This window comes from Roseovarius lutimaris, assembly GCF_900115165.1.
Classification (GTDB): Bacteria; Pseudomonadota; Alphaproteobacteria; order Rhodobacterales; family Rhodobacteraceae; genus Roseovarius; species Roseovarius lutimaris.
The window spans coordinates 1-44,321 of the sequence record NZ_FOVP01000025.1; the positions used below are offsets into that span (position 1 = coordinate 1).

General features: G+C 59.1%; 39 protein-coding genes and 3 pseudogenes. 21 read left to right on the forward strand and 21 right to left on the reverse strand.

What is annotated here, in order from left to right; genetic code table 11:
- Positions 1-468: 468 nt before the first annotated feature.
- The 5 genes and pseudogenes from BMZ91_RS18030 to BMZ91_RS18055 form a co-directional block, all read left to right on the forward strand.
- The gene (locus BMZ91_RS18030) at positions 469-1,611 is read left to right on the forward strand and encodes a TAXI family TRAP transporter solute-binding subunit (RefSeq protein ID WP_092841812.1); all 1,143 of its coding nucleotides are present in this window, start codon (positions 469-471) and stop codon (positions 1,609-1,611) included.
- A 17-nt stretch (positions 1,612-1,628) separates the two neighbouring features.
- Positions 1,629-3,749, forward strand: a complete 2,121-nt coding sequence (locus BMZ91_RS18035) for a TRAP transporter permease (RefSeq protein ID WP_177193909.1) — start codon at positions 1,629-1,631, stop codon at positions 3,747-3,749.
- Positions 3,742-4,554 (forward strand): enoyl-CoA hydratase/isomerase family protein, encoded by an 813-nt coding sequence (locus BMZ91_RS18040; protein WP_092841816.1) that lies wholly within the window; start codon positions 3,742-3,744, stop codon positions 4,552-4,554. Before BMZ91_RS18035 ends, BMZ91_RS18040 begins: the two co-directional genes overlap by 8 nt.
- An 11-nt stretch (positions 4,555-4,565) precedes the next feature.
- Positions 4,566-6,734, forward strand: a complete 2,169-nt coding sequence (locus BMZ91_RS18045) for an acetate--CoA ligase family protein (RefSeq protein ID WP_177193910.1) — start codon at positions 4,566-4,568, stop codon at positions 6,732-6,734.
- Between the two features lie 429 nt (positions 6,735-7,163).
- A pseudogene (locus BMZ91_RS18055) lies at positions 7,164-7,319 on the forward strand (transposase); the annotation flags it as partial.
- Between the two features lie 29 nt (positions 7,320-7,348).
- On the opposite strand, the pseudogene BMZ91_RS22110 reads toward BMZ91_RS18055, so the two are convergent.
- Positions 7,349-7,408, reverse strand: a pseudogene (locus tag BMZ91_RS22110) (hypothetical protein); the annotation flags it as partial.
- A gap of 260 nt (positions 7,409-7,668) precedes the next feature.
- Here BMZ91_RS22110 and crcB point away from each other — a divergent pair.
- The 8 genes from crcB (at position 7,669) to BMZ91_RS18100 (ending at position 15,107) form a co-directional block, all read left to right on the forward strand.
- Positions 7,669-8,046 carry a fluoride efflux transporter CrcB gene (gene crcB, locus BMZ91_RS18065; protein ID WP_092841819.1) on the forward strand — a complete coding sequence of 126 codons (378 nt, stop codon included), beginning with the start codon at positions 7,669-7,671 and terminating at the stop codon, positions 8,044-8,046.
- Positions 8,043-9,086: an RluA family pseudouridine synthase gene (locus BMZ91_RS18070; protein ID WP_092841883.1), complete on the forward strand. Its 1,044-nt coding sequence runs from the start codon at positions 8,043-8,045 to the stop codon at positions 9,084-9,086. Before crcB ends, BMZ91_RS18070 begins: the two co-directional genes overlap by 4 nt.
- Positions 9,083-9,757, forward strand: coding sequence for an HAD-IA family hydrolase (locus BMZ91_RS18075; protein WP_092841821.1), 675 nt, complete (start codon positions 9,083-9,085; stop codon positions 9,755-9,757). Before BMZ91_RS18070 ends, BMZ91_RS18075 begins: the two co-directional genes overlap by 4 nt.
- A 4-nt stretch (positions 9,758-9,761) precedes the next feature.
- Complete coding sequence (locus tag BMZ91_RS18080; RefSeq protein ID WP_092841822.1) at positions 9,762-10,502, forward strand: ATP12 family chaperone protein; 741 nt, start codon at positions 9,762-9,764, stop codon at positions 10,500-10,502.
- Between the two features lie 174 nt (positions 10,503-10,676).
- Positions 10,677-11,696 carry an amino acid ABC transporter substrate-binding protein gene (locus BMZ91_RS18085; RefSeq protein WP_092841885.1) on the forward strand — a complete coding sequence of 340 codons (1,020 nt, stop codon included), beginning with the start codon at positions 10,677-10,679 and terminating at the stop codon, positions 11,694-11,696.
- A 121-nt stretch (positions 11,697-11,817) separates the two neighbouring features.
- Positions 11,818-13,032, forward strand: a complete 1,215-nt coding sequence (locus BMZ91_RS18090) for an amino acid ABC transporter permease (RefSeq protein ID WP_092841824.1) — start codon at positions 11,818-11,820, stop codon at positions 13,030-13,032.
- Between the two features lie 3 nt (positions 13,033-13,035).
- On the forward strand, positions 13,036-14,325 hold the full coding sequence (locus tag BMZ91_RS18095; protein ID WP_092841825.1) for an amino acid ABC transporter permease: 1,290 nt from the start codon (positions 13,036-13,038) through the stop codon (positions 14,323-14,325).
- 14 nt (positions 14,326-14,339) lie between these two features.
- Positions 14,340-15,107 carry an amino acid ABC transporter ATP-binding protein gene (locus tag BMZ91_RS18100; RefSeq protein WP_092841827.1) on the forward strand — a complete coding sequence of 256 codons (768 nt, stop codon included), beginning with the start codon at positions 14,340-14,342 and terminating at the stop codon, positions 15,105-15,107.
- A 158-nt stretch (positions 15,108-15,265) separates the two neighbouring features.
- Here the strand turns inward: BMZ91_RS18100 and BMZ91_RS18105 are convergent, their stop codons facing one another.
- The 11 genes from BMZ91_RS18105 to BMZ91_RS18155 form a co-directional block, all read right to left on the reverse strand.
- Positions 15,266-16,381, reverse strand: a complete 1,116-nt coding sequence (locus BMZ91_RS18105; RefSeq protein ID WP_092841828.1) for an acetoin utilization protein AcuC — start codon at positions 16,379-16,381, stop codon at positions 15,266-15,268.
- Between the two features lie 13 nt (positions 16,382-16,394).
- A complete protein-coding gene (locus BMZ91_RS18110) occupies positions 16,395-16,886 on the reverse strand; it encodes a SixA phosphatase family protein (protein WP_092841830.1) in 492 nt (163 codons plus the stop codon).
- Positions 16,883-17,518, reverse strand: coding sequence for a ferredoxin (locus BMZ91_RS18115; RefSeq protein WP_092841887.1), 636 nt, complete (start codon positions 17,516-17,518; stop codon positions 16,883-16,885). Before BMZ91_RS18115 ends, BMZ91_RS18110 begins: the two co-directional genes overlap by 4 nt.
- Complete coding sequence (locus tag BMZ91_RS18120) at positions 17,518-18,312, reverse strand: sterol desaturase family protein (protein ID WP_092841832.1); 795 nt, start codon at positions 18,310-18,312, stop codon at positions 17,518-17,520. The genes BMZ91_RS18115 and BMZ91_RS18120 overlap by 1 nt, the downstream gene beginning before the upstream one ends.
- A gap of 69 nt (positions 18,313-18,381) precedes the next feature.
- Positions 18,382-19,242 carry an acetylglutamate kinase gene (gene argB, locus BMZ91_RS18125; protein ID WP_092841834.1) on the reverse strand — a complete coding sequence of 287 codons (861 nt, stop codon included), beginning with the start codon at positions 19,240-19,242 and terminating at the stop codon, positions 18,382-18,384.
- 69 nt (positions 19,243-19,311) lie between these two features.
- Positions 19,312-19,965 (reverse strand): ribosome biogenesis GTP-binding protein YihA/YsxC, encoded by a 654-nt coding sequence (yihA, locus tag BMZ91_RS18130; RefSeq protein ID WP_092841889.1) that lies wholly within the window; start codon positions 19,963-19,965, stop codon positions 19,312-19,314.
- Positions 19,965-20,711 carry an MOSC domain-containing protein gene (locus BMZ91_RS18135; protein WP_092841837.1) on the reverse strand — a complete coding sequence of 249 codons (747 nt, stop codon included), beginning with the start codon at positions 20,709-20,711 and terminating at the stop codon, positions 19,965-19,967. Before BMZ91_RS18135 ends, yihA begins: the two co-directional genes overlap by 1 nt.
- Positions 20,711-22,537: a membrane protein insertase YidC gene (yidC, locus tag BMZ91_RS18140; RefSeq protein WP_092841891.1), complete on the reverse strand. Its 1,827-nt coding sequence runs from the start codon at positions 22,535-22,537 to the stop codon at positions 20,711-20,713. The genes BMZ91_RS18135 and yidC overlap by 1 nt, the downstream gene beginning before the upstream one ends.
- A gap of 112 nt (positions 22,538-22,649) precedes the next feature.
- Positions 22,650-24,173: a putative bifunctional diguanylate cyclase/phosphodiesterase gene (locus BMZ91_RS18145; protein ID WP_092841840.1), complete on the reverse strand. Its 1,524-nt coding sequence runs from the start codon at positions 24,171-24,173 to the stop codon at positions 22,650-22,652.
- A 42-nt stretch (positions 24,174-24,215) separates the two neighbouring features.
- Complete coding sequence (gene ttcA, locus BMZ91_RS18150) at positions 24,216-25,085, reverse strand: tRNA 2-thiocytidine(32) synthetase TtcA (protein WP_092841843.1); 870 nt, start codon at positions 25,083-25,085, stop codon at positions 24,216-24,218.
- A 131-nt stretch (positions 25,086-25,216) separates the two neighbouring features.
- Complete coding sequence (locus BMZ91_RS18155) at positions 25,217-25,792, reverse strand: TlpA family protein disulfide reductase (protein ID WP_092841845.1); 576 nt, start codon at positions 25,790-25,792, stop codon at positions 25,217-25,219.
- Positions 25,793-25,816: 24 nt separating this feature from the next.
- Here BMZ91_RS18155 and argH point away from each other — a divergent pair, with 24 nt between their 5' ends.
- The 5 genes from argH (at position 25,817) to BMZ91_RS18180 (ending at position 31,691) form a co-directional block, all read left to right on the forward strand.
- Positions 25,817-27,208 (forward strand): argininosuccinate lyase, encoded by a 1,392-nt coding sequence (gene argH / locus BMZ91_RS18160; protein ID WP_092841847.1) that lies wholly within the window; start codon positions 25,817-25,819, stop codon positions 27,206-27,208.
- Entirely contained in the window at positions 27,205-27,390 is a 186-nt protein-coding gene (locus BMZ91_RS18165; protein WP_092841849.1) for a hypothetical protein, read from the forward strand. The genes argH and BMZ91_RS18165 overlap by 4 nt, the downstream gene beginning before the upstream one ends.
- Positions 27,387-27,707, forward strand: coding sequence for a DUF2834 domain-containing protein (locus BMZ91_RS18170; RefSeq protein WP_092841851.1), 321 nt, complete (start codon positions 27,387-27,389; stop codon positions 27,705-27,707). Before BMZ91_RS18165 ends, BMZ91_RS18170 begins: the two co-directional genes overlap by 4 nt.
- Positions 27,708-27,787: 80 nt before the next feature.
- Positions 27,788-29,053, forward strand: a complete 1,266-nt coding sequence (gene lysA, locus BMZ91_RS18175; RefSeq protein WP_092841853.1) for a diaminopimelate decarboxylase — start codon at positions 27,788-27,790, stop codon at positions 29,051-29,053.
- A 37-nt stretch (positions 29,054-29,090) separates the two neighbouring features.
- Positions 29,091-31,691 (forward strand): TIGR02302 family protein, encoded by a 2,601-nt coding sequence (locus BMZ91_RS18180; protein WP_245736463.1) that lies wholly within the window; start codon positions 29,091-29,093, stop codon positions 31,689-31,691.
- Positions 31,692-31,768: 77 nt separating this feature from the next.
- Here BMZ91_RS18180 and BMZ91_RS18185 read toward each other — a convergent pair whose 3' ends face one another.
- Positions 31,769-32,710 carry an ABC transporter substrate-binding protein gene (locus BMZ91_RS18185; protein ID WP_092841857.1) on the reverse strand — a complete coding sequence of 314 codons (942 nt, stop codon included), beginning with the start codon at positions 32,708-32,710 and terminating at the stop codon, positions 31,769-31,771.
- A 210-nt stretch (positions 32,711-32,920) separates the two neighbouring features.
- Positions 32,921-33,808 (reverse strand): zinc-ribbon domain-containing protein, encoded by an 888-nt coding sequence (locus BMZ91_RS18190; protein WP_092841859.1) that lies wholly within the window; start codon positions 33,806-33,808, stop codon positions 32,921-32,923.
- Between the two features lie 164 nt (positions 33,809-33,972).
- Between BMZ91_RS18190 and BMZ91_RS18195 the strand changes: the two genes are divergently transcribed.
- The 3 genes from BMZ91_RS18195 to BMZ91_RS18205 are packed head-to-tail and all read left to right on the forward strand — an operon-like array spanning position 33,973 to position 36,289.
- Positions 33,973-34,650: a cell division ATP-binding protein FtsE gene (locus BMZ91_RS18195; RefSeq protein ID WP_092841861.1), complete on the forward strand. Its 678-nt coding sequence runs from the start codon at positions 33,973-33,975 to the stop codon at positions 34,648-34,650.
- On the forward strand, positions 34,647-35,552 hold the full coding sequence (locus BMZ91_RS18200; protein ID WP_092841863.1) for a cell division protein FtsX: 906 nt from the start codon (positions 34,647-34,649) through the stop codon (positions 35,550-35,552). The genes BMZ91_RS18195 and BMZ91_RS18200 overlap by 4 nt, the downstream gene beginning before the upstream one ends.
- The gene (locus BMZ91_RS18205) at positions 35,549-36,289 is read left to right on the forward strand and encodes a lysophospholipid acyltransferase family protein (RefSeq protein ID WP_092841866.1); all 741 of its coding nucleotides are present in this window, start codon (positions 35,549-35,551) and stop codon (positions 36,287-36,289) included. The genes BMZ91_RS18200 and BMZ91_RS18205 overlap by 4 nt, the downstream gene beginning before the upstream one ends.
- 176 nt (positions 36,290-36,465) lie before the next feature.
- Here BMZ91_RS18205 and lpdA read toward each other — a convergent pair whose 3' ends face one another.
- The 7 genes and pseudogenes from lpdA to BMZ91_RS21225 all read right to left on the reverse strand — a co-directional run.
- Positions 36,466-37,854 carry a dihydrolipoyl dehydrogenase gene (gene lpdA, locus BMZ91_RS18210; RefSeq protein WP_092841868.1) on the reverse strand — a complete coding sequence of 463 codons (1,389 nt, stop codon included), beginning with the start codon at positions 37,852-37,854 and terminating at the stop codon, positions 36,466-36,468.
- A 94-nt stretch (positions 37,855-37,948) separates the two neighbouring features.
- Positions 37,949-38,344 carry an MAPEG family protein gene (locus BMZ91_RS18215; protein ID WP_092841870.1) on the reverse strand — a complete coding sequence of 132 codons (396 nt, stop codon included), beginning with the start codon at positions 38,342-38,344 and terminating at the stop codon, positions 37,949-37,951.
- 153 nt (positions 38,345-38,497) lie between these two features.
- Positions 38,498-38,929 (reverse strand): DUF3427 domain-containing protein, encoded by a 432-nt coding sequence (locus tag BMZ91_RS18220; RefSeq protein ID WP_092841872.1) that lies wholly within the window; start codon positions 38,927-38,929, stop codon positions 38,498-38,500.
- Positions 38,930-38,939: 10 nt separating this feature from the next.
- Complete coding sequence (gene odhB, locus BMZ91_RS18225) at positions 38,940-40,466, reverse strand: 2-oxoglutarate dehydrogenase complex dihydrolipoyllysine-residue succinyltransferase (RefSeq protein WP_092841875.1); 1,527 nt, start codon at positions 40,464-40,466, stop codon at positions 38,940-38,942.
- A 5-nt stretch (positions 40,467-40,471) separates the two neighbouring features.
- Positions 40,472-43,429: a 2-oxoglutarate dehydrogenase E1 component gene (locus tag BMZ91_RS18230; protein WP_092841877.1), complete on the reverse strand. Its 2,958-nt coding sequence runs from the start codon at positions 43,427-43,429 to the stop codon at positions 40,472-40,474.
- Between the two features lie 12 nt (positions 43,430-43,441).
- Positions 43,442-44,137, reverse strand: coding sequence for a sulfotransferase family protein (locus tag BMZ91_RS18235; RefSeq protein ID WP_143076388.1), 696 nt, complete (start codon positions 44,135-44,137; stop codon positions 43,442-43,444).
- Between the two features lie 61 nt (positions 44,138-44,198).
- Positions 44,199-44,321, reverse strand: a pseudogene (locus tag BMZ91_RS21225) (succinate--CoA ligase subunit alpha); the annotation flags it as partial.

Genomic DNA, 44,321 nt, shown 5'->3' on the forward strand with positions numbered 1-44,321 from the left:
CGGAATGGCTCAGCCCCAATGTCTGCGCCGCCGCGTTCAGCGTTTGATGCTTTGAAAAGGCGACAACGGTTGTCAAAAATCTAAGATTCATTGGCGCTCTATATGTTTAAAAATCTCACCCTAATATCAATTATTTCTCGCTGTCAAAAGAATTTATATTACTTAAGCTGAAACTTACGCAGCGGGAGGAGTTTGCGCCAATGTTCAACCGTTCTCGTCACAGTCTTCACATATTGGGCTTGGACCGTATTTTGGCGAGGCGGTGCTGGGCGCGGATTTAGAAGGATACGGTGACGAAGAACCGTTTAATTAGGATGTACGGCGAAGAATTTGAATGCATAGATAACCCGAGCCGCTCTGAATAAAAAAAGCTGCAAACACACGGTGCATAGCTGACAAGGAGAATTGCCCAAGCTTACCGGAGAGTAAGACTAGGGCTTTATAAATAATAAACCAAAGGGAGAAGAGATGATGTACAAAGTAGTAATAAAAACGAGCTTGCTGCCAGCTGTGGTTGGCCTTTTTTGCGGAGCTCAACTAGGCTACGCGCAAGGTCTACCGAAGGAATTCGCAGTTACGTCGTATGGAACGTCGGGATCGGCATATGCTGCTTCTGTCGCGATCGGGAATGCCTTCGCTGAAGACGGTTATAGTATGCGCGTGATGCCCGCAAAAAATGACGTTTCAAGGCTGACACCTCTTCGCGTTAAACAGGTTTCATTCACAACAACTGGCGTGGGTGTCTATCAGGCACAAGAGGGCGTTCTGGATTTCGGAAAATCTCCTTGGGGGCCTCAGAAGGTCAGGCTCGTGATGATGGGTTGGGGGGATTCAAACACAGCCTTGGCTGCGACCGCTAAGGACGCTGGTATTGAACATGCGTCCGATCTACGCGGGAAACGCGTTTCATGGGTGGTGGGGGCCCCATCGCTCAACCAAAGTATGAGTGGGTGGCTCGCATATGGAGGTTTGACATGGGATGACGTGGTCAAGGTTACGTCACCAGGTTGGGGCGCGTCTATCCAGGGGTTAATTGATGGAAACATTGACGCAGCCATTGCGGCTTCAGACTCATCAAAGCTCTTTCAGCTAGAGGGGTCTCCGCGTGGGCTTCACTTCTTTCCTGCACCACACTCGGAAACTGAGAATTGGGCGCGCCTGAATGAAAATGCTCCATGGTTTGTTCCTCATACAGCGACCGCTGGAGTAGGCCTTTCAGAAGAAAACAGTCTAGAAGGCGCGACCTTTGGTTATCCAATTTTGGCTACATATGATTGGGAAAGTGAAGAGGCGGTCTACGACCTAACAAAACTGCTCCACCAAAAGTATGATTCCTACAAAGATGGTCATTCGTCTGCTGCAGGTTTCGCTATGGACAAACAAGTCTTTGACTGGATTATCCCTTACCATGAAGGGGCCGTGAAATATTTCAAGGAAATCGGTGTTTGGTCCGACGAATATGAGGCGCACAACGCCAAACTGCTTGAGCGTCAAGCTGTACTTGAGGAAGCATGGGGAAAATCTGGGGCGACATCCAGCTATGAAACCTGGATGTCCGAGCGAGCCGCAGCCCTGCAATCTGCTGGCTTTGCTCCGATCTGGACAAAATAATGCAACAAGCGAGTACAATGGAGGCGGCCGAGGCCCAGGTGGTGTCTAGCCGCTTCCGCGCTGTTACAGGATTTTGGCGCGGAATCTTTGTAGCGCTAACATGCGTTGGCTTTGTCCTATCGGTTAACCAAATATTCAGTTTGCAGTTCTTTTCAGGAATTGTAATTTTGAACAACAGTTACCTGTATCTGCTTTTAGGTGTGTTTCTGTCGGCGATCTTTATCGTGTTCCCGGCAACATCTAACGCTTCTAAAGAAGTTGTTGCCTGGTATGATGTTTTGCTTTTCAGCCTAGCTCTAGGTATATCTATCTACTTTGCGGCAACTGGACTTCAGAGCCTTCAAGAAGGTTGGGAGTATTACTCACCAACAGTTCCGGCGGTCCTTGCAGTTGTGTTATGGGGTATTGTTTTAGAAGCAGCCCGTCGGACTGGTGGTTGGTCCATTTTCGTCGTCTTTAGCCTGCTTTCCCTTTACCCAATATTTGCAGGATCGTCATTTGTACCCTCGTTGTTTTCCGGGCAGGAACAAAGCTTTATCAATACCGCGCGTTATCACCTCTTAAGCGAGGAGTCAGTTCTTGGAATTCCGATGAGTGTGTTTGGTAGCCTGATCATCGGCTTCATCATATTTGGTGTCACGCTCAGCTCCACGGGAGGTGGTAAGTTCTTCATCAATCTCGCATTTGCAACCTTGGGGGGGGTGCGTGGTGGACCCGCAAAAGTAGCTATTGTTGCAAGTGGGCTTTTTGGTTCCCTCAGCGGAAGCGTGATCACCAATGTTTTGACAACGGGGCCCATGACGATACCCGCAATGGTTCGTACAGGGTATCCAGCACGCTATGCCGCAGGCATTGAAGCGTGTGCGTCAACCGGTGGTGTGTTGATGCCGCCAGTTATGGGCGCAACTGCATTTGTAATGGCATCATTTCTGGGTGTTTCGTATGCAACGATCGCTGTCGCGGCAATTGTTCCTTCCTTTCTATACTTCTTTGGCCTGTTCGTTCAAATCGATGCATATGCAGCGCGTCATGATCTGAAAGGCTTGCCCGCCGATGAGCTACCATCTGCGCTTGAGACTGTGAAATCTGGTTGGTACTATATCTTTGCGTTTTTCTTTCTCGTTTACTTACTGCTCCACCTTGGGCGAGAAGCTCAGGCGCCCTTTTATGCGACGGCAACTCTCCTCGCACTGAGCCAGTTGGGTAAGCTGTCCAAAGCGGATCCATGGTTTTATGTTGTTGGAACTGCAATCGGTGCCTTTATCGCTTTGGCGGTAAACAGCAACGAACTTCCCGCCGATCTGGTCACACGTGTCCCAGTCGTCGGAGGGGCTTTGTTGCTAATTGTAGCCAACCTCCCAAGACACATCCGGATTTCCTGGAGCGATGTTGTTTCCTACATCGAAACCAATGGTAGGCTCCTCGCGGAGTTGGTCGGCGTTCTGGCGGCTGTCGGCCTGATCATTGGCGGTGTTATGGTTACGGGAATGGCCGGCAGTTTTTCCGGGGATTTGATACGGTTAGCCGGTGGAAATGTCTATTTCATGCTTTTTCTGGGCGCTCTTACCAGTTTCGTATTGGGTATTGGAATGACCGTAACTGCAGCGTACATTTTTCTTGCAATTGTCTTGGCCCCGGCGCTCATCAACTTGGGGCTTGATAAGATTGCTGTACATCTTTTCATTCTTTATTGGGGCATGATCTCATTCATTACGCCACCTGTCGCTCTCGGAGCTTTTGCGGCGGCGACTTTGGCCGGATCCAAACCAATAAATACCGGACTGCAAGCGATGCGGCTTGGAAGTATTATCTACTTCTTGCCATTCTTTTTTGTCCTAAACCCCGCGCTTATTTTGAATGGCCCAATTTTTGAAGTCTTAGTTGAAGTGTTAAGCGCAGTGCTTGGCACTGTCCTGATAGCGGCGGGCCTGCAAGGGTATCTGGTTTTAGTCGGAGCCTTGGATAAAGGCTTCAAGGGATGGGTTGCTCGGGGTGCATTGCTCCTGGCGGGCCTTCTTCTTGCCTACCCGGAGGCCACCTCAAACGTGGCAGGTATCGCAATAATGATCACAACGGTGTTGTTGACACGGATGTCCTCTCAAACACCAAACAGCAAAGAAAGAAAAAGCATTGGCTAAGCTTATATCCTGTAAAATTGAAGACCGTGTGGCTCTCGTTACATTTGAACGCGGCTCTAATCTCAACGCGTTCAACCGCCAACTTCGTTCCGAAATAATAGAAATGGTAAATGTACTGGACGAAGATCCGGAGGTGCGGGTTTTGGTCCTAACAGGGGAGGGCGGTAAGTCCTTTTCGACGGGTTATGATCTCAAAGAGGCGGCACAGGCCGAAAAGAAATCAGTTGAGGAGTGGAGTAATTACGTCCGGGCGAACCATCATTTCACTGAATGCGTGTGGAACTGCTCTAAACCTGTGATCGCAATGATCGACGGATATTGTTTAGCTGGCGCACTGGAGTTCGCGCAGATGTGCGATCTGCGCTATTGCTCTGAGGATTCGCAATTCGGCGTCGTTGAAACACGTTTCTCAACAGGTATCACAACGATGATCATGCCTTGGATCGTTGGCGCCCGTTGCCGTGAGATGATTTATACTGGCGACCTAGTAGATGTTGAAGAGGCGTTGCGCCTTGGCTTAGTGAACCGAGTTTACCCCAAAGCAGAGCTCCACGACGAAGTGATGAAGATCGCAAAGCGCATGGCTCAAGTTTCTATGCAATGCCTGAAATGGAATAAGCGCTCGCTCAATGGGGTCGCCATGGCCCAAGGAATGAACGCTGCGATGGAGCAGGGAATGCACGCCTGCACTCTGATGAATGCTTCAGTTTCGCCCGAGTTCCAGAAATTCGATGAGATAAGGCGCAGCGAAGGACTGAAGGCTGCCTTAGCATGGCGTGAAGAGCAGTTTAGGCAATACGAATGAGGGGTCAACTGATGGCTAAGGACCTGCAGGCGGCGAGTTATGATAATCTCCGGCGATTGATTGATCCAAAAGCGATAGCTGTTATTGGGGCGTCACCACGCGAAGGGTCTTTCGGTAAGAGGGTTCTCGAGAACTTGGTTGGCTTTGATGGGCGCGTCTATCCCGTAAATTCGCGCTATGAAACGATAGATGGTCAGCGATGTTATGCGGGGCTCGGCGACCTTCCCGAGACACCAGACTGTGCTGTCATCGTTGTCGGGCGTAATAATGTTCTTGAAATTGTCGAGTCCTGTGCGGAATTTGGCGTAGGCGGAGTTGTCATCTTTGCATCTGGATTTGGTGAGACTGCCAAACCTGAAGATATCGCCGTGCAAGCACAACTTACTGAGATCGCGAACACCTCCGGCATACGAATTGTTGGACCGAACTGCCTTGGTGTCATCAATATTGGGTCGGGCGCCGCAATGACATTCCAAGTTGCCCCACGCAAGGTCACACCCTGGCCACGCGGTTCGATTGGGGTCATCAGTCAGTCTGGTGCTCTGGGCATAGCACTCTCGCAAGCGACCGAACGAAGCTGTTCGTTGTCACACGTTTTAACTTCCGGAAATTCATGTGATGTCGATATTACAGACTATATCGAGTTTCTGGTAGATGATGAAAGTTGCCGCGCGATCGCTTGTGCATTTGAAGGCGTGCGTGACGCTTCAAAACTTATTAATGCGGCGTTTCGGGCGGCGGCGGTTGAAAAACCGTTGATCGTTTACAAGATGGCTGCTTCGGACGGCGGCGCAGCGGCGGCGATGTCACACTCTGGCACATTTGCGGGCTCTCACGATGCCTGTTGCGCAAGCCTCCGCCGTGCTGGTGCCGTCGTTGTCGACAGCATCGATGCTATGATGGAAACAGCGGCCTTTTTCTGCAAGGCGCCTCTGGTGCCTCAGGGTAACGGCGTGGCTGTACTGACCACTTCGGGCGGAGCATCCATAATTGCAGCGGATACTGCCGAGAAGCATGAGGTGCCTCTTCCTCCACTTGCGCCCTCCACGCACGCGACACTCGCTGCCCGTGTCCCGGATTTCGGTAGTGTTGGAAACCCCAGCGACGTAACAGCACAAGTGGTAAACGATCCCGAGATGTTTAATGAATGTGCCAGTGCAATGATGAAGGACGAAGCGTTCTCTGCGCTTGTAACCCCTCACGTCCTGGCGCTGGATTTTGCCATTCCACGCATTGTTCAGATGAACGAAATCGCGCGCAAGGCCAACAAAATCGTTTGCAATGTCTGGATCAGTGAATGGACGTCCGGACCTGGAGCACGTGAATCCGAAGAAGCGGGGCATGTAGCGTGGTTCCGTACCATGGATAGATGTTTCGCGACCTTGGCAGCTTGGAAATCCAGTGCCGAGGCGCGCGCGCGCATCGGTAAGCCTAAACGCCGGGTCTCGTCGCCAGACGCAAAGAAGATTGGGGCACGCCTGCTTGCCGATGCCAATGGCGCTATGACTGAGCGGGCCTCCAAGGAACTACTTGCTGCCTACGGGATAAATGTCGCTCAGGATTATGTGGTTACCAGCGTTGAGGAAGCTCTATCAATGGCATCTCGCCTTGGCGGCGCCGTCGTTCTCAAGGGAGAAGTGCAAGGGCTTGCCCACAAAAGCGAAGCAGGGCTCGTCCGACTGAACCTGCGCCAACCTGACGAAATAGCAGCAGAGTTTGCAAACGTTCGGGCGGCGCTGGATGCGCTTGATGACAACGGGTGTGGGAGGATTATTCTACAACCGATGATCCCTCAGGGTATCGAAATAATGGTAGGTGGCCGGGTCGATCCGCAATTCGGGCCGATGCTTGTTTTGGGGCTCGGCGGGATTTTAGTGGAATTGGTTAAGGATACAACCCTGGAAGTGGCACCAGTGGATAGAGAGACAGCCGCCGAAATGATTTCTAGACTGCGCTGCCAAGACATTTTTGATGGATTTCGCCACCTCCCAGCCGTGGATCGAGGCGCACTGGCAGACGTGATATGCCGTTTTTCGGAATTGCTGTCCGACCACGCGGATTTGATCTCAGAAATAGATGTTAATCCGCTGATTTGCAGCGCGGATTCGATTATTGCAGTTGATGGATTTATCAATTGCGCAACACGCTCTGGAATCGGTGAAAACCAAAAAGACGAATAAGACGTTGGTGATCACGCCATTCTTAATGGGGCTCAGCCGTAGAATTCAGGCGGGTGCTTTCAGTTTCATAGCGGGTGTGATGCCGCCAATGCGCATGTTGGGCCGCTCGTTGTTGTAAGATGGGGTGGTTGCCGCCCTCCCCAGATGGCATCGCAATGTGCCAGGATGTGGCCCTGAAAGGTATGCCTCGGGGGGCGGCCGTCTGAACTTGGTTTCGCTCCGATGGTGCGTCCGACCTTATGTCCGACTTTACCAACCGCCCCCAAATCGAAGTTCTGTCTACTGCCGATGGTGAACGCCGCCGGTATTGGTCGGATGATGACAAGCTGCGCATTGTAGAGGAGAGCTTTATTGGCTGAGCTATGCCCGAAAGTTGGTGACGGCGTGATTAGGCGGCGTCACCAACTTTCGGGCATAGCTCAACGAAGAATGCGGAAGTCACGTTTCACAGAGGAACAGATAGTCGGGATTTTGCAGGAGTATGCTGCGGGTGCCAAAGTGTCTGAGCTTTGCCGCAAGCATGGGATGTCCGATGCGACGCTGTACAAGTGGAAAGCCAAGTATGGCGGCATGACAGTATCCGACCCGTTAGCATATTTGACTGGCGTCAGGCCAGTGAGGCTTGTGTGTGGGCGGTGATGGTTAAAGTCGGTACGCCACGCTGCGATCAGGTTGCGCGTTTCGCGTGATCGCGGGCACGGATTTCACGGGAAGATGCGCTGCTTAAGCTGAAAGCAATTTTCAGCCCGAACCCGAGACGTTGATAGTAACGTAGATCATATGACTTATACTTCTACTATAATACTGATAAGTATCAACTTTCTAACTTTACAATACTCTCGCTGGAGGCACCCCGGCCTTGCCACACGCGCGACGCTGCGCTCAGCGCGCCTTCGGCTTGACAATCAGGGACGCGCGCGCGACAGACGCGGCCATGATGACAAGCTTACTTCAGGTGGCGATTGGCGGTGCGCTCGGGGCCAGCCTGCGCTATGGTGCGACCCTTGCGTTTCTGCGCGTGACCGGGCCCGGCTTTCCCTTGGGCGTGATCACTGTCAATGTTCTGGGCTCTTTTCTGATGGGGTGTTTCATGGTCCTTTCCTTTCACCGCGATCTTGGTCATCTAAATCCGCTTGTGATGACCGGCATTCTGGGCGGTTTCACAACATTTTCCGCCTTTTCACTAGAGGCCTATACCCTGTTCGAGCGGGGACAGCTCGGCGCGGCGGCGGCCTATGTGCTGCTTTCGGTGGTGTTGTCTCTGGCGGCGCTTGTTCTCGGGGTCTGGCTGGCACGGATGGTATGGGCATGAGCAGCGTTCAGATATTGACGGTCGCGATTGACGATGGCGATCAGCGGCTGGATCGCTGGTTGCGGCGCATGTTTCCGCATCTGGGGCAGGTTCAGATCGAAAAGCTCTGTCGCAAGGGCGAATTTCGCGTCGATGGCGGGCGGGTCAAACCGGCCACGCGTCTTGTCGCGGGCCAGCAGGTGCGCATTCCGCCGCTGCCCCGGCCCGGCGACAAGCCCGAGGTTTATACCGCCAGGGTCAGTGCCGCCGACGCGCGCATGATCCAGTCCTGTGTGATTTACCGCGACGATCACATCATCGCGCTGAACAAACCCCCCGGCCTGCCGGTGCAGGGTGGCAGCAAGCAATCGCGCCATGTCGATGGCATGGCCGAGGCGCTGACCTTTGGGTTGGAGGAAAAACCAAAGCTGGTGCATCGGCTCGACAAGGATACATCGGGCGTCCTGCTTTTGGCGCGCACCCGCGAGGCGGCGCGTGGGCTGACGGCGGCGTTCCGGCACCGTGCCACCCGCAAGATTTACTGGGCCGCTGTCGCCGGTGTGCCAAGCCCGCGCATCGGCACGATCCGCTATGCCCTGGTCAAGGCGCCCGGTCATGGCGCCAAGGGCGAGGGCGAAAAGATGATCTGCCTGCATCCGCGCGATGTGGACGCCACCCCCGGCGCCAAGGCCGCCACCACCGACTACGCGGTGATCGAGGCGGCCGGCGGGCGCACTTCGTGGATGGCGCTTATTCCGGTCACCGGGCGCACCCATCAGCTTCGGGCGCATATGGCCGAGATCGGCCACCCGATCATCGGTGACGGCAAATACGGCGGCTCGGGGCAGGAAAACCTTGGCGATGGCTGGGGAGCGCAATTGGGTGGCGACATCAGCCGCAAACTGCATCTTCATGCGCGCTCGCTGACCATCGAGCACCCGGTGACCCGCGCCATCCTGCACCTTACCGCGCCCTTGCCCGATCATATGCAGCGCACCTGGGACATGTTCCAGTGGATCCCGAGCGAGGCCCCCGATGACCCGCTTGAGGATATGGCATGACAGCGCCGCTGCGCCTGATCATTTTCGATGTGGATGGCACTCTGGTCGATAGTCAGGGTGACATCGTGGCGGCCATGACCCACGCGTTCGAGCGCGCCGATCATCCGGCGCCGGATCATGCCGCGGTTCTGGGGATTGTCGGGCTGTCGCTTGATGTGGCGATCCCGCGTCTGGCGCCGCAGTTGCCCGAAACGACCCATGCCGTGATCGTTCAATCCTACAAGGACGCCTATATGGGGCTGAGGGCGCAATCGGGCGTGGAGACATCCTCGCCGCTTTACCCGCATGCGCGCGATACGCTTGAGGCGCTGCATGCGGTGCCCGACAATCTGCTTGGGGTGGCCACGGGGAAATCAATGCGCGGGCTGGACAAGTTTTTGGACGGTCACGGCTTGCGGCATCTTTTTGTCACCCGACAGGTCAGCGACCATCACCCGTCGAAACCGCATCCCTCGATGATTGAAACCGCCCTTGCCGAGATCGGCGTTGCGCCGGAAAATGCGGTGATGATCGGTGACACCAGCTTTGACATGGAGATGGCGCGCGCCGCCGGTGTGCCGGGGATCGGTGTAAGCTGGGGCTATCATACCCCCGAGGCGCTTGGCGCGGCCCGCATGATCCTGAGCGATTTTCGCGACTTGCCGGGCGCGCTTGACCAGCTTTGGGGGTAATGAGATGAGCGCATGGAAAGCCAAGCGGTTCTGGAAAACCGCAACCGTGACCGAGGCGCCGGACGGCTATGCCGTGCATCTTGACGCGCGCCCTGTGCGCACCCCGGCCAAGGCGCCGCTGGTGGTGCCGACCCGAGCCTTGGCCGGGGAAATTGCCCGCGAATGGGATGCCGTGGACGAAAAGATCGACCCGTCGAAAATGCCCTATACCCGCTCGGCCAATGCGGCGATCGACAAGGTCGCCCATCAGCACGCCGAAGTGGCCCGGATGATTGCCGATTATGGCGATGCCGATCTTGTCTGTTACCGGGCCGAAACACCGGTGGAATTGACCGCCCGACAGGCCGAGGCCTGGGATCCGCTTCTGGATTGGGCCGATTCGGTCCTTAAGGTTAAACTTTTCCCGGTTGTGGGCGTTGTACATTCTCCTCAGGATGCGCTTGCGCTTGCGCATCTACATCACATGGTTGAATCGTTGGATTCTTGGGCACTTACCGCTTTTCACGATCTCGTGAGCTTGAGCGGATCACTGGTGATCGGCTTTGCCGCCCTGCATGATTTGCATCCTGTTGAAACGCTCTGGGCGCTGTCGCGGATTGACGAAACCTGGCAGCAAGAGCAATGGGGTAGCGATGAAGAGGCGCAATTTATGGCGGCGCGGAAAGAATCTGACTTTCTGCACGCCAAGCGCTTTTACGATATTTCGCGAAACGACGCGACGTGCCACCCGGCAAGCTTGACTTAAGGGAAACACTTGGTTTCACCAGTGTTTTTCGTGAACAATGACTTGACGTTTCGTGATGAATCCACACAAACTTGCGAGCACTGATGGGGCACTCACCCCGGTAACAGTATGACACCGGCCAATAAGGGCCGAACGAACCACCCATAAAGGGTGGACAATCAGGAAGAGGTAAAAATGAAAAAAACCGTATTTTTGGGCGCGCTGACTGTAGCTGGCCTTGCGGCTGGCGCTGCTGCTGCCGGTACGTTGGATGACGTGAAAGCGCGCGGCAAGTTGAACTGCGGCGTGACCACAGGTTTGGTTGGCTTTGCTGCGCCTGACGCAAATGGCGTTTGGGAAGGCTTTGACGTTGGCGTATGCCGCGCCGTTGCCGCCGCCGTTCTGGGCGATGCCACAGCCGTCGAATTCGTTCCGACCACCGGCAAGACCCGCTTTACCGCTCTGGCATCGGGCGAAATCGACCTGCTGGCGCGCAACACCACCTGGACCTTCTCGCGCGACACTGACCTCAAGTTCGATTTCGTTGGCGTGAACTATTACGATGGCCAGGGCTTTATGGTTCCCAAGGCGCTTGGCGTGACATCGGCCAAGGATCTGAACGGCGCGACCGTTTGTATCCAGACCGGCACCACCACCGAGCTTAACCTTGCGGACTTCTTCCGCAAGAACAACATGGAATACGAGCCCGTTCCGATCGAAACAAATGCCGAAGGCCAGCAGCAGTACCTTGCCGGTGCCTGCGATACCTACACCACGGACGCGTCGGGCCTTGCCTCGACCCGTGCGGCATTCGAAAACCCGACCGAGCACGTCATCCTGCCCGAAATCATCTCGAAAGAGCCGCTTGGCCCGCTTGTGCGCCACGGCGACAACGAATGGGGTGATATCGCGCGTTGGACGCTGAACGCTCTGATCGCGGCCGAAGAAATGGGCATCACAAGCGCGAACGTTGCTGAGCTTGGCGCCGCCGCAGGTGGCAGCCCGGAAGTGAACCGTATCCTTGGAACCGAGGGCAACCTTGGCGAGATGATCGGCCTTGACGCACAATGGGCGATGCGCGCGATTGCCGCTGGCGGCAATTATGGCGAGCTGTTCGAAAAGAACATCGGTGAGAAAACCCCGATCGGTCTGGCCCGTGGCCTGAACGCCCAGTGGACCGATGGCGGCATCCTCTACTCGCCGCCCTTCCGCTAAAACCTGACCAAGAGAGGGCGTGGACATTCCGCGCCCTCTCTCACTATGAGACCAGTTAAAAATCGGCCCACGGCATGATTTGCCGAAAAAAAATCCGGGTCGAACAACAGGGAAATCCCAGATGACAACGATGACCGACCCTCCAAAGGCGTCGTTTCAGCTCTCGATGCTGATCTACGACACCCGGTATCGCTCTTATACATTTCAATTTATCGCTCTTGCCCTCTTGATCGCGCTCATGGCCTTTTTGGGGATCAACCTGATCAAGAACCTTGCCGAGCAAGGCCAGGACATTTCATATTCGTTCCTGGGTGAGCCGGCGGGCTATGATATCAACCAGCGACCGATTGAATACGATAGCCAATCCAGCCATATGCGTGCCTCTGTGGTGGGGATGATCAATACGCTGATCGTGGCCTTTCTGGGGTGCATCACCGCGACGATCTTTGGGGTAACCGCAGGGATCCTGCGTTTGTCGCCCAACTGGCTCGTGCGCAAGCTGATGGCGATCTATGTCGAGGCGTTCCGCAATGTGCCGGTTCTGATCTGGATCCTGATTATTTTCACTATCATGACGGCGGTTCTGCCGGCCCCGAATGCGTTCCGGGGGGATAATGCGACATCGAGCATGTTCCTCAATTCGGTCGCCTTTACCAATCGCGGTGTCTATATCCCGACACCGATTTGGGGGCCCGGATCAATGGTGGTCGTACTGACCTTCCTGGCCTCGGTGTTTGGTGTGTTCTATTACCGCCATTATGCCACCAAGTTGTTGTATGACACCGGGAAGCTTTTGCCGACAGGCTGGCCGTCGCTGGCCATTCTTGTGGTGCCGACGCTCCTGATGTTCTTCATTCTGGGGCGGCCCATCACGCTGGATTATCCCGCGCTCAAGGGCTTTAACTTTCAAGGTGGCTTGCATATTCGCGGTTCACTGATTGCGCTTTGGTTCGCCCTGGCGATCTATACCGGTGCCTTTATCGCGGAAAACGTGCGCGCCGGCATTCAGGCGGTGTCAAAAGGCCAGACCGAGGCGGCGGCGTCGCTGGGTCTTCGGCCCAAGCGGATCATGAACCTTGTGATCCTGCCCCAGGCACTTCGGGTGATCATCCCGCCGCTGATTTCACAATACCTGAACCTGACCAAAAACTCGTCGCTGGCCATTGCCGTTGGCTATATGGACCTGACCGGCACGCTGGGGGGGATCACCCTCAATCAGACCGGGCGCGCGATCGAGGCGATCCTGCTTTTGATGTTGTTCTATCTCACCATCAGCCTTGCGATTTCGGCGGTGATGAATGTGTACAACAACAGCATGAAACTGAAGGAGCGCTGAGCCATGGTACAGGAACATTTTGCCTTTGTGCGCAGCGACATGCTCCCCGAGGCGCCGCCGCCGGCGGCCGAAACCGGCATCGTCAAATGGCTACGCGAGAACCTTTTCTCGTCTACCGCAAACGGCATTTTGACGGTGGTGTCGGTTTTGGTCGTCTATCAGATCGTCACCTCTGCGGCGCCATGGTTCTTCAATGGTGTCTGGGACAGTCCTAGCCTTACGGCCTGCCGTGAGATCCTTGACGGCAAGACCGGCGGCTGTTTCGCGGTGCTGAGCGAACGTTGGAATCAACTGCTGTTCGGCTTCAAATACCCGTCCGAGCTTTACTGGCGTCCGGGTCTGGCCTTTGTGCTTTTGTTCATTGCGGCGGCACCGCTTTTGTTCGGCAATATCTTCCCGCGCAAGATGCTGATCTTTACCGGACTTTACCCGTTCATCGCCTTCTGGTTGATCTGGGGCGGGCCTGTGTCGACGCCGATCTTTGCCCTGCTGGGGGTTCTGTTCGGGGCTTTCGTCTATTCCAAGATGGTCAAGACCAGTGCCGGTATCGCGGTGGTCGTATCCTTCGTGGCCGCTTTGGTGTTCTGGATCGTGTCGGGCTATCTCTCGGGGCCGTTCGCAAACGTCATGGCGCTTGAGGCGATCCCCTCGCGGGATATGGGCGGCTTTATGATCAACCTGATGCTGGGTGTGATCTGTGTGTCGCTGTCGATCCCTCTGGGTATTCTGCTGGCGCTTGGGCGTCAGTCGTCGATGCCGATCATCAAATGGATATGCGTGGTCTTCATCGAATTCATCCGCGGTGTGCCTTTGATCACGCTGCTGTTTGTTGCGAATGTCGTGCTGGCGTATTTCCTGCCGCCGGGCACGAATTTTGACCTGATCCTGCGGGTGATCATCATGATCACCATGTTCTCGTCGGCCTATATCGCCGAGGTGATCCGGGGCGGTCTCGCGGCCCTGCCGCGTGGCCAATACGAGGCGGGCGACAGCCTTGGGCTTGATTATGCGCAGTCCATGCAGCTTATCATTCTGCCTCAGGCGCTCAAGATTTCGATCCCCGGTATCGTCAACGTGGCGGTGGGCCTGTTCAAGGATACGACGCTTGTTTCGGTCATCTCAATGTTCGACATCGTCGGGATGATCCGCGGCCCGATCCTGTCGTCGGCCGAGTGGAACGGGGTCTATTGGGAACTGTTCGGCTTTGCCGTCGTCCTGTTCTTCATCACCTGCTACGGCATCTCGCAATATTCTCAGTGGTTGGAGCGTCAGCTTCAGACCGAACACCGTTAAGGAGGCCCAGTATCATGGCCGCAGTAAAACAGTCGAACGTCTCCGACGAGGTCGCCGTCGAGATCAACAACATGAACAAGTGGTACGGATCCTTTCACGTGCTGCGCGATATCGACCTGACCGTCTATCAGGGCGAACGAATCGTGATTGCCGGGCCGTCAGGCTCGGGTAAATCGACGCTGATCCGTTGTATCAACGCACTGGAAGAGCATCAGAAGGGGTCGATCACGGTGGATGGCACGATCCTGTCCAACGACCTCAAGAATATCGACAAGATCCGCTCCGAGGTTGGCATGGTGTTTCAGCACTTCAACCTGTTCCCGCATCTGACGATCCTGGAAAACTGTACCCTGGCCCCGATCTGGGTGCGTAAGACACCCAAGAAAGAGGCCGAGGAAATCGCCATGCATTTCCTAGAAAAGGTCAAGATCCCCGAGCAGGCCGACAAGTTTCCCGGTCAGCTTTCGGGCGGTCAGCAACAGCGCGTGGCGATTGCCCGCTCGCTTTGTATGCGCCCGCGTATCATGCTGTTTGACGAACCGACCTCTGCGCTTGATCCCGAGATGATCTCGGAGGTGCTCGACACCATGATCGAACTGGCCGAGGAGGGCATGACCATGCTCTGCGTGACCCATGAAATGGGCTTTGCCCGCAAGGTGGCCAATCGCGTGATCTTTATGGATCAGGGCCAGATCGTGGAGCAGAACGAGCCCGAGGAATTTTTCAACAACCCGCAATCCGAGCGGACCAAGTTGTTCCTGAGCCAGATTTTGGGGCACTGAGACAAAACCCGAGCGCCGTTTGGCAAGCCGGGATTGAGTATTTTTGCCAAGAAGAAACAGGGGACCGGTTTATTGCCGGTCCCTTTTTCTATGCCTGTTGCTCGTGTTTGACTTACCGGCGCTGCCCGTGATCGTTTGGCCCGCTGGGGCGGTGCCGATTAAACCCACATTTTCTGCCGCGCCTTGAGCCGCTCGATCTGGTGACGCAAATCCTGGTCTATCGCGCCGTCGCGCGGGGTATCGCGCAGGGTGTCCAACAGGTGATCCCCCGGCACCTTTGGTTGCCGTGTCCAGCAAAGTGCAGCCAGCACCGCGCGTGCGGGTTCGGGCAGGCGTGCGGGTATTTCATGACCGTTCAGCGTGGCCCAGACCCCGGCCCAGAGCCGCCCCACCGTCCAGGGGTTATAGCCGCCGCCACCGAGCACCAGAAAGCGGGGGCTCATGGCGTGGAGCGCGGCCACCGTGGCCCAATGGGCGTTGTTGGACAGCTCAAGCCGCGCCAGCGGATCCTCAGTGACAGCATCGGCCCCGCATTGTAGCACAATCGCCTCTGGTCGCATCGCCTGAAGTGCGGGCAGGATCACCTCGTTGAGGGCCATGGCAAAGCCGCTGTCGTTGGTGCCGCGCGCCAGTGGCAGGTTGATCGCCTGACCGTCGGCGCGGTCCTCAAGCGCGCCGGTAAAGGGCCAGCGGCGCGCCTCGTGGGTCGAAATCATCAGAACCCGCGGCTCGCCGTGAAATGCCGCCGCCACGCCGTCACAGTGATGCGCGTCGATATCGACATAGGCCACGCGCGTCAGCCTCTGTGCGAGGAAGGCCTTGACCGCCAAAACCGGGTCATTGAGATAGCAAAACCCACCTGCGTGATCGGCCATGCCGTGATGGGTGCCGCCGCCGGGGTTATAGACCGCGCCGCCCTGCGCCAAAAGCGTGGCGGCCAGAAGCGAGCCGCCCGAAGCGGTCGCCGGGCGGCGAAACATTTCGCCAAAGACCGGGTTTGACAGGGTGCCAAGATGATGGCGCGCGCGGGTGTCTGCATCGACCGCGCCGGTGGTTTCGGCGGCTTGTAGGGCCGCGATATAGCGCGGGGTGTGAAAGGCCGTCAGGGCGGCGGGCCTGGCGCGGGGGCTATTGATATACTGCGCCTGCGTGAGCCACCCCATCGCCCGGCTCAGGTCGATCACAGTGGGCACGCGCGGAATGCTGAGCGGATGCAGCGCGCCATAGCTTGAGCCGCGATAAATCTCGGAACCGATGAAAAGCGGGGCCTGCATCGCGCGCGGTATCTCAGGTCAGGTCGCGGGGGATCACGAAATCCTCGATCTGTCCGGTGCCGGGCCTGAGGTCGCGCCAATCGGTGATGTCAAACCGCGCCAGAAGGGTTGCGCCGGTGGGGTAGTCGGAAAAGCGTTCATGCTCGGGCGGCGCGCTCACGATTTCCTCGGCAAGCTCGGCGATGCCGGGGTTGTGGGCGAGCAACAGAACGGCCTTGCCGGTTGCGCCTTGCAGGACGGCGAGCATCTCATGCGCCTCGGCAAGATAAAGCGATTTGAGGAGTGTTGGCGCGATCGCCAAACCTAACAGCGCACAGGTCTCTTGCGTGCGCCGCGCGGAGGAACACAGAACCTCATCGGGGATCGCGCCGCGTGCCTGCAACCAACGCCCAAGCGCCTTGGCAGCGGCCCTGCCGCGCACATTCAGGGGACGGTCGTGATCGCGCTGCCCGGCGCTTCCCCAGTCGGATTTCACATGCCGCACCAGAACCAGGTGGCGTGTCATCGAAAGGCCCTCATGTGAAAGGCGGATTGCGCCATCTGCCGCCCATAGCTCTGGCTAAGCGGGCAGGCGCGGCGCACCGCACACCCCTTTGTCATACAGTCATTTTCGGCGCGGTCCAGATCGGCCTTGCAGCGCGGCACATCATAATGACTGCCTTGCAGCGCGCCCACGGGACAGGCATCCCGGCAGGGTTGCGTCGCGCAGGTGTCACAGGGCGAAGGGGCGGCGGACGGTAGTGGCAAGCGCTCGGCAAAGGCCAGAGCCCCGCGATATGACAGCATCAACCCGGCGCGGTCGTGTACCAACAGCCCCACGGGCGACAGATGCGCGCGCCCGCTGCGCCTGGCCCAGTCGATGAACGGGGCATAGGGTGGGCCGCCGAAGGGAAACACGGCCTGCGCGCCGAGCGTCTCCGCCAGATCGCCGATCACCCGCTCTGACCAGCGGTTCATCGGGTCCGGCGCGCCATCACCGTATTCGGGCGAGGCGGTGAAATGCGCCCAAAAGCCCGGTTCGTCGGGGCCAAGCAGGATCAGGCTTTGCATGCCGGGCACCTCGCCGGGGCGAAGGCGCAGCACGCCGAAGGGCGCAAGCCGAAGGTCGGCGGCAAGGGCGCGCAGCCTCTCTAGCATCATTTGCGCCGAAACGGCAGGGCCAATGTCCAGCCAAGCCGCGAGGGGCGATCATCCTGCCATTGCAAGCCGATGGTCATCTCGTCATGGCCCTTGCCCGGTTGGGCAATATAGGTGCCGAACATCTGATCCCAGATCGACAGGGAAAACCCGTAATTGCTGTCGTGTTCGGCGCGGATATCGGAATGGTGGACGCGGTGCATATCCGGCGTGACCAGCACCCGGCGCATCATTGCATCAAGCCAGAGCGGCAGGCGGATATTGGCGTGATTGAACATTGCGGTGCCGTTCAGGATGATCTCGAACAGGATGATGCCGAGGGCGGGCGGCCCCAAAAGATACACCAGACCGATCTTGAGCAGCATGGAAAAACCGATCTCGACCGGGTGAAAGCGGATCGCGGTGGTCACGTCGATATCGCGGTCGGCGTGGTGGACCCGGTGAAACCGCCAGAGGAACGGGATCTTATGGGTGATCAGATGCTGCGCCCAGATGGCGAAATCAAAGATCAGCACCGTCGCCACCACCGTCAGCCAGAGCGGCAGGTCTAGCGCGTTCATCACGCCCCAGCCCTGGGTTTGCGCGTCCACTGCGGCCCCCACGGCAAGGAAGGGCAGGGCAAGCGCCAACAGGCGCAGAGTGAGGGTGTCAAGAATGGTGATCGCCCAATTGGTGATCCAGCGGGTGCTGCGCGGTTGGGTCCGGGCGCGGCGCGGTAGAAGGGTCTCAATCACCGCGAAAAGGGTGAAGAGACCGGCAAAGACCGACAGGCGAATGAGGGCTTCGTTTTCCATGACGCAAAACCTAACGCAATTCCTCTGCCGCACAAGGCCGGGGCGTGCAATGTCGCAGAAATGGCCGCTCTAAGGGCGAATCAACGAGCCGGCACCATGTTCGGTAAACAGTTCGAGCAGCGTGGCATTGGGCGCGCGCCCATCAAGGATCACCACGGCGCGCACGCCGCCCTCTATCGCGGCAAGCGCGGTTTCTGTCTTGGGGATCATGCCCCCGGCGATCACACCATCGGCAGTCATCTGGCGAATCTGTCCCGGTGTAAGCTCGGTCACGACGCTCCCCGAGGCGTCGCGCACCCCGTCGATATCGGTCAAAAGCAAGAGCCGATCCGCCTTGAGAGCGGCGGCAATCGCGCCCGCGGCGGTGTCGCCGTTGATATTATAGGTCTCGCCGCCCCGGCCCGCGCCAAGTGGTGCAATCACCGGAATCGCATCATCGTTGAACAGCGTATGCAAGAAATCGACATTGATCTCGGTGGGATCGCCCACAAGCCCGAGATCGGGGCTGGCGGGGTCGCAGGTGATCATGCCGGCATCCTTGCCCGACAGGCCAACCGCCTTGCCGCCCTGGGCGTTGATCGCCTGGACGATGCGTTTATTGACCCGACCGGACAGCACCATTTCGACCACTTCCATGGTCGCCTCGTCGGTGACGCGCTTGCCGTTGACGAAATCGGACTTGATGTTCAGCTTGTCCAGCATCTGGTTGATCATCGGCCCGCCGCCATGCACGATCACCGGGTTCACCCCGACCTGTTGCATCAGCACGACGTCGCGCGCGAAGGTATCCATCGCCTCGTCGCTGCCCATGGCGTGACCGCCAAGCTTGATGACGACAATCGCATCCGTATAGCGTTGCAGATAGGGCAAGGCCTCTGACAGAGTGCGGGCGGTGGCGATCCAATCGCGGTTCATATCTCTGGTCTTCATTTCTGTTGTCCCTCGTTGCCTGCGGTTATTCCCCGAAGTCGGGTCGCACGCAAGGGCCGCGTGAGAGGGTCATTCAAGGGTGGCGATGGTGGCGCGCAGGGTGGCGATCCCCTCGCCCTTTTCGCTGGAGGTCAGGATAAGTTCGGGAAAGGCCGCCGGATGCGGGGCAAGGCGGCTTCGGACCTGGGCCAAAAGCGCCTCGCGGTCACGCTCTTTGATCTTGTCGGTCTTGGTCAGCACGCATTGAAAGGTCACTGCGGCGCTGTCGAGCAGGCTCATGATTTCTTCGTCCACGGGTTTGATGCCGTGACGCGCATCGACAAGCACAAAGGCGCGGCGCAGGGTCTGGCGCCCCGAGAGATACTGCTTGAGCAGGGCCTGCCATTTCTGCACGACAGCGACCGGCGCATTGGCAAAGCCATAGCCCGGCAAATCGACAAGATAATGGCTGTCGGCCATGGTGAAATAGTTGATTTCCTGGGTCCGGCCGGGGGTGTTTGAGGCCCGCGCAAGCGCCTTGCGCCCGGTCAGCGCATTGATCAATGTCGATTTGCCGACATTCGAGCGCCCGGCAAAACAGACCTCAAGCCGGTCTGCGGGGGGCAGGCCGGACATGTCGACCACGCCCTTGAGAAAGTCGATCTCGCCGGCAAACATCTTGCGGCCAAGTTCCGAGGTGGTGTGATCGGGCTCGTCCGCGATCGGGAAAGGAAGCTGCTGCATCATAGCACCTGCACTGTGTCGCCAAGGGTGATCTGGCCCGTGGTTGTGACCTCGGCATAAATGCCAAAGTTCTGATGATCCCAATGCGCGTTCAGCGCCGCCAGCGTATCGAGATCCCGCAGGCCGGTTTTGGGGTTTGCGGTGGTGGCAAGACAGCGCTTGATCGGCTCTTTGACCGCAAGCTCTGCGGTTCCGATCCTGATGGTTTTCCCGATCCAGTCAAATTCCTGCCAGGGGGCAAGCCCCTCAAGATGCAGGTTGGCGCGCCAGCGCAGGGCAGAGATGTCATCCTGTCCCATTTTTCGCGCCAAATCAGCGTTGGAGGCGAGGTTCAGAAGGCTGACAGAGGGGTAATCGGTATCGGTCATTCCGCGCCCGTCCAGCCGATGAATGCGGGTCGGTTGGGCGCGGTTTTCGTCCATCAAGGGGCGCACCCAGTCCAGAAACCTGTCCTGTTCGCTGTCGGGGCGAAAGGTCAGGTCGGGGCGGTCCGGGTGGCGCAGGGTGATTGTTTCGGTTGCTTCATCGCAGGTAGCATTGATTGCCATCAGCGCGGCGGTTTTCGCGCCGCGCGAGAAGTTGACGCAAGGCCCCCAATGGCCAGGCTCTACCTTAGCGCCGTCATGCGCCACAGCCCACCGCCTGTCCCATGGCATCGCCTGCCCTCTGGTCAGGGTCACGGCAGTCAGCGCCTCACGCCCATGCGATTTGATGGGGTGGCGCCAAAGGGCGCTGAGGTTTGCCATTACTTCTTCTTGTCCGCTTCTGCCTTGGCCTCGCCGCGCTTGAAACCAGCGATGATATTGCCAAACACATCCGGCTTATAACCCTGGCTGCGCATGATCAGGTATTGCTGGGTGAAGGTGATCACGTTGTTGGCGATCCAGTAAACCACCAGCCCGCTGGCAAAGCTGCCGAGCATGAACATGAAGACCCAAGGCATCCAGGCAAAGATCATCTTTTGCGTCGGATCGGTCGGCGACGGGTTCAGCTTTTGCTGAAGCCACATCGATACGCCAAGGCAGAGCGGTAGGATGCCGATAAAGATCAGCGCCAGGACCGAGCCCGGCTCGGGTGTGCCCCAGGGCAGAATGCCCCAGAGGTTATAAAGCGACGAGGGGTCGGGCGCGGACAAATCGTTGATCCAACCGATCCACGGCGCATGGCGCAGCTCAAGCGTGACGAAGATCACCTTGTAGAGCGAGAAAAAGATCGGGATCTGCAACAGGATCGGCAAACAGCCCGAGGCGGGGTTCACCTTTTCCTTTTTGTAGAGCGTCATCATCTCTTTTTGCAACGCCTGACGGTCGTCGCCGGCATTTTCCTTGATCTTCTCCATCTGCGGCTGAAGCTCTTTCATCTTCGCCATCGAGACATAGGATTTATAGGCCAGCGGCAGCACAAGCGCCTTGATCAGCAGCGTCAGACCGATAATCGCCCAGCCCATGTTGCCGATCACGGCATTGAGCCAGTGCAGCACGGCAAAGATCGGCTTGGTCAGGAAAAAGAACCAGCCCCAATCAATCGAATCAAGGAAGCGGTCAACGCCTTCCTCGTCCTGATATTGCTTGATCGTCGCCCATTCCTTGGCGCCGGCAAACAGCCGGCTTTCGGCGCTTGCGGTTTCGCCCGGTGCAACGGTCTGGGTCGCGAGCACGGTCTCGGTCTGGTAAATCCCGCGCTGCGGGTCGAATTTGGTCACCGCCTTATAGGGCATGCCGGGGGCGGGAATGAGCGTGGTCATCCAGTAATGATCGGTAAAGCCGATCCAGCCGCCTTCGGCGACCTGCGTCACATCGGCGGGCGCGCCCTCGCGCGGATTAAAGGGGTATTCCTCGACATCGTCGTAATCGGTTTCGCTCAACTCACCATCCGACATCGCAATCAGACCTTCATGCAGGATGAAGAATTTCTTGATGTCGCCGGGAATGCCGTGGCGCGCCAGAATGCCATAGGGCGCAAGGCTGACCGGGGCGCTGCCGGTGTTTTCAACCGATTGATGCACCGAGAACATGAAATCCTTGTCGACGCTCAGCTCGCGGCGAAACTTGAGGCCCGCGCCATTGTCCCAGGTGAGGATGATCGGGCTGTCGGGCGCCAGGGTTTCGCCGCTCTCGACGCTCCAGATGGTGTTGGCACCGGGCACGCTCTCGCCGGTAAGGCCGGCACCGGGGGCCCAGCCATAAAGCGCGTAATAGGGCTCATCGGCGCCGACGGGGGCCAGCAGGCTGACGATGTCAGAGTCCGGCTCGATGGTTTCGCGATAGTTTTTCAGGAACAGCTCGTCGATACGCCCGCCCTGAAGGGAAATCGAGCCCTTAAGGCTTGGCGTGTCGATGGTCAGGCGCGGCGCACTGGCCTCGGCGACAACGGTTTCGCCGCTGGTCGCCTCGGTCGTGGTTGCGCCACCGGCGTCGGCCACGGGCGCAGGGGTGCCTTCGCTGGCGGTGGGGACCGGCGCATTTGGATCAACCGCCGGTGCTTCGGGCGGGGGAAACACCACGAACCACACCAGAATAACGATGAAACTTAGCGCAGTCGCAAGGATTAGGTTCTTGTTTTGATCATCCATGTCCATTGACCACTTCTTTGTTGCATGTCAGGGGCGGTTCAACAGAGTGCGGATCAAAAGGTCAAGCGGATTCCGGATTTCGGGCGGATTGCGCGGGGATTCATCGCGGGGATCAGCCGGTAATTCGACCAATTACCGGCGGGGCGTGAACTTTGGCCTGATGGGTGATGATCCAATCCGCCGTTTCATCAAGCGGCATCGGGCGGGCAATGCCATAGCCCTGAACATGGGCACACCCAAGCTGCGCAAGGATGGTGTGTTCACCGGCGCTCTCAACGCCCTCGGCCAGGGTTTCCAGCCCCAAACGCTCGGCCATCGAGAGGATCGCCGAGATCATGCGCTGTTGTTCGACGTCGCGATCGACGTTCATTACAAAGGACCGGTCGATCTTGAGGCGGTGAACGGCAAAGCGGCGCACCGACGATATCGAGGCATGGCCGGTGCCGAAATCATCCAGATCAATCATACAGCCCATTTCGGTCAGGGCATTGATATTGCGTGTGATCGTATCATCGTGCGATGTGGCCACCACGGTTTCCAGGATCTCGACGGCCAGACGTTTGGGCGCAACGTTGCAGCGGTCAAGTTCCCATTCGATCTTTTCGGCCAGATACGGATTGCGAAGCTCGTCGGGTGAAAAGTTCACGCCGACATGGGGGATGTCAAAGCCGATATTGTCCCAGGTCTGGATCGCCTTGAGAGCGTGGCGCAACATCGCGTCGCCAAGCTGTTCCAGCCGCCCGGTCGAGGCAAGCACCGGCAAGAATTCCGCTGGCATCATCAGGCCCGCGCGCGGATGAACCCAGCGTGCCAGGGCCTCAAAGCCGCTGATCTGCCCGGTGTCGGTGGAAATCTGCGGTTGGAACCAACTGACGAACTGGCCGCTTTCAAGGGCTTTTTCCAATTCATCCGCAATCCGGTGCGGCGCGGTGCCGCGCATGCCGCGGCTATAGGCGCGCACTGTCGAGGGGCCGTGGCGGCACGCGTCACCCAGGGCGGCAATGGTGGCGTCGAACAGCGATTTGCCACTGCTGTTGGGCGCATGCCCATCAAGGCAAAGACCGACGGAAGCCGAGATATAGGCCGTTGTCGAGTTTAGGGAAATGGGCTCTCCGACGGTGGATTGCAGGCGTTCGGCCAGTTCCAGGGCGGGTTCAAGCCCGAACTGGCGCACCGGGGCAAGGAGAATGCCGATCTGGCCATTTGACAGGTTGAACAACTGGTCTGAACTTCGCAATGCGCGCGCCAGCCTGTCAAGGCATCTGGATGTGATCATGTCGGCGGTGGCGCGGCCATAGCGGTTAAAAAGCGTCTCGAAATCGTCAATCTGAATCGCCAGACAGGCGGTTTGAAAGGATTTCTTGCGCGCATGGGCCAGAACGCGGTCAAGCTCGCCGCGCATCAGGTTGATGTCGCCATCGTCGCGCGCCCTGAGGTCGACCGTGTCGCCAACCGTGCGTTGGCTGGGGTAAAAGGCCAGCAGAATCAACGGAATGGCCAGAAGGATTGCCGCCGCCCCAAGCCAATAGGCGGCCAGAACAGAGGCAGCCAGGAACGCCACCGATTGTGGCCAGCGAGAGGCTTGCAAAAGCGCAGGTTTGGCGTTTCGCAACAGGGCTTTTAGGTGATTTTGCATCGCAGATCCTGAGCTTTTGCAGATCAGGCTAGCGCGTATCGGTTAACGAAGCTTTGGCATCGCCTCGGGATTTGCGTCAAGTTTTACCGAGTTGGTTTTAAGCGCCGTAAAATCAAACAGCGTCGGATCCAGAAGATGCGAAGGTCGCGCATTCATCAGGGCGCGAAACATCACTTGGCGACGGCCGGGTGAATTTGCCTCCCAGCCATCGAGAATTTGCTTGACCTGCTGGCGTTGCAACCCGTCCTGCGACCCGCAGAGGTCGCAGGGAATGATCGGATAATTCATCGCGCGGGCAAAGCGGTCGCAATCGGCCTCGGCCACATGCGCAAGCGGGCGATAGAGAAACAGATCACCCTCTTCATTGACCAGTTTCGGCGGCATGGTCGCCAGCCGCCCGCCGTGAAAGAGGTTCATGAAAAACGTCTCAAGGATATCGTCGCGATGATGGCCCAAGACCACCGCCGAACAGCCCTCTTCGCGGGCAATCCGGTAAAGGTTTCCGCGCCTTAGCCGGGAACAAAGCGCGCAAAAGGTGCGCCCCTGCGGCACCTTGTCCATGACGATGGAATAGGTGTCCTGATATTCGATCCGGTGCGGCACGCCGCGCGCCCTGAGGAACTCTGGCAGGACCGTAGCGGGAAAGCCGGGCTGGCCCTGATCGAGATTGCAGGCCAATAGATCAACCGGCAAAAGACCGCGCCATTTCAGCTCATAAAGCACGGCCAGAAGGGTATAGCTGTCCTTGCCACCCGAGAGGCAGACCAACCATTTGGACCCCGGCTCGATCATGCCATATTGTTCGATTGCCTCGCGCGTGTACCGCACGATCCGCTTGCGCAGCTTCTTGAATTCGGTGCTTGCGGGGGCACCGGCAAAAAGCGGATGGATATCGTCATGATCATCAAGCATGGTGAGGCTTTAGAGGCTTTGGACCCACCGGGCAAGGGGCGTTTCGGGTGGCATTCTTTCTCGCCTCGATGCGTAGGGTGGGTGAAACCCACGCGTCTTTTGACAGCTGCGGATTGCTGAGCCGCCAGGCCTTAGCTGGCCCCGGCGCCCTCTATAAGGGCCTGAATAATCGCCTTGGCGCTCTCGCTGTCCCAATGGGCGTCGCCTTGCAGGCGGGCGATCTCGTTTCCTTCCGGGTCGATGATCAGGGTGATGGGCAGGCCGAAGATGCCCATCTGCCGGGCAAGCGCACTTTTGGGGTCGCGGTGTAGCGGCAGGTTATCGACGCCGATTTCGCCAAAGAATTTCGACATGGCGGTCGGCGCGTTGCGCCCAGTGGCGATGGTCACGACCTGGAAATCATCGCCGCCCATGGCGGTTTGCAGATTGGACAGCGTCGGCATTTCCTCCCGGCAGGGCGCGCACCATGTTGCCCAGAAATTGAGCAGGACATATTGCCCGCGATAATCGGCCAGCGTTCCGGTGCCGCCCTCACCGCGTTCAAACGCGGTATCGGGTGCCGCTTCGGGGGCGCTGTGGAAGTTCAGCTTTTTCATATCGCCGTCGCGCAGGGCCTCTAGCGAAGCGGTTGCCGGGGTCTCGGCAAAGCCGGCATTTGCACCAAGGGCGAGGGCCATATAAAGGACGATCTGACGAAAGAGTTTCATATATCCCTCCGAAGGGCAAAAGACATGACTGACAAGACCTCGAACCAGATGTGGGGCGGCCGCTTTGCCGCCGGACCGGATGCGATCATGGAAGCAATTAATGCCTCGATCGGATTCGACAAGCGGATGGCGGCACAGGATATCGCCGGCTCAAGGGCCCATGCCGCAATGTTGGCGGCCACGGGTATTGTCAGTGATAGTGATGCAAGCGCCATGAGGGAAGGCCTTCTCACGGTCTTGTCAGAGATCGAGGGCGGAACGTTTGAATTTTCCACCGCGCTTGAAGATATTCACATGAACGTCGAGGCGCGCCTAAAGGATATCATCGGCGCCCCGGCAGGACGGTTGCACACAGGCCGGTCGCGTAACGATCAGGTGGCGACCGATTTCAAACTCTGGGTGCGCGATCAGCTTGATGCGGTGGCACACGCGCTTGAGGCGCTGATTCGGGCGCTTTTGACACAGGCCGAGACCGGTGCCGATTGGGTCATGCCGGGGTTCACCCATTTGCAGGTGGCCCAGCCGGTGACGTGGGGGCATCACATGATGGCCTATGTCGAGATGTTTGGCCGTGACCTTGGCCGCATTCGCGATGCGCGCGCGCGGATGAACGAATGCCCGCTTGGCGCCGCCGCCCTGGCGGGCACCAGCTTTCCGATTGATCGCGAGATGACGGCGCGCGAGCTTGGTTTTGACGCGCCCTCGGCGAATTCCCTTGATGCGGTAAGTGATCGCGATTTCGCGCTCGAATTTCTGGGCGCGGCCAGCATCTGTGCCATGCACCTGAGCCGGATGGCCGAGGAACTGGTGATCTGGTCCAGCGCACAGTTTCGCTTTGTGATGCTGTCGGATCGGTTCTCGACGGGCTCAAGCATCATGCCGCAAAAGAAAAACCCCGATGCAGCAGAGTTGATCCGCGCCAAGGTGGGCCGGGTTTTCGGCGCCAATGTCGCCTTGATGATGGTGATGAAGGGCCTGCCGCTGGCCTATTCCAAGGACATGCAGGAAGACAAGGAACAGGTGTTTGACGCCGCCGACAACCTGATGCTGGCGCTGGCCGCGATGGAGGGCATGGTCAAGGATATGGCCGCCAACCGTCCCAACCTTGAAGTGGCGGCAGCCAGCGGATTCAGCACCGCCACCGATCTGGCGGATTGGTTGGTCCGAGTGCTTGATATGCCGTTCCGCGACGCGCATCACGTGACCGGAAGCCTAGTGGCGATGGCCGAGGCCAGGGGCTGTGATCTTCCGGACCTGAACCTTGAGGATATGCAATCGGTGCATGGCGAAATCAACGCATCGGTCTATGATGTGCTTGGAGTTCACAATTCGGTGGCCTCGCGGCAAAGCTATGGCGGAACCGCGCCTGTGCGGGTGCGCGAGCAGATCGCACGCTGGAAGGAGAAGTTGGGATGACAAGGCACATACTGGCGGCGCTTGCGCTTTTGATCGTGGCGGGCTGTGGTGTTGATGGCGAGCCGGTGCGCCCGTCGCTTGGCACCAACATCGGCGTCAGCAGCAACGGCGGTGTGCGCGCAACGACCAGTGTCGGCGCGGTGCTTGGCAATGTGAATGTCGGCGTGGGCCTTGGGCTTTGAGGTGGATCTGTCTGGCCCTAGCGGACTGGGGCGCGATCCATCCGATGGTCTATTTCCTCCAGTGGTTTGGCGAGAATGGCTATGATCTGGCGGGAATGGTTGAGGCCTGGCATGCGAATGCGGCCACGAGCGGGCTAGTCTGGGACCTGACGATTGCGGCGATTGCCCTTGCGGTCTGGATTTTGGCCGAAGTGGTCCGTCGGCGCATGTGGCATGGCCTGATTGCGATTCCGGCGACGTTTTGCATTGGCGTCAGTTGCGGCCTGCCGCTCTATCTGTTTTTGCGTGCGCGTCCGGGTGGACAAGGCGGAATTTGAGTATTTTTGGAAAGATGAAAGTCAGCCATTTTGCCCCTCTAGGCGGGTATGGCGGACGGAAGCTGGGGTAATCGAGGGCGATGGATCATTTTCTTTACAAAGACGGCGCGCTTTATGCCGAGGACGTGCCAGTGGCCGAGATCGCAGCCGCCGTGGGCACACCGTTTTATTGCTATTCCACGGCCACTCTGGCGCGACATTTTCGGCTGTTTGACGAGGCATTGGCCGGGATCGAGCACCTTGTGTGTTATGCGATGAAGGCGGCCAGCAATCAGGCGATCCTGAGGACGCTGGCGGCGCTTGGGGCCGGGATGGATGTTGTGTCGGGGGGCGAATATGCCCGCGCCAAGGCCGCCGGTGTACCCGGCGAGCGGATCGTGTTTTCCGGCGTCGGCAAGACCCGCGAGGAGATGCGCATGGCGCTAACGGGCGGCATCCGGCAGTTCAACGTGGAAAGCGAGCCCGAGATGGCGGTGCTCAATGCCGTGGCGCTAGAGCTTGGGGTGAAGGCGCCCATCACCGTGCGCGTAAACCCGGATGTCGATGCCAGGACCCATGCCAAAATCGCCACCGGCAAGTCAGAGAACAAGTTCGGCATTCCGATTTCGCGGGCGCGCGCGGTGTATGCCGAAGCCGCCGCGATGCCGGGGCTTGAGGTGATCGGGATAGATGTGCACATCGGCAGCCAGCTGACCGAGCTTGAGCCGTTCCGCCAGGCCTATGAGAAGGTGGCCGAACTGACCGAGACCCTGCGCGCAGACGGCCATGATATCCGGCGGCTTGATCTGGGCGGTGGTCTGGGCATTCCTTATACCCGGAGCAACGATGCGCCGCCCTTGCCGACCGATTATGGCCGGTTGATCAAGGAAACGCTTGGCCATCTGGGCTGTGAGATCGAGATCGAGCCGGGGCGCCTTGTGGTTGGTAATGCCGGCATTCTGGTCAGCGGTGTGATCTATGTGAAATCGGGCGAGGGGCGCGATTTTCTGATCCTCGATGCGGCGATGAACGATCTGATCCGCCCGGCGATGTATGACGCGCATCACGATATCGTCCCGGTGGTCGAACCCGCCCCCGGCATTGAACAGCGGCCCTATGACGTGGTCGGCCCGGTCTGCGAATCAGGTGACACCTTTGCCAGGGGGCGGATGATGCCGCCGGTCAAAGACGGTGATCTTGTGGCGTTTCGCAGTGCCGGCGCTTACGGCGCGGCAATGTCGAGCGAGTATAATACGCGGCCTCTGATCCCCGAAGTTCTGGTCAATGGGCGTGAATTTGCCGTGATCCGCGCAAGACCGACCTTTGACGAGATGATAAATCGGGATACCATTCCAGAATGGCTATGACGCGATGGGCGCGTCAGGCCGAGGAATGGTGCGGCGCATGCCAAAGACGCAAAACCCCCTGACTCCGGTTCTGGCCCGGTTGCGATGGCCCCTTAGCCTGACGTGGGCGGGGCTGATTGCCGAGCGGCTTGTGCGGGCGTTCTGGCCGGTCTGGAGCCTTCTGGCGGCAGGCGCGGCGATGCTTATGCTTGGCCTCCAGGACATCGCGCCGATCGAGGTGGTCTGGTCGGTTCTCATGTTGGGCGGGCTTGCGGTGCTGGTGTTTGCGGTGCAGGGCGCGTGGCATTTTCGCTTTCCGCGCCGGGCAGAGGCGCTTGCGCGACTGGATGAGGCCCTGCCGGGACGGCCCTTGGCGGCGCTGGCGGATGAGCAGGCGATTGGCGCGACCGATCCGGGATCACAGGCGCTCTGGCGGGCGCATCTGGCGCGGATGGCCAAACGTGCGGCCGGGGCGCGGGCGGTCGAACCCGATCTGAAACTGTCCCGACAAGACCCGTTCGGGCTGCGCTATATTGCCCTTCTGGGGCTGGTGGTGGCGCTTTTGTTCGGCTCGATCTGGCGCGCCGGATCAGTGGCACAGATGGGACCGGGCGGCAGTAGCGGCGCGGCGCTTGCCAGCGGCCCCACATGGGAGGGCTGGGTTGAACCGCCCGCCTATACCGGCTTGCCAAGTCTTTACCTCAACGATCAGGACGGCGCCCTGCGTGCACCCGTCGGCAGCCGCATCACCCTGCGGTTTTATGGCGAGGTCGGTGCGCTGAGCCTGGCCGAGACCGTGTCACAGCGGACCGAGAACATCGGCGCGGCCACCGATGCCGAGCACCGGTTCGATATCCGCCAGAGCGGTGAATTGCGCATTGACGGGCCCGGCGGGCGCCGCTGGCAGGTTGAGGCCTCTGTCGATGTGGCGCCGATGGTGAGCCTGTCGCAAGAGGGCGCGAAAACCGCCTTTGACGGGCAGATGAGCCAGCCGTTTCAGGCCCGCGATGACTATGGTGTGACCGGCGGGCGGGCGGTCTTTGCGCTTGATCTGGCGCAGGTTGATCGCCGTTACGGTCTTGCCGTGGACCCAGAGCCGCGCGAGCCGATCGAGCTTGATCTGCCGATGCCGATTGCCGGGGATCGGGCCGAGTTCAGCGAAACCCTGATCGAGAACCTGTCAGAGCACCCTTGGGCGCATCTTCCGGTGGTGCTTGATGTGCGGGTCGAGGATGCGGTTGGCCAAGAGGGCATGGCCGAACCGATGCAGATGACGCTTCCGGCGCGGCGGTTTTTCAATCCGCTGGCGGCGGCGGTGATCGAACAGCGCCGTGATCTGCTCTGGTCGCGTCAGAACGCCCGCCGCGTGGCGCAGGTGTTGCGCGCGGTGTCCTATAAGCCGGGGCCGACCCTGTTTCGATCCGAGGCGGCCTATCTGCGGATGCGGGTGATCCTGCGCCGACTTGAGGCGATGACGGCAACGAATGGGCTTGATGACGCCGAGCGCGACGAGATTGCTCAGGCGCTCTGGGATCTGGGGGTGTTGCTTGAGGACGGCGATGTCGGCGACGCGCTTGAGCGGATGCGCGCCGCGCAGGAACGCCTGAGCGAGGCGATGAAGAACAATGCCAGCGAAGAGGAAATCGCGCGCCTGATGCAGGAATTGCGCGACGCCACGCAGGATTATCTTCGCCAGAAGATGCAGCAGGCACAGCGCGAAAACCCCGAGCAGGGCGATCAGCAAAGCGCCGAGAACACCATGCAGATGACCCAGCAGGATCTGCAGGACATGATGGACCGCATTCAGGAGTTGATGGAACAGGGCCGCATGGCCGAGGCGCAGCAGGCGCTGGAAGAGTTCCAGCAGATGATGGAAAACATGCAGGTCACCCAGGGCCAGCCGGGCCAGTCGCCGGGGCAACAGGCGATGGAGGGGTTGGCCGATACGCTGCGCGAACAGCAGGGCCTGTCGGATCAGGCCTTCCGCGACCTTCAGGAACAGTTCAACCCCGGCGCCCAGTCGGGCCAGTCGCAGGGCAATGAGGGACGCAGCGGCGGGCAGGGGCGCGGCCAGAGCCATGACGGCCAGCAAGGGCAGGGCGGCGGTGAAGGCGGCGAGCAACCGGGGCAGGGCAATGGCCAACAGGATCAGGCGGGCGAACAGGGCCAGGCCGGTTCGCTGGCCGAGCGGCAAGAGGCGCTGCGTCAGGAACTGGAGCGCCAGAGCCAGGGCCTGCCGCAACTTGGCGGTGAGGCTGGAGAGGCGGCGCGCGAGGCGCTTGACCGGGCAGGTCGCGCCATGGAGGGCGCCGAAGAGGCGCTGCGCAATGACGATCTGGCCGAGGCGATTGACAATCAGGCCGAGGCGATGGACGCACTCCGCGAGGGCATGCGCAACATGGGCGAGGCGATGGCCGAGCAGCAAAATCCCGGCGGTCAGGGCGAGGCCTTTGGCGAGACCGGCGAGCAACAGTCAGACCCCCTGGGCCGCACCCCCGGTCAGGGCCGTCAGGCGGGCACGCAGGATGATCTGTTGCAGGGCGAAGATGTCTATCGACGCGCGCGTGAATTGCTTGACGAAATTCGCCGCCGTTCTGGCGATGGCGCGCGCCCCGATGTCGAATTGGACTATCTCAAGCGGCTGCTGGAGCGGTTCTGAGACCGCATTTACGAGGTGTCGCAACGAATACGGCCGCGCAGTGATCTGCGCGGCCGATGTTTTTCTGATCTCAGGGTTTACTGAATGGCGGCATCAACGATTGTGCGCCAGCTTTCTTCATTGGCGGCGATCCAATCGGCGGCAACATCCTCCACCGGGCGACCGTCGCGCTCGACCTCGACCATCAGCATCTGCTGTTGCTCATTGGTGATCTGATACTCTTCGAGGATCTTGTAGGCGGCGGGCCATGTGCGCTTGAAGTCCTTGACGACGGCCTTGACCACATCGGTGCTTACGAAATCGCAATCGCCGATTTCGTTCGGGTTCGACCCCCATGCCGGGTTTTCATAGCACTCGGCCTCGCCTGCGGGCATTTCGACAAACCGCAGATCATAGGCGGCAACCGCCCAATGCGGGGTCCAGAATGTTGCCAGAATCGGCGTTTCGTTTTCGCTGGCGTTGACCAAAGCCTCGACAAGCGCGTCTTCGGATGCGGCGGATCTGGCGGTGAAGGGCAATTCGAACGCTGTCATCAAATCCGCGCCGGGGGTATCCCAGTCTTCGGGGTAGTCGAGTAATTCAGCCGTGCCATTGGTCGCAAAGGCGTCGGCGCAGTTGCGCAGGGCTTCCCAGTTGGGCAGGCCGGGGCATTTTGCCTCCATATGGGCGGGGTAGGCCAAGCCTTCTTTCGGGGCAATGCCAAGGTCGCCAATCTCGATGATGTCTTTCGAACGCACGTAATCGGTGAACCGGATCACCGCCGTGGCGCGCCAGATTTCAAGCGCGGCATCGACATTGTCCTTGATCATTTCACGGAACATGGCGTCGTACTCGACCGGCACATATTCGACCCTATAGCCTGCGGCCTCAAGCATATCGCCGGCGACATGGGTGGTGATCTGTTGCCCGGCCCAATCGTTGATCGCCAGTTTGATCGCCTTGTCGGTGTCGCCCAGATCGACCGCAAAGGCGGGCAGGGCCAGGCCGGTGAGGGAAATTGCTAAACAGGTGGATTTCATTCTAAACTCCAAAGTGAATATCGTCCGACGGGAAATGTCGGCAGTCTCATCGGTTTGATCGGGCTGGGTCGTCTTGTGAAAACGTTTTGTGAGTAATGTGTTTGCGCAACCCGATTCCCGCCAAAAGATAACATGTCTACCGGCGGGCGCATCCCTTTTTGGCACTCGATTTCAAGCCTTTGAGAGAAAATATCCCGTCCCCGTCGAGGATTATCCGCCCGATGCGGGGGCGGCCATATCCGAGAACCAGCCGGTGGCAGAGCCGATCAGATCATTGAGCCCAAGCCGCAGGCCGTTCACCGCGGTGACGAAACCGTCAAGTGGCGCCTCGGCCGCAGGCAGCATCTGGGCGATCTGCGGCGCAAACACATAGGCCAGCGTGGCCAGAATGAAGATCACCAGCGAAAGCCGGAACCCGGTGCCAAATCCGCCGCGCCGTCTGGGTGCGGGGATGTCTTCCGGGATCGGGGCGCTAACCTGTTCATCGCGATCAGTGGCCGAAGTGAGCGAGGAGTTGATTTCCTCGATATCGGGCAAGAGATTGCGTCGCGACGAGGGGTCAATGTCGGAGTGATCCTCGGGGTCATCGGATGTCACACCCTCAGCGGCAGGGGCGTCGCCGCGCAGCCGTTGCATCCGGGCGCGGGCCTGTTCGCTGCGCTCATCCGGGGCCAGGGGGGGATCGACCAGACCAAGATCGGGCTGTGTTTCAAGACCGTCCGCGCTTTCGCTGGCGCGGACCTGTTGTTCGTGCGCGGCCTCCTGGCGCAGGATTTCCGCCACGCCCGGATCAACCGTGCGGCGGGTCGGTGGCGGTGGCGGGGTGTCGGCGGCCTGTTCGGGTTCGGCGCTCTCGTCGTCTTCGTCCGGCTCGGGCTCTTGCTCGGTGACGGGGGTTGAGCGGGCGGGCGCGACCTCGGGGCTTTCCCACTCGCGTGGGGCCGCTTGCTCATCGTCATCCAAGGATGCGCCGCTCTCGTGGTGTTTCTGAAACCATGTGTCGCCGCAATTGGAACATTGCACATCCCGCCCACCTGTCGGGATGACCTCATCGGGAACTTCGTACTGCGCCCCGCAATTCGGACAAATCAGCCGCATCCTGCCACCTGTATCCTGCTGCCGTTACCCGGCTCCTGTCATTAAGATATACCATAGGCTGTTCTTCGCCTTGGGAAAAGAGCAAAGGAATTTAGCCGCAAGGATCATTGCACATGTGTGACCTCTGAGGCATTTAGGGGCTGTGTGTATTTTAGGGGGCGGCCGTGATCGAGCTTGAAAACGTGGCCTATAGCTATGGCGGGGGCGAATTGCTCAGCGATCTGTCGCTAAGTCTGAGCCCCGGATCGTTTCACTTTCTGACCGGACCGTCGGGGGCCGGCAAGACCACGCTGTTAAAGCTGTGCTATGGCGCATTGGTGCCGACCTCGGGGCAAGTGCGGCTTTTCGGGCAGGACCGGCGCGCGATGGAGCGCGATGATATTGCCATGGCACGGCGACGCATCGGCGTTGTCCATCAGGATTGCAAGTTTCTCGATCATCTGAGCGTGTCGGACAATATTGCCCTGCCTTTGATGGTCTCTGGGCGTGATCTGTTGAACGAGGCGGCCAATCTCAAGGAACTCACCGGCTGGGTCGGCTTGCGCGAGCGTGCCGGGGCCCTGCCGCCGGAATTGTCGGGTGGTGAACGTCAGCGGGCCGCCCTGGCCCGCGCGGTGATCATGTCGCCCGATGTGGTGCTGGCGGACGAGCCGACAGGCAATGTCGACTGGGAAATGTCGCAGCGCTTGTTGCGTTTGTTGATCGAGCTTAACCACATGGGCAAAACCATCATGATTGCCACCCATGACCTTGCGCTGATCCGGGCGGCCAAAAGCCAGGTTCAGGCGCGGGTGCTGCGGATCGCCTCGCGGCGCCTGCAATTGGCGGGGGCGGATCTGTGAAGCTTGATCTGTCGCCTGTGACCGGGTTTCTGCTGGCGGATGCCCAGGCTGACCGGGTTGTACCGCCCACCGGCTTTACCGCCTGGCTGACGCTGTTCAGCGCGGCGGCAATGGGGTTTCTGGCGGTCTTTGCCCTTGCGCTGTCGCTGGCGACCGGGCGGCTTGCGGATCGCTGGGGAAATGAGCTTGCGCGCAGCTCGACAATCCGGATTTCCGCCCCCGAGGGTCAGATGGCGGCACAGACGCAGGCCGCCCTGCGCCTGCTTGAGACAACCAGCGGCGTGGCCAGTGCGCGCGCGCTCAGTTCCGAGGAAGAGGCGGCGCTTTTGGCGCCCTGGTTCGGGCCGGACCTGCCGATTGACCAATTGCCTATCCCACAGCTTATCGAGGTGGTCGAGGATGGGGCCGGATTTGACGCCGAGGGCCTGCGTCTGCGCCTTGCCGCCGAAGTGCCCGGCGCGGTTCTGGACGATCACACCCGCTGGCGGCGCCCGCTTGTACGCGCGGCAGACCGGCTTCGCCTACTTGGGTGGGTGTCGCTGGTGCTGATCGGTGCGGCGGTGGCGGCGATGATCACGCTTGCGGCCAATGCGGCGCTTGCGGCCAATAGTCAGCTGATCAGCGTGCTGCGCCTTGTGGGCGCGCGTGACACCTTCATTGCCCGTGCTTTTGTGCGCCGCTTTACCCTGCGCGCGCTTGGCGGTGCGGCGCTTGGGGTGATGCTGGGCTGTCTGGCGGTTCTGATGTTGCCGGGCGCGGAACCCGAGGGCGGGTTTCTGACCGGGCTTGGCTTTCAGGGCTGGCATTGGCTCTGGCCGCTTGTGATCCCGCCGCTGGCGGCGGTGGTGGCTTTCTTTGCCACCCGCACGGCGGCACATAAAACGCTAAAGGATATGCCATGAGATATGCGGTGCAATGGCTGCGGTCGCTGGTTTTTGTCGGGCAGATGTATGCGATGCTGCCGGTGGTCGGCTTGCTCTACATGCCCGCCGCCATCCTGAGCCGCAAGGGCGCGGTGCGGGGATGCAAGGCCTATTGCCGTTGGGTACGCTGGAGCGCGCGCTGGATGGTTGGTTTGCGCACCGAAGTGCGTGGCACGCCGCCCGAAGGGCAGGTTCTTATCGCCTCCAAGCATCAGTCATTTCTTGATATCCTGCTGATTTATAGCGAACTTCCGGCAGGGCGCTTTATCATGAAGCGCGAAATTCTCTGGACGCCGGTGATCGGGCTTTATGGCATGCGGATCGGCTGTATCCCGGTTAATCGCGGCAAACGCGGGGCGGCGATCAAGAAAATGGTCCAGGATGTGGCGCGCGGCGCACAAAAGCCCGGACAGCTGATCATTTACGCCCAAGGCACCCGCGTGGCGCCCGGTGTGAAGGCGCCCTACAAGATTGGCGTCGGCGTGCTTTATGAACAAATGGGTGTCACCTGCGTGCCGGCGGCCACAAATGTCGGCGTGTTCTGGCCAAAGCGCGGGATCTACCGCAAGCCGGGGCTGGCTGTGGTCGAGTTTCTGGAGCCGATTGAGGCCGGTCTTGGCAAAGAGGTCTTTATGACACGTCTAGAGGAAGAGGTCGAAACCGCCTCTGACGCGTTACTGCGCGAGGCGGGATTTCCGGTAGATGAGCGCGTCTGAGACCGGAGCCAATTGTCGATTTGTGGGGCGTCCCTGCGCTTAGGAATGCTTCAGGCTTGGTGGCCCCGTGAACGATAGACAAGCCCTCGACCTTCAGAGCGATTGAAGGACGGCACACCAGAGGCAGGCCGCCCTGTCAAAAAACATTGTGAGCGGGATTTGCGCCCGCTCTCAGCTCACGCGTGGATGGCCCCGTCGCCGCAGGCAAGTGCCGCTTCGCGCACGGCCTCGGAATATGTCGGGTGGGCGTGGCAGGTAAGCGCCAGATCCTGCGCGCTTGCGCCGAATTCCATCGCGACACAGACCTCGTGGATCAGATCGCCAGCACCGGGCCCGATGATATGCGCGCCCAGGATGCGGTCGGTTTCCTTGTCGGCTAGAATTTTCACAAACCCGTCGCCGGCAAACACCGCCTTGGCGCGGCCGTTGCCCATGAAGGAAAACTTGCCAACCTTATAGGCGCGACCTGCTTCTTTCAGGGTTTCTTCGGTTTCACCTACATTGGCGACCTCGGGGTGGGTATAGATCACGCCGGGGATCACGCCGTAATTGACATGGCCATGTTTGCCCGCCAGCACCTCGGCACAGGCCATGCCCTCATCCTCGGCCTTATGGGCCAACATCGGACCGGCAATCGCATCGCCAATGGCGTAGATGCCCTTCACGTTCGTCTGCCAGTGGTCATCGGTCTTGATCTGGCCGCGATCGGTCATCTCGACCCCGAGATCGGCAAGGCCAAGCCCGTCGGTATAGGGTTTGCGACCGGTTGCCAGAAGCACGATATCGGCGTCGACGGTTTCTTCCTTGTCGTTCTTGCGCAGTTTGTAGTTGACCTTGGCCTTGGTCTTGAGGGTTTCGACCGATTGCACAGCGGCGCCCATGACGAATTTCAGCCCCTGCTTTTTCAGGATACGCTGAAAGGTTTTCTGCACTTCGGCGTCCATGCCGGGGGTGATCGCGTCGAGGTATTCAACCACCGTGACATCCGTGCCAAGGCGGGCATAGACCGAGCCCATTTCAAGGCCGATCACGCCGGCGCCGATCACCACCATGGACTTCGGCACCTTGCCAAGTTCAAGCGCGCCGGTCGAGGTGACGACGATTTTCTCATCGACTTCGACACCGGGGAGCGACGAGGGGACAGAGCCGCTTGCGACAATGATGTTCTTCGCCTCGTGGACCTCGTCACCCACCTTGACTTTACCCGCCTCGGGGATCGAACCCCAGCCCTTGAGCCAGTCGACCTTGTTCTTCTTGAACAGGAATTCGATGCCCTTGGTGTTCTGGCCGATGACGTCATCCTTATAGGCGAGCATCTGTTTCCAGTCGACGGACGGCGATTTGCCCTTGAGGCCCATCTTGGCAAAGTTATGCTCGGCCTCATGCAGCATATGAGAGGCGTGCAGCAAGGCCTTGGACGGGATGCAGCCAACGTTAAGACAGGTGCCGCCAAGGGTCTCGCGGCCCTCGACCACGGCGGTTTTCAGGCCCAGTTGCGCACAGCGTATGGCGCAGACATAGCCGCCGGGGCCTGCGCCGATGATGATCACGTCATAGTTTGCCATTGGGTTTCCTTTTCGTTGCAGGGGTCGTTAGGGGCGCTGCCCCTCTGGCCCGTTCCGGGCCATTCACCCCGGAGTATTTTGGCCAAGAAGAAGATCATAAGAGCGCCGCCAGAAGCATCAATGTGGTGGCGAAGAAGCCGAAAGCCCAGATCAGCGAGCGCCAGGGGCGCAGGCCGAAGTAATAGGCCGGGATATAGAGGATGCGGGCGCCGAGATAGGTATAGGCGCAGGCGGCGGTAAAGGGGGTGGAGCCGTTCGAGAGGGTGATCACCGCGCAAGCGATGGTGAAGAGGATCAGCCCTTCGAAATGGTTGTTCAGCGCGCGTTGCAGGCGGGCGGTTTTGACCGACAGTTCTCGCGAGGGCGCGCGGTCGCGCGCGGAGCTGGTATAGCCGGGGCCAAGTTCAAGGTTCGCAGGAACCGCGAAGAGGATGAACTGGACCACTTGCAGCAGGGCGGCGAGGGTTAGGGCTGTGAGTTCGGGGGTCATGGGGCTTTCTCGTGATGGCGGGCAGATTGCCCGACCTAAGAGTTCTGATAGTGCTACAACGCGCTAAAGTTTAACATGTAATGCAATTTCGGCTCACAGGTTACCAACAACGGTCGCGGATCCTCGACTTCCTCCATGAAGGCTATTTAAAGATCACGTTCGACTCAGGGTAAACGTTGTCGGGTAGCGCTCGCAGCAATCCACATACTTGAACGTGCCTTCGTATACAAAACTATAGGACGGATTGGCATTCTTGTGCTTACGGAAGAAAACGATCAGTTCATCATCGTTCTGCCGGTGATCTTTAATTAAATGGTCTGTTCGTCCCGACGTCTGCCCCTGCCAGGTCAGCGTATCTCCTTCAAGCTTGTCCCGATACGGTGTTCTGTCGGCAGATTTCACTTCCGTAACAAAAAGCCAGATCGATTTTTTTCCTGATGGCCGGAACACGCCGGTATTAATGGTTGCGTCCAAAATGCCATATGCAGACTTCAACTGCTTCCGGGAATATAGTTGTCCGATTTTCAGGTCCGTTGAGGTATAAGCAGAGCCGGAATCCGAAAGACTATGGGCAAGGTGTGTCATTTTTCGGTCCTCACAAATCCATCAGCAACCGCCGCGGATCTTCCAGGGCGTCTTTGACACGCACGAGGAAGGTCACGGCGCCTTTGCCGTCGACGATGCGGTGGTCGTAGCTGAGCGCGAGATACATCATCGGGCGGATCACCACCTCGCCGTTGATTGCCATCGGGCGATCCTGGATCTTGTGCATGCCGAGGATACCCGATTGCGGCGGGTTCAGGATCGGCGAGGACATCAGCGAGCCATAGACGCCGCCGTTCGAGATGGTGAAAGTGCCGCCCTGCATCTCGGCCATGGAAAGCTTACCATCGCGGGCGCGCGCGCCTTTCTCGGCGATGGCTTTTTCGATCTCGGCAAAGCTCATCTGGTCGGCGTCGCGAATGACCGGCACCACAAGGCCGGTTGGCGTGCCCGCCGCGATGCCCATGTGGACGAAGTTCTTGTAGACCACATCGGTGCCGTCGATTTCGGCGTTGACCTCGGGAACCTCGCGCAGGGCGTGACAGCAGGCCTTGGTGAAGAACGACATGAAGCCAAGTTTGACGCCGTGCTTTTTGAGGAACTCATCCTTGTATTCGTTGCGCAGGGTCATCACCCCGGTCATGTCCACCTCGTTATAGGTGGTGAGCATGGCGGCGGTGTTCTGGCTTTCCTTGAGGCGGCGCGCGATGGTCTGGCGCAGGCGGGTCATTTTCACGCGTTCCTCGCGTGAGGCATCCTCGGCAGGGGAGGGCGCGCGCGGGGCGGCGGCGTCGGGGGCCGGTGCGGCGCTTGCAGAGCTTGCGGCCTTGGCGACGTCTTCTTTCATCACGCGGCCATCGCGGCCCGTGCCGGTGACGGAATCGCGGCTTATGCCGGCCTCGGCCATGGCTTTCTTGGCGGAAGGCGCGTCTTCGACGTCACGGCCCGCAGGCGGAGTGGTGTATTGTTCACCATCAGAGCTTTTGGTGGGCTCGCTGACCGCAGCCTTTTGTGCGGCCCCGTCGCCCGAGGACAGCACGGCAAGTTTGCCACCCGCCTGCACGGTGTCGCCCTCATTGGCGAGGATTTCGGTCAGCGTGCCGGCCGCAGGGGCGGGCACTTCGACCGAGACCTTGTCGGTTTCCAGTTCGCAGAGCATCTCATCGGCTTCGACGCTATCGCCAGCCTTTTTGAACCAGGTCGAGACGGTCGCCTCGGTCACGGATTCGCCAAGGGTGGGCACCATGACATCGACACTGTCGCCGCCAGAGGCGGGCGCGCTTGCGGCGGGCTTTTCGGATTTCTCGGCCTTTTCGGTCTTGGCGGGCGCGCTTTTGGCCTCGCCTTCGGTGATGGTTGCAAGAAGGGCGTCAACACCAACGGTATCGCCCTCTTGTGCAACGATCTCGCCCATGGTGCCGGCGGCGGGGGCGGGCACCTCGACGGTGACCTTGTCGGTTTCCAACTCGCAGAGCATTTCATCTGCTGCGACCGGATCGCCGGGTTTCTTGAACCAGGTGGCCACGGTGGCCTCGGTCACGGATTCGCCAAGGGTGGGGACGCGGACTTCGGTTGTCATGGGTATTATCCTTCGATGGTCAGCGCGGCATCAACCAGCGCTTCTTGTTGTGCTTTGTGTTGTTTGGCAAGGCCCGTGGCAGGCGAGGCCGCGGCAGGGCGCCCGGCATAGATCGGGCGTGAATGTTTGGCCTTGATGCGGGTCAGCACCCATTCGATATTGGGCTCGATGAAAGACCAGGCGCCCTGGTTCTTGGGTTCTTCCTGACACCAGACCATTTCGGCACCCTTGAAGCGTTCGAGTTCCTTGACCAGCGACATCGCCGGGAAGGGATAGAATTGCTCGATGCGCATCAGGTAGACATCATCAATGCCGCGATTGTCGCGCTCTTCGAGCAGGTCATAATAAACCTTGCCCGAACACATCACGACGCGCTTGATCTTTTTGTCCGCCGCCAGCTTGGTGTCGGAAAGCCCGTATTGCGCGTCATCCCACAGAACCCGGTGAAAGCTTGACCCGGTGGTGAATTCCTCGGTCTTGCTGACCGCCATCTTGTGACGCAAAAGCGATTTCGGCGTCATCATGATAAGCGGCTTGCGGAAGGTGCGGTGCATCTGGCGACGCAGGATGTGGAAATAGTTCGCCGGCGTGGTGCAATTGGCCACGATCCAGTTGTCGCCGCCGCACATGGTCAGGAACCGTTCAAGACGCGCCGAAGAGTGTTCGGGCCCTTGCCCCTCATAGCCATGCGGCAACAGGCAGACGAGACCGGACATGCGCAGCCACTTGCTTTCGCCCGACGAGATGAACTGATCGAACATGATCTGGGCGCCATTGGCGAAATCGCCAAACTGGGCCTCCCAGAGGGTGAGCGCGTTGGGTTCGGCAAGGCTATAGCCGTATTCAAAGCCGAGCACGGCGTATTCCGAGAGCATCGAATCGATGACCTCATATTGCGCCTGCCCCTCGCGGATATGGTTAAGCGGATAATACCGTTCTTCATTGTCCTGATTGATCAGGCCGGAATGGCGCTGGCTGAAGGTGCCACGGGTACAATCCTGGCCCGAAAGGCGCACAGGATAGCCCTCGGTCATCAACGAGCCGAACGCCAATGCCTCGGCTGTGGCCCAGTCAAACCCTTTGCCGGTTTCAAACATCTTGGCCTTGGCATCAAGCAGGCGTTCCACGGTCTTGTGCAGCGGAAAATCCTTGGGGGCCGTGCTGAGCGCGCGCCCGACTTCATCCATGGTTTCGGGTGAAATAGAGGTTTCACCGCGTTCGTATTTTCCGCGATGCGCATTGAGATCGGACCATTTCCCGTCAAGCCAGTCGGCCTTGTTGGGGCGATAATCCTTGCCGGCCTCGAACTCATCCGCGAGGTGGGATTGAAAGGCGGCCTTCATATCCTCGATTTCGCCTTCGGGGATAAGGCCGTCTTTCACAAGCCGCTCGGTATATAGCGACAGGGTGGTCTTTTGTTGTTTGATCTTCTTGTACATCACCGGATTGGTGAACATCGGCTCGTCGCCCTCGTTATGGCCAAAGCGGCGATAACAGATCAGGTCGATCACGACATCCTTGTGGAACTTCTGACGAAATTCGGTAGCGACACGTGCGGCGTGAACACAGGCCTCGGGATCATCGCCATTGACGTGGAAAATCGGCGCCTCGACCATCAGCGCGATATCGGTCGGATAGGGCGATGAGCGCGAGAAATGTGGTGCTGTGGTAAAGCCGATCTGATTGTTGACCACGACATGCATGGTGCCGCCGGTTTTATGCCCCTTGAGGCCCGACAGGCCAAAGCCCTCGGCAATCACGCCTTGCCCGGCAAAGGCCGCATCGCCGTGCAGCAGGATCGGCAACACGGCCGTGCGATCGGTGTCGCCAAGTTGATCCTGCTTGGCGCGCACCTTGCCCAGAACGACAGGGTTCACCGCTTCAAGGTGGCTTGGGTTCGCGGTCAGCGACAGGTGAACCTTGTTGCCGTCGAATTCGCGGTCGCTTGAGGCGCCGAGGTGGTATTTCACATCGCCCGACCCGTCGACCTCTTCGGGCTTGAAGCTGCCGCCCTGGAATTCGTTGAAGATCGCGCGGTAGGGCTTGGCCATGACATTGGCCAGCACCGACAGGCGGCCCCGGTGGGGCATGCCGATCACGATATCGCGCACGCCAAGCTGACCGCCGCGTTTGATGATCTGCTCCATCGCGGGAATAAGGCTTTCGCCGCCATCCAGGCCAAAGCGCTTGGTACCCATGTATTTGACATGCAGGTATTTTTCAAAGCCTTCGGCCTCGACAAGCTTGTTCAGGATCGCCTTGCGGCCTTCGCGGGTAAAGCTGATTTCCTTGTCATAGCCCTCGATCCGTTCTTTCAGCCAGGCGGATTGCTCGGGGTCTGAAATATGCATGTATTGCAGCGCGAAAGTGCCACAATAAGTGCGCCGGACGATGGCAAGGATCTCGCGCATCGACGCGATCTGAAGGCCAAGTACGTTGTCGATGAAGATCGGGCGATCCATGTCACCCTCGGTGAAGCCATAGGACTTGGGGTCAAGCTCGGGGCGGATCGACTGTTCGCGCAGGCCAAGCGGATCAAGATCGGCGGCAAGATGGCCACGGATGCGATAGGCCCGGATAAGCATGAGGGCGCGCACAGAATCAAGCACGGCGCGCTTCACATCCTCATCGCTAAGCTTGATGCCCTTTTCGCCTGCTTTCGCGGCGATTTTCTTGCCGGCATCCTTCATTTCGGGCGCGGCGGGATATTCGCCGGTCAATGCCGCCGTCAGGTCGTCATTCGGTTCTGGCGGCCAATCGGCGCGCGCCCAGGAGGGGCCGGCAGCCTCGGCGCGGACATCATCCCCGCCATCGCCAAGCTGGTCGAAAAACGTCTTCCACGCTTCATCGACCGCAGTCGGGTCATTGGCATAGCGCGCATAAAGCTGTTCCAGATATTCGGCATTATGCCCCTGCATGAAGCTGGAGGCATGGAACTGGTCGTTGGGGGATTGATCGGTCATGTTGTCACCTTGTCACGCGGGCTTTGGGTGGCGGCTGTAGCCGCCCTTTTCAAAATACCACCGCAATTTCTGAACGACGGCTGATATTGTCTCGTCGTCATAATAATCACTGATGGAAAAGCCGTTCCGAAGTTCGGCTGTAACTTTCGTTTTCGGCAGTCTAGTCAGCGAGGCATCAAGCGTCAGCTTCTCGCACAGCTTTTTGAGATCGTTTTCAAGATCTTCATAGCGCACAAGAATGTCAGGCACAAAATTACCATGTTCGAACACGATATCCTCATCGTTTGGCCCGCTTTTGTTCAGAACAAAGTCGCGAAACGCCTCGCGGTGCACTGCGAGATCATTGGGCAAGGCTGGCAGGCCCTGCCAGCCGCGGACATAGTGAAAGCGTGAGATCATACTGTCAAAAGGATCCCGGATGGTCGTGATTTTGCGGTAACGACACCATTTTTCTTCACCAAGATTTTCATGAACGGCGGCTGCGCTCATATGATTGTACCAAATCATGTCAGGGTGGGCCGTATCTTTGGGCCGCGGATGTAACCGCATGCCGATGACACCGTGATGGGTCTCTAACGTGTGGGTCTGCTCGACAACTGGATGGCCTGGCGGCGCGCAGAATGGTTGCAGGAACATCTCAACCGAGGTGCCCGCGGTTTTTCGCGTCTTGAGAAATATAAACTCATGATCGTGGCTTACCATAACCATACACGAAACCTTTTTGAGGCTATCCAGGCTGAGCGGCAGGCGCTCAGCCTGTGTCGGCTAATTACCCGATGGCTTCGAGGACGGCTTCGCCGAGGCCTGCGGGGCTTTCGGCGACGATGATGCCGGCGGCTTTCATGGCTTCGATCTTGTCGTCGGCGCCGCCTTTGCCGCCGGCCACGATGGC

Coding starts and splice junctions, on each gene's coding strand:
- BMZ91_RS18235 (WP_143076388.1), bottom strand. CDS start 44,137: ATGGTTATGGTAAGCCACGATCATGAGTTTATATTTCTCAAGACGCGA.
- BMZ91_RS18215 (WP_092841870.1), bottom strand. CDS start 38,344: ATGACCCCCGAACTCACAGCCCTAACCCTCGCCGCCCTGCTGCAAGTG.
- BMZ91_RS18145 (WP_092841840.1), bottom strand. CDS start 24,173: ATGCAAAATCACCTAAAAGCCCTGTTGCGAAACGCCAAACCTGCGCTT.
- odhB (WP_092841875.1), bottom strand. CDS start 40,466: ATGACAACCGAAGTCCGCGTCCCCACCCTTGGCGAATCCGTGACCGAG.
- BMZ91_RS18045 (WP_177193910.1), top strand. CDS start 4,566: ATGGCTAAGGACCTGCAGGCGGCGAGTTATGATAATCTCCGGCGATTG.
- BMZ91_RS18135 (WP_092841837.1), bottom strand. CDS start 20,711: ATGGCAAACCTCAGCGCCCTTTGGCGCCACCCCATCAAATCGCATGGG.
- BMZ91_RS18035 (WP_177193909.1), top strand. CDS start 1,629: ATGGAGGCGGCCGAGGCCCAGGTGGTGTCTAGCCGCTTCCGCGCTGTT.
- BMZ91_RS18120 (WP_092841832.1), bottom strand. CDS start 18,312: ATGGAAAACGAAGCCCTCATTCGCCTGTCGGTCTTTGCCGGTCTCTTC.
- BMZ91_RS18080 (WP_092841822.1), top strand. CDS start 9,762: ATGAGCGCATGGAAAGCCAAGCGGTTCTGGAAAACCGCAACCGTGACC.
- BMZ91_RS18180 (WP_245736463.1), top strand. CDS start 29,091: ATGCCAAAGACGCAAAACCCCCTGACTCCGGTTCTGGCCCGGTTGCGA.
- BMZ91_RS18155 (WP_092841845.1), bottom strand. CDS start 25,792: ATGAAACTCTTTCGTCAGATCGTCCTTTATATGGCCCTCGCCCTTGGT.
- BMZ91_RS18105 (WP_092841828.1), bottom strand. CDS start 16,381: ATGCAGGCCCCGCTTTTCATCGGTTCCGAGATTTATCGCGGCTCAAGC.
- BMZ91_RS18075 (WP_092841821.1), top strand. CDS start 9,083: ATGACAGCGCCGCTGCGCCTGATCATTTTCGATGTGGATGGCACTCTG.
- BMZ91_RS18185 (WP_092841857.1), bottom strand. CDS start 32,710: ATGAAATCCACCTGTTTAGCAATTTCCCTCACCGGCCTGGCCCTGCCC.
- BMZ91_RS18230 (WP_092841877.1), bottom strand. CDS start 43,429: ATGACCGATCAATCCCCCAACGACCAGTTCCATGCCTCCAGCTTCATG.
- ttcA (WP_092841843.1), bottom strand. CDS start 25,085: ATGCTTGATGATCATGACGATATCCATCCGCTTTTTGCCGGTGCCCCC.
- BMZ91_RS18115 (WP_092841887.1), bottom strand. CDS start 17,518: ATGCTAGAGAGGCTGCGCGCCCTTGCCGCCGACCTTCGGCTTGCGCCC.
- argB (WP_092841834.1), bottom strand. CDS start 19,242: ATGAAGACCAGAGATATGAACCGCGATTGGATCGCCACCGCCCGCACT.
- BMZ91_RS18190 (WP_092841859.1), bottom strand. CDS start 33,808: ATGCGGCTGATTTGTCCGAATTGCGGGGCGCAGTACGAAGTTCCCGAT.
- BMZ91_RS18110 (WP_092841830.1), bottom strand. CDS start 16,886: ATGACACGCCACCTGGTTCTGGTGCGGCATGTGAAATCCGACTGGGGA.
- BMZ91_RS18070 (WP_092841883.1), top strand. CDS start 8,043: ATGAGCAGCGTTCAGATATTGACGGTCGCGATTGACGATGGCGATCAG.
- lysA (WP_092841853.1), top strand. CDS start 27,788: ATGGATCATTTTCTTTACAAAGACGGCGCGCTTTATGCCGAGGACGTG.
- BMZ91_RS18085 (WP_092841885.1), top strand. CDS start 10,677: ATGAAAAAAACCGTATTTTTGGGCGCGCTGACTGTAGCTGGCCTTGCG.
- BMZ91_RS18165 (WP_092841849.1), top strand. CDS start 27,205: ATGACAAGGCACATACTGGCGGCGCTTGCGCTTTTGATCGTGGCGGGC.
- BMZ91_RS18205 (WP_092841866.1), top strand. CDS start 35,549: ATGAGATATGCGGTGCAATGGCTGCGGTCGCTGGTTTTTGTCGGGCAG.
- lpdA (WP_092841868.1), bottom strand. CDS start 37,854: ATGGCAAACTATGACGTGATCATCATCGGCGCAGGCCCCGGCGGCTAT.
- yihA (WP_092841889.1), bottom strand. CDS start 19,965: ATGCAGCAGCTTCCTTTCCCGATCGCGGACGAGCCCGATCACACCACC.
- crcB (WP_092841819.1), top strand. CDS start 7,669: ATGATGACAAGCTTACTTCAGGTGGCGATTGGCGGTGCGCTCGGGGCC.
- BMZ91_RS18095 (WP_092841825.1), top strand. CDS start 13,036: ATGGTACAGGAACATTTTGCCTTTGTGCGCAGCGACATGCTCCCCGAG.
- BMZ91_RS18030 (WP_092841812.1), top strand. CDS start 469: ATGATGTACAAAGTAGTAATAAAAACGAGCTTGCTGCCAGCTGTGGTT.
- argH (WP_092841847.1), top strand. CDS start 25,817: ATGACTGACAAGACCTCGAACCAGATGTGGGGCGGCCGCTTTGCCGCC.
- BMZ91_RS18100 (WP_092841827.1), top strand. CDS start 14,340: ATGGCCGCAGTAAAACAGTCGAACGTCTCCGACGAGGTCGCCGTCGAG.
- yidC (WP_092841891.1), bottom strand. CDS start 22,537: ATGGATGATCAAAACAAGAACCTAATCCTTGCGACTGCGCTAAGTTTC.
- BMZ91_RS18220 (WP_092841872.1), bottom strand. CDS start 38,929: ATGACACACCTTGCCCATAGTCTTTCGGATTCCGGCTCTGCTTATACC.
- BMZ91_RS18090 (WP_092841824.1), top strand. CDS start 11,818: ATGACAACGATGACCGACCCTCCAAAGGCGTCGTTTCAGCTCTCGATG.